General features: G+C 66.6%; 52 protein-coding genes, 1 tRNA gene and 1 riboswitch (2 of these 54 running past the window's edge). Of the genes, 30 read left to right on the forward strand and 23 right to left on the reverse strand.

Going from position 1 to position 56,964, the window contains the following annotated elements:
- On the reverse strand, positions 1–1,212 hold the 5' portion of the coding sequence (locus tag AC3WMU_RS09725) for a nucleotide pyrophosphatase (RefSeq protein WP_492282228.1). Its footprint begins 795 nt before the window's first position; 1,212 of the gene's 2,007 nt are visible here — the first part of the coding sequence; its start codon is at positions 1,210–1,212; its stop codon lies beyond the left edge, outside the window.
- Positions 1,213–1,441: 229 nt separating this feature from the next.
- Positions 1,442–3,409, reverse strand: a complete 1,968-nt coding sequence (locus AC3WMU_RS09730; RefSeq protein WP_006227370.1) for a PhoX family protein — start codon at positions 3,407–3,409, stop codon at positions 1,442–1,444.
- A gap of 196 nt (positions 3,410–3,605) precedes the next feature.
- On the opposite strand from AC3WMU_RS09730, the gene AC3WMU_RS09735 reads away from it, so the two are divergent.
- Positions 3,606–4,049, forward strand: a complete 444-nt coding sequence (locus AC3WMU_RS09735) for a general secretion pathway protein GspC (protein WP_280029325.1) — start codon at positions 3,606–3,608, stop codon at positions 4,047–4,049.
- A 61-nt stretch (positions 4,050–4,110) separates the two neighbouring features.
- Here AC3WMU_RS09735 and AC3WMU_RS09740 read toward each other — a convergent pair whose 3' ends face one another.
- Positions 4,111–4,341 (reverse strand): hypothetical protein, encoded by a 231-nt coding sequence (locus tag AC3WMU_RS09740; protein WP_131224914.1) that lies wholly within the window; start codon positions 4,339–4,341, stop codon positions 4,111–4,113.
- Between the two features lie 42 nt (positions 4,342–4,383).
- Between AC3WMU_RS09740 and gspG the strand changes: the two genes are divergently transcribed.
- From gspG to gspN, 8 genes are read left to right on the forward strand one after another with little or no spacing between them, the layout of a single operon-like run.
- The gene (gene gspG / locus AC3WMU_RS09745) at positions 4,384–4,812 is read left to right on the forward strand and encodes a type II secretion system major pseudopilin GspG (RefSeq protein ID WP_035214085.1); all 429 of its coding nucleotides are present in this window, start codon (positions 4,384–4,386) and stop codon (positions 4,810–4,812) included.
- Positions 4,784–5,272, forward strand: a complete 489-nt coding sequence (gene gspH, locus AC3WMU_RS09750) for a type II secretion system minor pseudopilin GspH (protein WP_006227367.1) — start codon at positions 4,784–4,786, stop codon at positions 5,270–5,272. The genes gspG and gspH overlap by 29 nt, the downstream gene beginning before the upstream one ends.
- On the forward strand, positions 5,259–5,660 hold the full coding sequence (gene gspI / locus AC3WMU_RS09755; RefSeq protein WP_006227366.1) for a type II secretion system minor pseudopilin GspI: 402 nt from the start codon (positions 5,259–5,261) through the stop codon (positions 5,658–5,660). The genes gspH and gspI overlap by 14 nt, the downstream gene beginning before the upstream one ends.
- Positions 5,657–6,289, forward strand: a complete 633-nt coding sequence (locus AC3WMU_RS09760; protein ID WP_006227365.1) for a PulJ/GspJ family protein — start codon at positions 5,657–5,659, stop codon at positions 6,287–6,289. Before gspI ends, AC3WMU_RS09760 begins: the two co-directional genes overlap by 4 nt.
- Positions 6,286–7,239, forward strand: coding sequence for a type II secretion system minor pseudopilin GspK (gene gspK, locus AC3WMU_RS09765; RefSeq protein WP_088588409.1), 954 nt, complete (start codon positions 6,286–6,288; stop codon positions 7,237–7,239). The genes AC3WMU_RS09760 and gspK overlap by 4 nt, the downstream gene beginning before the upstream one ends.
- Positions 7,236–8,237, forward strand: a complete 1,002-nt coding sequence (gene gspL, locus AC3WMU_RS09770) for a type II secretion system protein GspL (protein ID WP_492282229.1) — start codon at positions 7,236–7,238, stop codon at positions 8,235–8,237. Before gspK ends, gspL begins: the two co-directional genes overlap by 4 nt.
- Positions 8,234–8,821 (forward strand): type II secretion system protein M, encoded by a 588-nt coding sequence (locus AC3WMU_RS09775; protein WP_454676699.1) that lies wholly within the window; start codon positions 8,234–8,236, stop codon positions 8,819–8,821. The genes gspL and AC3WMU_RS09775 overlap by 4 nt, the downstream gene beginning before the upstream one ends.
- Positions 8,821–9,579 carry a type II secretion system protein N gene (gene gspN, locus AC3WMU_RS09780; RefSeq protein WP_492282230.1) on the forward strand — a complete coding sequence of 253 codons (759 nt, stop codon included), beginning with the start codon at positions 8,821–8,823 and terminating at the stop codon, positions 9,577–9,579. The genes AC3WMU_RS09775 and gspN overlap by 1 nt, the downstream gene beginning before the upstream one ends.
- 27 nt (positions 9,580–9,606) lie before the next feature.
- On the opposite strand, the gene gspE is transcribed toward gspN, so the two are convergent.
- On the reverse strand, positions 9,607–11,034 hold the full coding sequence (gene gspE, locus AC3WMU_RS09785; RefSeq protein ID WP_454676697.1) for a type II secretion system ATPase GspE: 1,428 nt from the start codon (positions 11,032–11,034) through the stop codon (positions 9,607–9,609).
- On the reverse strand, positions 11,031–13,409 hold the full coding sequence (gene gspD / locus AC3WMU_RS09790) for a type II secretion system secretin GspD (RefSeq protein WP_492282231.1): 2,379 nt from the start codon (positions 13,407–13,409) through the stop codon (positions 11,031–11,033). Before gspD ends, gspE begins: the two co-directional genes overlap by 4 nt.
- 177 nt (positions 13,410–13,586) lie before the next feature.
- Here gspD and gspF point away from each other — a divergent pair, with 177 nt between their 5' ends.
- The 11 genes from gspF (at position 13,587) to AC3WMU_RS09845 (ending at position 23,848) form a co-directional block, all read left to right on the forward strand.
- Entirely contained in the window at positions 13,587–14,792 is a 1,206-nt protein-coding gene (gspF, locus tag AC3WMU_RS09795) for a type II secretion system inner membrane protein GspF (RefSeq protein ID WP_006227358.1), read from the forward strand.
- 156 nt (positions 14,793–14,948) lie between these two features.
- On the forward strand, positions 14,949–15,494 hold the full coding sequence (locus AC3WMU_RS09800) for an RNA polymerase sigma factor (RefSeq protein WP_006227357.1): 546 nt from the start codon (positions 14,949–14,951) through the stop codon (positions 15,492–15,494).
- Positions 15,491–16,162, forward strand: a complete 672-nt coding sequence (locus tag AC3WMU_RS09805; protein ID WP_006227356.1) for an anti-sigma factor — start codon at positions 15,491–15,493, stop codon at positions 16,160–16,162. Before AC3WMU_RS09800 ends, AC3WMU_RS09805 begins: the two co-directional genes overlap by 4 nt.
- Positions 16,163–16,221: 59 nt before the next feature.
- Positions 16,222–17,154: an alpha/beta hydrolase gene (locus AC3WMU_RS09810; RefSeq protein WP_006227355.1), complete on the forward strand. Its 933-nt coding sequence runs from the start codon at positions 16,222–16,224 to the stop codon at positions 17,152–17,154.
- A 67-nt stretch (positions 17,155–17,221) separates the two neighbouring features.
- Complete coding sequence (locus AC3WMU_RS09815) at positions 17,222–18,154, forward strand: acyl-CoA desaturase (protein ID WP_492282232.1); 933 nt, start codon at positions 17,222–17,224, stop codon at positions 18,152–18,154.
- A 2-nt stretch (positions 18,155–18,156) separates the two neighbouring features.
- Positions 18,157–19,422 carry an NAD(P)/FAD-dependent oxidoreductase gene (locus tag AC3WMU_RS09820; RefSeq protein WP_006227353.1) on the forward strand — a complete coding sequence of 422 codons (1,266 nt, stop codon included), beginning with the start codon at positions 18,157–18,159 and terminating at the stop codon, positions 19,420–19,422.
- On the forward strand, positions 19,419–20,195 hold the full coding sequence (locus AC3WMU_RS09825) for a DUF1365 domain-containing protein (protein WP_006227352.1): 777 nt from the start codon (positions 19,419–19,421) through the stop codon (positions 20,193–20,195). The genes AC3WMU_RS09820 and AC3WMU_RS09825 overlap by 4 nt, the downstream gene beginning before the upstream one ends.
- Positions 20,192–21,466: a class I SAM-dependent methyltransferase gene (locus AC3WMU_RS09830; protein ID WP_492282233.1), complete on the forward strand. Its 1,275-nt coding sequence runs from the start codon at positions 20,192–20,194 to the stop codon at positions 21,464–21,466. The genes AC3WMU_RS09825 and AC3WMU_RS09830 overlap by 4 nt, the downstream gene beginning before the upstream one ends.
- Complete coding sequence (locus AC3WMU_RS09835; RefSeq protein ID WP_492282234.1) at positions 21,463–22,230, forward strand: DUF1295 domain-containing protein; 768 nt, start codon at positions 21,463–21,465, stop codon at positions 22,228–22,230. Before AC3WMU_RS09830 ends, AC3WMU_RS09835 begins: the two co-directional genes overlap by 4 nt.
- Before the next feature lie 11 nt (positions 22,231–22,241).
- A complete protein-coding gene (locus tag AC3WMU_RS09840) occupies positions 22,242–23,324 on the forward strand; it encodes an SAM-dependent methyltransferase (RefSeq protein ID WP_424625230.1) in 1,083 nt (360 codons plus the stop codon).
- A complete protein-coding gene (locus AC3WMU_RS09845) occupies positions 23,321–23,848 on the forward strand; it encodes a lipocalin family protein (protein WP_315135007.1) in 528 nt (175 codons plus the stop codon). Before AC3WMU_RS09840 ends, AC3WMU_RS09845 begins: the two co-directional genes overlap by 4 nt.
- A 51-nt stretch (positions 23,849–23,899) precedes the next feature.
- Here the strand turns inward: AC3WMU_RS09845 and AC3WMU_RS09850 are convergent, their stop codons facing one another.
- The 3 genes from AC3WMU_RS09850 to AC3WMU_RS09860 all read right to left on the reverse strand — a co-directional run bounded on the left by AC3WMU_RS09850 (position 23,900) and on the right by AC3WMU_RS09860 (position 27,863).
- Positions 23,900–24,238: a P-II family nitrogen regulator gene (locus tag AC3WMU_RS09850; protein ID WP_006227347.1), complete on the reverse strand. Its 339-nt coding sequence runs from the start codon at positions 24,236–24,238 to the stop codon at positions 23,900–23,902.
- A 118-nt stretch (positions 24,239–24,356) separates the two neighbouring features.
- Positions 24,357–26,423, reverse strand: coding sequence for an NAD(+) synthase (locus AC3WMU_RS09855; protein WP_280029347.1), 2,067 nt, complete (start codon positions 26,421–26,423; stop codon positions 24,357–24,359).
- Between the two features lie 75 nt (positions 26,424–26,498).
- Positions 26,499–27,863, reverse strand: a complete 1,365-nt coding sequence (locus AC3WMU_RS09860; RefSeq protein ID WP_006227345.1) for a mechanosensitive ion channel family protein — start codon at positions 27,861–27,863, stop codon at positions 26,499–26,501.
- Positions 27,864–28,011: 148 nt separating this feature from the next.
- On the opposite strand from AC3WMU_RS09860, the gene argH reads away from it, so the two are divergent.
- Both argH and AC3WMU_RS09870 read left to right on the forward strand, forming a co-directional pair.
- On the forward strand, positions 28,012–29,433 hold the full coding sequence (gene argH / locus AC3WMU_RS09865; RefSeq protein WP_280029349.1) for an argininosuccinate lyase: 1,422 nt from the start codon (positions 28,012–28,014) through the stop codon (positions 29,431–29,433).
- 371 nt (positions 29,434–29,804) lie between these two features.
- Positions 29,805–31,823 (forward strand): PEP/pyruvate-binding domain-containing protein, encoded by a 2,019-nt coding sequence (locus AC3WMU_RS09870; RefSeq protein WP_492282235.1) that lies wholly within the window; start codon positions 29,805–29,807, stop codon positions 31,821–31,823.
- A gap of 114 nt (positions 31,824–31,937) precedes the next feature.
- On the opposite strand, the gene lpdA is transcribed toward AC3WMU_RS09870, so the two are convergent.
- The 10 genes from lpdA to AC3WMU_RS09920 form a co-directional block, all read right to left on the reverse strand.
- The gene (gene lpdA / locus AC3WMU_RS09875; protein ID WP_006227342.1) at positions 31,938–33,341 is read right to left on the reverse strand and encodes a dihydrolipoyl dehydrogenase; all 1,404 of its coding nucleotides are present in this window, start codon (positions 33,339–33,341) and stop codon (positions 31,938–31,940) included.
- A gap of 2 nt (positions 33,342–33,343) precedes the next feature.
- Positions 33,344–34,693 carry a dihydrolipoamide acetyltransferase family protein gene (locus tag AC3WMU_RS09880; RefSeq protein WP_492282236.1) on the reverse strand — a complete coding sequence of 450 codons (1,350 nt, stop codon included), beginning with the start codon at positions 34,691–34,693 and terminating at the stop codon, positions 33,344–33,346.
- Between the two features lies 1 nt (position 34,694).
- Positions 34,695–35,738, reverse strand: coding sequence for an alpha-ketoacid dehydrogenase subunit beta (locus AC3WMU_RS09885; RefSeq protein ID WP_006227340.1), 1,044 nt, complete (start codon positions 35,736–35,738; stop codon positions 34,695–34,697).
- A 2-nt stretch (positions 35,739–35,740) separates the two neighbouring features.
- Entirely contained in the window at positions 35,741–36,973 is a 1,233-nt protein-coding gene (locus tag AC3WMU_RS09890) for a 3-methyl-2-oxobutanoate dehydrogenase (2-methylpropanoyl-transferring) subunit alpha (protein ID WP_006227339.1), read from the reverse strand.
- A 204-nt stretch (positions 36,974–37,177) separates the two neighbouring features.
- Complete coding sequence (locus tag AC3WMU_RS09895; RefSeq protein WP_492282237.1) at positions 37,178–39,571, reverse strand: TonB-dependent siderophore receptor; 2,394 nt, start codon at positions 39,569–39,571, stop codon at positions 37,178–37,180.
- Between the two features lie 61 nt (positions 39,572–39,632).
- A complete protein-coding gene (locus tag AC3WMU_RS09900; protein ID WP_424625237.1) occupies positions 39,633–40,604 on the reverse strand; it encodes a FecR family protein in 972 nt (323 codons plus the stop codon).
- On the reverse strand, positions 40,601–41,113 hold the full coding sequence (locus AC3WMU_RS09905; RefSeq protein WP_006224076.1) for a sigma-70 family RNA polymerase sigma factor: 513 nt from the start codon (positions 41,111–41,113) through the stop codon (positions 40,601–40,603). The genes AC3WMU_RS09900 and AC3WMU_RS09905 overlap by 4 nt, the downstream gene beginning before the upstream one ends.
- A gap of 98 nt (positions 41,114–41,211) precedes the next feature.
- On the reverse strand, positions 41,212–41,805 hold the full coding sequence (locus AC3WMU_RS09910; protein ID WP_006224077.1) for a nitroreductase family protein: 594 nt from the start codon (positions 41,803–41,805) through the stop codon (positions 41,212–41,214).
- 90 nt (positions 41,806–41,895) lie between these two features.
- Positions 41,896–42,330: a Cd(II)/Pb(II)-responsive transcriptional regulator gene (cadR, locus tag AC3WMU_RS09915; RefSeq protein ID WP_006224078.1), complete on the reverse strand. Its 435-nt coding sequence runs from the start codon at positions 42,328–42,330 to the stop codon at positions 41,896–41,898.
- Positions 42,331–42,452: 122 nt separating this feature from the next.
- Positions 42,453–42,683, reverse strand: coding sequence for a hypothetical protein (locus tag AC3WMU_RS09920; protein ID WP_234704779.1), 231 nt, complete (start codon positions 42,681–42,683; stop codon positions 42,453–42,455).
- 9 nt (positions 42,684–42,692) lie between these two features.
- On the opposite strand from AC3WMU_RS09920, the gene AC3WMU_RS09925 reads away from it, so the two are divergent.
- Positions 42,693–44,858, forward strand: coding sequence for a heavy metal translocating P-type ATPase (locus tag AC3WMU_RS09925; protein ID WP_006224080.1), 2,166 nt, complete (start codon positions 42,693–42,695; stop codon positions 44,856–44,858).
- Between the two features lie 68 nt (positions 44,859–44,926).
- Here AC3WMU_RS09925 and speG read toward each other — a convergent pair whose 3' ends face one another.
- Complete coding sequence (gene speG, locus AC3WMU_RS09930; RefSeq protein WP_006224082.1) at positions 44,927–45,511, reverse strand: spermidine N1-acetyltransferase; 585 nt, start codon at positions 45,509–45,511, stop codon at positions 44,927–44,929.
- Positions 45,512–45,826: 315 nt separating this feature from the next.
- Between speG and AC3WMU_RS09935 the strand changes: the two genes are divergently transcribed.
- Entirely contained in the window at positions 45,827–47,323 is a 1,497-nt protein-coding gene (locus AC3WMU_RS09935; RefSeq protein ID WP_492282238.1) for a M81 family metallopeptidase, read from the forward strand.
- Between the two features lie 43 nt (positions 47,324–47,366).
- On the opposite strand, the gene AC3WMU_RS09940 is transcribed toward AC3WMU_RS09935, so the two are convergent.
- Complete coding sequence (locus tag AC3WMU_RS09940) at positions 47,367–48,071, reverse strand: riboflavin synthase (protein ID WP_006224085.1); 705 nt, start codon at positions 48,069–48,071, stop codon at positions 47,367–47,369.
- Positions 48,072–48,183: 112 nt separating this feature from the next.
- A complete protein-coding gene (locus tag AC3WMU_RS09945; protein WP_167390054.1) occupies positions 48,184–49,620 on the reverse strand; it encodes an aldehyde dehydrogenase family protein in 1,437 nt (478 codons plus the stop codon).
- A gap of 272 nt (positions 49,621–49,892) precedes the next feature.
- On the opposite strand from AC3WMU_RS09945, the gene AC3WMU_RS09950 reads away from it, so the two are divergent.
- Positions 49,893–50,696: a FadR/GntR family transcriptional regulator gene (locus AC3WMU_RS09950; RefSeq protein ID WP_006224087.1), complete on the forward strand. Its 804-nt coding sequence runs from the start codon at positions 49,893–49,895 to the stop codon at positions 50,694–50,696.
- A gap of 27 nt (positions 50,697–50,723) precedes the next feature.
- Here the strand turns inward: AC3WMU_RS09950 and AC3WMU_RS09955 are convergent, their stop codons facing one another.
- The gene (locus AC3WMU_RS09955; RefSeq protein WP_006224088.1) at positions 50,724–50,933 is read right to left on the reverse strand and encodes a hypothetical protein; all 210 of its coding nucleotides are present in this window, start codon (positions 50,931–50,933) and stop codon (positions 50,724–50,726) included.
- A 280-nt stretch (positions 50,934–51,213) separates the two neighbouring features.
- On the opposite strand from AC3WMU_RS09955, the gene xth reads away from it, so the two are divergent.
- Positions 51,214–51,996, forward strand: coding sequence for an exodeoxyribonuclease III (gene xth / locus AC3WMU_RS09960; protein WP_424625240.1), 783 nt, complete (start codon positions 51,214–51,216; stop codon positions 51,994–51,996).
- Positions 51,997–52,063: 67 nt separating this feature from the next.
- Positions 52,064–52,139: transfer RNA gene (locus tag AC3WMU_RS09965), tRNA-Ala, on the forward strand.
- 81 nt (positions 52,140–52,220) lie between these two features.
- Here the strand turns inward: AC3WMU_RS09965 and AC3WMU_RS09970 are convergent.
- Positions 52,221–53,672 carry a sodium:solute symporter family protein gene (locus tag AC3WMU_RS09970; RefSeq protein ID WP_006224090.1) on the reverse strand — a complete coding sequence of 484 codons (1,452 nt, stop codon included), beginning with the start codon at positions 53,670–53,672 and terminating at the stop codon, positions 52,221–52,223.
- 104 nt (positions 53,673–53,776) lie between these two features.
- Positions 53,777–53,884, reverse strand: a riboswitch (TPP riboswitch).
- A 108-nt stretch (positions 53,885–53,992) separates the two neighbouring features.
- Here AC3WMU_RS09970 and AC3WMU_RS09975 point away from each other — a divergent pair.
- From AC3WMU_RS09975 to AC3WMU_RS09985, 3 genes are all read left to right on the forward strand, one after another.
- The gene (locus AC3WMU_RS09975; RefSeq protein ID WP_454676628.1) at positions 53,993–54,775 is read left to right on the forward strand and encodes a 3-oxoacyl-ACP reductase; all 783 of its coding nucleotides are present in this window, start codon (positions 53,993–53,995) and stop codon (positions 54,773–54,775) included.
- Positions 54,776–54,780: 5 nt separating this feature from the next.
- Positions 54,781–56,067, forward strand: a complete 1,287-nt coding sequence (locus AC3WMU_RS09980; RefSeq protein WP_492282239.1) for an LLM class flavin-dependent oxidoreductase — start codon at positions 54,781–54,783, stop codon at positions 56,065–56,067.
- A 507-nt stretch (positions 56,068–56,574) separates the two neighbouring features.
- Positions 56,575–56,964, forward strand: partial view of a porin gene (locus AC3WMU_RS09985; RefSeq protein WP_035212919.1) — the beginning only. Its footprint extends 747 nt past the window's final position; the window shows 390 of its 1,137 coding nt (coding positions 1–390); the start codon lies at positions 56,575–56,577; its stop codon lies beyond the right edge, outside the window.

Raw genomic sequence — 56,964 nt, forward strand, 5'->3', positions numbered from 1 at the left:
CACGCTGTAGTTCAACGTGTGCACGCCTTCGGTATCGAACGTGAAGCCCGTATCCGCGTATTCCGTGGCCGTGCCGGGCAGGCGCGCCACTTCGGCGCCGTCGCGGCTGATGACGAGCTCGCCGTCGGGTTCGCCAACGCGCACCCAGGACAGCGTCACGGTTTTGTTGTCCATCGACGTACGGGTCGCCAGCCGGCGTAGCGCCAGCGGCTCGGACAACGGCGTGCCCGCCATGTCGTACTGGCCGTCGGCCGGCAGCGCGCCCAGATGCGCCAGCATCGTCGGCGCAACGTCGGCAGCGCTGGGCAGCGCGTACCAGTTGCTGTCCCAGACGCCGTCAAACGACGCATCGTCGGCCGTGCCGCCCAGCATCGCCGGCTGGTTCGTCGCCAGCATGATGGTCTTGTTGGACGACAGCGGCAGGCCGTCGACGGTGCCCGTCTTGCCCAGGCCGTGGCTCGTCGCCACGACGATCAGCCAGTTCTCGTTGGGGTTCGCCGCACGGCGGTCGGCGATCTGCTTGGCCAGGATGCCCACGGCTGCGTCCGTCTGGCGAATCACGGCCTGGTAATTGGCGCCGAAGCCGCTGTCGGACGCGGCGCGCTCGGCGGCGCCGAACTGGGCCACGACCACGTCGTAGCCCTCCGTGATGCGGTCACGCGCCTGCGTGGCGACGCAGTCGTCAACGCCCGCGCAGTCGGTCACCGCTTGCACGTAGCCTGCGTCGCGATCGCTGCCGACCAGGCCGGCCAGCAATGTCGAATTGAAGGCGCCCGCCAGGCGGGCATCGGGGCGCGCCGCCTTGACGCGCTGGAACAGGCTGGGCGCTTTCATCGCTTGACCCGCCGCGTCGGACCGCACGCCGTGCACGTCGGCCCATTGGCCAGTCAGCAAGGTGGCCCAGCCCGGGGCGGCCAGCGTCGGCTGCTGGGTCACACCGCCCGTCACGCCGCCCGTCCAGGCGCGCGTGACCGTCAACTGCCCGATGTTGGACAGAGTCTTGTCCGCAACGCCGCTGCGCATGGCGTCATACGTCAAGCCATCGACGCCGATAAACAGCACCTTCTCGACGGCCGGCTTGCCCGGCTCGGTCACTGGCGGCGTCGTGGGAGGCGCCTCGGTGTCGTCGTCATCGTCGCTGCCCCCACAGCCCGCCAATGCGCTGGTAGCCAGCAACATGGCGCACCATCTTCTCCAATTCAATGCTTGCATGCTTATCTTCTCGTTTCATGAACAGGGTTTTACGCTGCGCACATAGTGGCGGTTCAACGTGAAGGCCCCATGAAACAAAGGGCAGAAAGCTTGATCGACGGATCAGGATTCTTTTGCGAAAAAAAACGGTTGCGACGCCCATGAAAAAGGACCGGCGTACCGGTCCTTTGGAACTGCAGCGGTAGCGGCGCCTGCACCGCCCCGTCCCGCATGCGCTGAGGCGCGCGGCTTACGCGCCGATCTTCACGCCGGTCAGATAACCGACCGCCGCGCCGAAGCCGTCCTTGTAGTTGGCCTTGACCAGCGGTTCCAGCGTCGGACGTACCACTGCGTGGATGGCGCCCCAGTCGGCCGCGTGCTGGAAGTTGCTGGTGATGTAGGTCCAGCCGTTGATCTCGTCCACGGCCTGCAGGCCCGTGGATTCCGCCGCCACCGGGCACGACAGCAAGCGCGACAATGCCTTGGTGTCGACGTTGTAGGCCCACATGAAGTTGTTGACGTGGCCGCCGCTGTCTTCGCCCACGAACAGCGTGCGCAGCTTTTCGGAGAACTTCAGGTTGTCGGGGTTCGAGATGAAATCGGCGTCATGCGTGTTGCCCAGCGCGTCCGGCGTGGCCAGCGGCTTGCCGATCAGCTCCGTCACGGCGCCCATGTCCACCGGCACCCATTCGCTGTCGATCGTGCTGCCATCGGTATCCACCTGCCCCGCCTTCATGTGCAGCTGGTACACGGCGCCGGCCGAATTGCCTTCGACCTTCAGGCCCGGGACTTTGCCGTCGATCATCGACGATTCCACGCGCGACATGGCGCTGTAGGCGATCTTGTCGCGGGCATTGACGGTCGTGCCTTCCATCTTGGTGAAGGCCAGCGTACCCCCCACCATCGCCGCGTAGCGATGCGTTTCCAGGAAAGCGGCGGCCTGGCGGCGGCCCGGCTGCAGCTTGACCCAGTTGTCCTTGCCGCTGTAGCGGATCTTGGTGAACGACGCGTCGGTCGGGTCAACGGTGCGCACGTCCATGATGTCGGCGGCCACCAGCTGGTCGGCCAGCTCCTTGACTTCGGCGCTGGTGGCGTGGCCCAGCTTGATCCACTTGAGCGTGCCGGCGCCCGGTCCCGTGCCCGAGGTCTGCGTCCATTGCGCCACGTACAGCGTGCCCGCCGACAGGTCCGCCTTGCGGTCGGCCACGAACATGAACAGGCCCCCGTTGGTGGCGTCGTCGCCCATCAGCGCGGTGCGCTGGTCGGGCATCATCTGCACCAGTTCGTGCGAGATGCGGCCCATGCAGTAGTGCTTCTTGACCGTGCCCGTGCCGTCCGGATGCACGGTCACTTCCGGCATGTGGCCATAGTGGTAGGGATTCGCCTTGGCGGGGTCGCCGTAGACATTCTGGCTGTAGGTCTGGAAGGCCGCCTGCGTGCGGGCGACCGTCGCGTCCGGCTCGTACTCTTCGCTGGACAGGTGGGTGCCCCAGGGCGACAGGCTGGCGCCACAGGTGATCCACAGGCCATGCACCGACGACGTGTCGACGTTGCTGTATTTCACCAGGCTGAGCTTGCCGGTGTTCGGGTCTTGCGACAGGGTCAGCACGGCGATCGGCGACGGCAGCAGGCCATACATGTCGTTGCCGGCCTGATCCATCGACTGGTATTCGAACTGCACCACGGCGTAGACCGCGTTGCCAGCGACGCCGGCAACCTGCGTCGGCTCCGACAGCGCCAGCAGCGACGTGCCGTCCGGACAGTTCGAGAAGAACTGGCGCGCCTTCGCAGGCACCGAGTTGTCCATGATGGGCGCGCCGGCCAGGTTGAAGTAGCCGCCGGCCACCATCGTGCCGCCCTTGCCGTCCGGCACCGCGTCGCCCGTCATGAAGAACGGCTCGTAGCCCAGTTCGACGGTGCGCTTGGAACCGTCGCTGAAAGTCAGCGCCAGCGCCGAGCTGACGGTCGTGCGCGCCATCAGTTGCGGCGTGGCCAGCGTGGGCGCGGGCATCGACGTGAATGCGGCGGACGTGAACGTCACCGGCGTGACGGGCGGGTTGGGATTCGGATTCGTCGAGCCATCGCTGTCGTCATCGTCGTCGCTCGAATTACAGCCGGCCAGCAGCGCAGCCATGCTGACGCCGCCGATCGGCAGCATCGGCGCGCCTCCCAGCATCTTCAGGAGTCGGCGGCGATTGGCTTGATTCGTATCTTGCATGCGGGTGTCCCAGTTGGATCGGATGAATGCTCGCCCCGAAGGGTTGAGCGTTGCCGGCATGCTAGATAGGCGCCGTGTAAGCGCAATGACAGAAAGCTGTACAGAAGCTGAATCGAAGGCGGTTTTTTGATATCGGCATTGTCATGAACGACCGCTATAGTCGGGCGCGTCGCTTTTCGAATCCTTTGTCGTCCTCATGCCTCTTTCCTTGCGCCCCTCCCTGCCCTCCGCGCCTGCTGCGCTGCGCGTCCTTGCCGTGCTGGCGCTGGCCGCGGGCGTAGGGGTATGGGCCGCCGTGCTGCTTGCGCCGCGCCCGGGCCCGCTGCCTCCCGCCGTATCCGCCGCCGCGCCGCGCGCAGCCGACAACACGCCGGTGGCGCTGTGGTTCGGAAAAGATGAGGTGATGCGCACGCAGATCAGCGTGCTGGGCCTGATCGCGGCCGGTCCGGATGGCGCGGTGGTGCTCAGCGTGGATGGGGGTCCGCCCCTGGCTTACCGCGCGGGCGGCGAAGTGGCCCCAGGCATCGTGTTGCGCGATATCGCCGTGGATGCCGTGACGGTGGAGCAAGGGGGGAGAATGAACCGCCTGGCAACGCCCGCCGCGCTGGCAGCGCCAGCGGGGATCGCACAGGTGAATTGAACGTGGGGAATTGGTCGAATGCTTGCGGGTCAGGCGGCGCTTCCTTTCAAGCGCCCGCCGATCAGCGCTTGCGGCCCGCGGGGCGGCCCATTTGCTTGCGGCCTGCCAGGTTCGACAGGGAAGACCCTGCCGGTTTCTGTGTGGCGGCAGCCTGCTTCTTCTGTTGAAGCGCCTTTTCCACCAACGCCGCCAATCCAGTCGAAGACTTCTCTTTTGTAGCCATTACCGCTCCTTGTAGAAGGGCCATGGTAGCAGGCGGGCGGCGCGGCAACGCATTACTGTCATATTTCATGTCCACAATCCCGTGCTTCTAGCAAAAGACCGGAGTTGCAAAGTGCGTCAGTTACCGCGTGGGCTAGCCCGCCAGCAAGGTTTCACCCTGATCGAGATCATGGTGGTGATTGTGATCATGGGGATCCTGGCGGCCCTGATCGTGCCGCGCGTGCTGGACCGCCCCGACCAGGCCCGGCAAGTCGCCGCGCGCCAGGACATCGCGGGCATCATGCAGGCGTTGAAGCTGTACCGGCTGGACAACGGCCGCTATCCCACCACGGCGCAAGGCCTGCGCGCGCTGGCCGAAAAGCCCGACGGCGCCAACAACTGGCGCGGCTATCTGGACAAGTTGCCCAATGACCCCTGGGGTCACCCGTATCAATACCTGAGCCCCGGCGTGAAGGGCGACATCGATGTCTTCTCGTTCGGCGCCGACAACAAGCCCGGGGGAGAAAACGGCGATGCCGACATCGGTTCCTGGGAGCTCTGAACGCGGCTTCACGCTGGTTGAGGTGCTGGTGGTGCTGGTGATCGTGGCCATCGCGGCCAGCATGGTCAGCCTGTCCATCGGCAAGCGCGACAACGGCCTGCGCAGCGACGCCCAACGCCTGGCGGATGCTTTCACGGTGGCGCAAAGCGAAGCCCGCAGCGACGGCCGCCCCATCCGCTGGCTGGCCAACGGCCAAGGCTGGTCATTCGAGCGCCAGGGGCGCCTGCCGGGCCCCAGCGCGGAAGAAGACACACCCGTGCCCGTCGACCACCTGGAACACGACGACATGCTGCGCCCGCAAACCTGGGCGGCCGGGGTGGTCCAGCTGCGGCTGGATCCCGACCGACCGCTTGTCTTCAACACCGAATGGGTCGCCGCCCCAATGACGCTTACGCTTCACGCGGGGGATGCCAGCATCACCCTGCAACGCGACGCCTCCGGCCGTTATGACATCCGCTGAACTGCCCCGCCCCGCCGACCGCCAGCGCGGCTTCACCCTGATCGAAGTGCTGGTGGCGCTGGCCATCATCGCCGTGGCGATGGCCGCCGCCCTGCGCGCGACCGGCGTCATGTCGGCCAACAACCGCGCCTTGCAGGACAAGACGCTGGCGCTGCTGGCCGCGCAGAACGCCTTGACCCAGCTTCGGCTGGATCAGGTGCTGCCGCGTGCCGGTTCGCAAACCGTGCCCTGCCCGCAAGGCGGCCGCGCGCTGCAATGCGAACTGGTCTTCACCAATTCCATGAACCGCAGCTTCCGGCAGGTTTCCGTCAATGTCCATGACACGCGCTCCGCGCGTCCGGACGCGGTGCTGCTGCAACTGGACGGGCTGTTGTCCAGCCTGCGATGACCATGCGCCGCGCCGCTACCCCTCCCGCCCGCGCCCGCGCCGCCCAGGCCGGCTTTACGCTGATCGAAGTGCTGGTGGCCCTGGCGCTGATGGCGCTGGTCAGCCTGATGGCGTGGCGCGGCCTGGCCAGCGTGTCCAGCGCGCGGGACTGGATCGAGCAGGAGGCCGAGGACACGGACGCCATCGTGCGCACCCTGGGGCAGATGGGGCGCGACGTCGAGTTGTCCTACACCGGACCGGGCTTTGATGCCGCCGGCAAGGACGCACTGGTATTGACGAGCGGCCTGCGCCTGTTGCGCCGGGCGAGCGGCGGCAACACCCTGGAGCTGCTGCGCCCCGATCCCGACGGCAACGGCCTGTGGCAGCGCGTGCAATGGCAAGTGCGCGCGGACGGCCTGTGGCGCGCCAGCGGCCCGCCGGCGCCGCGCAGCCCGCTGCCGGCCGCGACCGACGGCGTACTGCTCCTGCCCGGCGTACGGGTAATGAGCGTGCGCGCCTGGATCCCGGGCACGGGCTGGGTCGACGCCAATGCCAGCTTCGCCACCGCGCCCACCGGCATCGAGATCATGCTGGAACGCGGCGCGGCCAATGCGCCGCAGCGTTACACCCGTATCCTGGAGCTGCCATGACGGTGCTTCCCCCCGCCCGCGAACGCGGCGCGGCAGTCATCAGCGCGTTGATCATCGTCGCGATCGTGGCGGCACTGACCACCAGCCTCTTTCAGCGCCAGACCGCCAGCACCCGCCGCGTGGAAAACGAGTTGGCCCGCGTACAGGCCCGCGTGATGCTGGCCGGCGGCATCGACTGGGCGCGCCTGGTCATCCGCGATCACGGCAAGCGCGAGTCCACCACACGCGGCGACCAGATCTGGGCGACGCCCGTGCTGGACACCCGCATCGAACGGCCGGGCGACGACCGCGTGGCCGTGTTCTCGGGCCGCGTGCAGGACGAGCAAGGCAAATACAACCTGAGCAATCTTGCGCGCAACGGCGTGCCGCAACCCGAACAGGAAAAGGTGCTGCGCCGGCTGCTGAACGTGCAGCAGTTGCCCGACACCCTGGCCGGACACCTCATCGACATCGTGGCTGCCGCGCAACCGCCGGCGCTGGCAGCCGATTCCCCCGCCTCGTCGAACGGCCAGCCCGTCCCCGCACCCGACGCGCGCGCGCCGCTGCCGCGTGGCGTGGACGAGATCGCCGCCCAGCTCGGGCTGGAACCGCCCGTGCGCAATGCGCTGCGCCGCACGATGACCGTGCTGCCGGTCGCCACCAGTGTCAACGTCAACACCGCGCCCGCCGAGGTCATCGCCGCGCTGGTGCCGGGCCTGTCGCTCAGCCAGGCGCGCGCGATGACCGGCGAACGCGACCGCGGCAACTGGTTCAACAACGCGGGCGACTTCGCCAACCGGCTTGCCGGCACCGGCGTGGAAGGGCCCGCGCCCACTGTCACGACTGCCAGCGGCTGGTTCCTGGCCAGCGGCACCGTGGTCTATGAGCGGGCCCGCGTATCCATGCAGGCGCTGGTGCGCAGCGCCCCGCCCGCCGCGCCCGACACGATATGGACACGAGAAATCCCATGAATTGCCCCAAAAACTCCCTGAGAATCGCGCTGCCACCCCTGGATGAGTTCAGCGCCAGCTCGCCCTTGCCCTATGCCTGGTTCGATCGGCGCGGACGCTGCGCGCAGCAGGGCGAACTGACCTTGCAGGCCCTGGGCAATGCCTATCCCAACGCCGCGTGCGAGGCCGTGCTGCATCCGGCCGACGTCATCGCCACCACGGTGCAGATCCCTGCCGTTGCCCGTGCACGCTTCGCCGCCGCGGTGCACAGCGCGCTGGAACCGCTGGTGCTGAGCGACCTGGACGCGCTGGCGATCGGCTACGGTGCGCGCGGCGCCGACGGCAAGGTGCCATTGGCCTGGGCGCCGCGCGAACCCGTGCGGCGGGCGTGGAGCCTGCTGAATGCGCAGGGTTTGCGCGCCCATGCGCTCATCGCGCCGCAGACCCTGGCGCCCGAATCCGACGCGCCGTTGCGCGACCCGGCCGATCCGCGCTGGCGCGCGCCCTCGCCGTCCTGGTCGCTGGCCATGCCGCAATTAGCTCCGGCGCGCGTATCGCGCTGGCGCCCGGTATGGCGCTGGAGCGCGGCCGCGGCCGCCGTGTGGATAGCCGGCCTGAACATCCATGCCGCGCAATTGGGCGCCGAAGCTGACGCGCTGAAAAATGGGATGCGCCAGCAAGTGCTGGCCGCGTTCCCCGATCTGCCCGTGGTGCTGGACCCCGCGCGACAGGCCCAGCAGGGGCTGGATGCGCTGCAAGCCAACCGCGGCGCGGCCAGCGCTGCGGACTTCCTGCCGCTGGCGCGCGCCGCCGCGCAAACCCTGCCCTTCGCGGCCGACAAGGTCGCGCGCCTGACGTACGCCGACCAGGCGCTGACCCTGCAACTGGTCGATGCAGGCGAACAAGCGCAACGCGTTGCGGAAACGCCGGCACTGATCCAGCAGGCGGCCGCCTTGGGCCTGAAACTCGAACGCGGCGATACCGACAACACCTGGCGCATCCTGCGCAAGCAACCATGACACTGAACCAACGCCTGCAACACGCCTGGCAATCCCTCCGCAAGCCTGTGGACCCGGCACTGGCCCGGGCACGGCAGCGCTACGAAGCGCTGGCGCCGCGCGAGCGCCGGCTGGTCACGGGCGCGGCCGCGCTGCTGGGTTCGGCTCTGGTCTTCGTCACCTTGATCGAACCGCCCTTGAATGCGATGCGCAAGCTTCAGGGTGAATTGCCGGCCTTGCGCACCCAGGCCGCCAGCGTCGCCGACCTGACGGCACAAGCCCGATCCCTGCGCCAGCGGTCCGCCACCCCAGCCACGGCCATGCCCACCTCGGCGGAACTGGGCGCCAGCCTGGAACGCGCCGGCCTGCCGGCGGGCATGTGGACATTGGGTCAGCCGGAATCTGGCGCCGGCGTGCAACTGGCCCTGAATCAGGCCCCCTCGTCCGCGCTACTGCGCTGGCTGGACGGCGCGGGCCGCGATTGGGGGCTGGCCACGCACAAGGTCGACCTGACCCGCGCCGCCAACCCCAATGGTCGGCCGCTGCCTGGTCTGGTGAATGGCCAGGTGACCCTGGCCCTGCCGGACAAGGCGGGAGCCCGCTGATGCCGCTACCCCGGATCAACAAGCGCGCGGCCGCCCTTCTGCTGGCCAGCGGCGCCTGTGCGCTGGCCGCCGGAGTCAGCGTGCTCCCTGCGCGGTGGCTGCTGGCGCTGCAGCCGGAGCAATCGCTGGTGGCACTGGCCGACGCCAGTGGCACCGTGTGGCAGGGCAGCGCCTGGATCGCATTGGGGCCCAAGGGGTCGCAGCGCGTGCTGCCGCAGCCGGTGCAATGGCAATGGCGCTGGAATGCGATGGCGCTGGAAATCACTCACCCCTGGCTGCAAGGGCCGCTGCGCGCCCGCGTCGGCTGGACGGGCCTGTCGCTGCCGGCGCAGTCCCTGCGCGTCCCTGCCTCGGTCTTGCCCGCGCTGGGCGCGCCCTGGAACACGCTGGCGCCCGAAGGCATGCTGGAGATCAGCTGGCAGGCCCTGCGGCTGGGCGGGCCCCTGCCGACCGGCCCGATCGCCGATCTGCGCTGGCGCAATGCCGGCACGGCACTGACCTCCGTCGCGCCTGTCGGCACCTACCTGCTGCGGGTACAAGGCACCGGCAAACCGGGCGCCGCGCTGGCGCTCAGTACGGAAAGCGGCGTGCTGGCGGTGTCCGGCCAGGGCAATGCGACGGCTCGGGGGGTGAATTTCGAGGGCCAGGCCACGTTTGCCGCGTCGGCCACCGACGCCCAGCGCGCCGCGCTGGACGGATTGATGTCGACCCTTGGCCGGCGTTCGAACGATACGGTGCTGTTCGGCACCGGTAAGTGAACCTTGCCGGTGTCCGCGCGCGCGACGTCAGGCGTCGCGCGTGACGCGCACGATTTCTTCCGGCGACGTCTGGCCGCCGTCCACCCAGCGCTGGCCGTCCTGCCGCATCGTCCGCATCCCTGCCGCCACGGCGGCCAGGCGCAGCTCGCGTTCGTCGCGGCCCTCATGGATCAGGCGCCGCGCATCATCGTCCACCGTGAACAGCTCGTGGATACCCGAACGTCCGCTATAGCCGGTGTGATTGCAGGTCGGGCATCCCACCGGATGGAACACCTGCCTGCCATCCAGCATGGCGGGCCTCTTGCATTCCGGACACAGCTTGCGCACCAAACGTTGCGCCAGCACGCCAAGCAACGACGAGGCCAACAGGAAGGGCTCGACCCCCATGTCCGTCAAGCGCGTCACGGCGGACACGGCGTCATTGGTGTGCAGTGTGGCCAGCACCAGGTGGCCCGTCAGCGAGGCCTGGACGGCGATCTGCGCGGTTTCAAGGTCGCGAATTTCGCCGATCATGATCACGTCCGGGTCCTGGCGCAGGATGGCGCGCAGGGCCAGCGCGAAGCTCATGTCGATCTTGGCGTTGACCTGGGTCTGGCTGATGCCCGACAGGTCGTATTCAATCGGGTCTTCGACCGTCAGGATGTTGCTGGTGGCGGCGTCCAGCCGGCTCAACGCCGCATAGAGCGTGGTGGTCTTGCCGCTGCCGGTCGGCCCCGTCACCAGCACGATGCCGTGCGGCTGCCGGATCAGGCGATCCAGCTGCGTCAACACCTCCGGGCACATGCCCAGGCGTTCCAGCTGCAGGCGCCCTGCCTCCTTGTCCAGCAGGCGCAGCACGGCGCGTTCGCCATGCCCGGTCGGCAAGGTGGACACGCGCACGTCGATCGGCCGTCCGCCCACGCGCAGCGCAATGCGGCCGTCCTGCGGCAGGCGCTTTTCCGCGATGTCCAGATGCGCCATGATCTTGATGCGTGAAATCAACGCGGCATGGAGAGCCTTGCGCGGCGACACCACATCGCGCAAGGTGCCGTCCACGCGGTAGCGCACCACGGAATGCGTCTCGAAGGGCTCGATGTGGATATCGCTGGCGCCGTCGCGCGCCGCCTGCGCGAAGAGCGCATTGATCATGCGGATGACGGGCGCGTCGTCCTGCGCCTCCAGCAGGTCCGCCACTTCGGGCATGTCCTGCAGCAGCCGGTCCAGATCGATCTCGTTTTCGGCCACGCCCATGACGGACGCCGCGTCCTCGGAATGGCTGTAGGCGGCCGTCAGCAAGGTCTCCAGCGCCTCGTCGTCGACATGCGCCAGCGCGATATCGCCGTGGCAGCGCCGGATCTCGCGCACCGCCCAATCGGGGGTGCGCGGGCTGACCGTCAACTGCACCTGCCCCGCACGCAGCGACAGCACGGCGCGCTGCGCGCGCGCCCAGGCATAGGGCAAGGGGTGCGCGCTCATAGCAGCGACTCGGGGTCCACCGCGACGCCCATGGTGACCGACTGCGACACGCGCATCGGCATCGACGCGTCGCGCTGCGGCGCCATGCCCGGATACTGCCGCACCGCGAAGGATTCCACGGTGGCGGGCGGCGGACGGCGCATCGTGGCCGCCTGCTGTTCCGGCCGCAGGTCATAGGCGTTGTTCGACACGGACGGCGCGGAACCCGGCGGCGGCAGCATCGGCGCCTGCATATCGGGCAATGCCCAGTGTTCGCCGGGCTGCGTGGCGGCTTGCGCCCGGCGCATGTAGTCGTAGCGGTCCATGGTGACGCTGGCGCTGCGGTTGGCGTCGCGAACGACGTACGGGCGCAGGAAAACCATCAGGTTGGTCTTGGTGCGCTTGCGCGAATCGTAGCGGAACAGCGACCCGATCACCGGCAGCGAACTCAGGCCTGGCACGGCGTTAGTGGTCAGCGTTACGTTGTCTTCCAGCAGGCCGCCCAGCACGATGATCTGGCCGTCGTCGATCAGCACGCTGGTGTCGATGGCGCGCTTGTTGGTCACGATGCCGGTGGTGGCGTTGGAGCGGCTTTCGTCGATGCTGCTGACTTCCTGGTAGATGTCCAGCTTGACCGCGCCGCCTTCCGAAATCTGCGGACGGATGTTCAGCTTCAAGCCCACGTCCTCGCGCTCGATCGTCTGAAACGGATTGGAGCTGCCGTTGCTGCCCGAGGTCACGTACTGCCCCGTCACGAAGGGCACGGTCTTGCCGACGAGGATGCTGGCGGACTGGTTGTCCAGCGTCAGCAGGTTCGGCGTGGACAGGATGTTGGCTTCGCCCGAATTCTGCATGGCGCGCGCCAGCACGCCCAGATTGATGACCTTGTTGCCCAGCACGTCTACCGTGCCCTTGACCACGCCCAGGCTCAAGCCGCCGCCGAGCGCGTCGATCGACGTGGGCCCCGTGCCGGTGATGCCGCTGCCGCCCAGGTTGGTGCCGCCAATGAAGCTGGTGCCGCCGCTGTTGATGTTGCCCGCGCCCGTCATCCACTGGATGCCGAATTCCGCGGCCTTCTGTTCGCTGACTTCCACGATCAGGCTTTCCACCAGCACCTGTGCGCGACGCTGGTCCAGCTGGTCAATCACTTCGCGCAGGCTGCGGTACAGCGGCTCCGGCGCCGAGATGATCAGCGAGTTGGTCGCCGGGTCTGCCTGGATGGTGGCGCCGCCTGCCGAATACGACACGGCCTGGGTGCTGTTGTCTTCGCGCGAGATACGTTCCTGCTCACCCGACAGGCCGCCCTTGGACGAGCCTGACATGCCCTGCCCCATCTGGCCGCCGGTGTTGGACGCGGTGTTCTGCGGGCGCGCGCCGCCTTGCGCGCCGCCCGTGGGGCCTGACGCGCCACTTGCGCTACCGTTGGCGCCCGGCGCGGCGTTCGCCTGGCCGGTCAGCAAGCCGCCCAGCACTTCGGCGATGCGCGTGGCTTGCGCGTTGCGCATGTACACCACATGCAGGTTGCCCGCACGGTTCTGCTGCGCGTCCAGCTTCATGATCAGGTCGCGGGCCAGCCGCGTGCGCGCGGGGCTGCCGGAACGCACCAGCACGCTGTTGCTGCGCGGGTCGGCCACGACGGCGATGCGCTGGGTCGGATCACTGCTTTGCGTATCCAGCAGTTGCGAGGCCAGAATGGCGATGTCGGTCGCGATGCCGGACTGCACCGGCACCACGTCCGTGTCGATCGAGCTGGGCACGTCGATGCGCGCGATGACCTGCGCGATCCGTTCCAGGTTGTCCGCGTAGTCCGTCACCACCAGCGTGTTGTTGCCGGGGTAGGCATTGATGGGGTTGTTCGGCGGCACCATCGGCCGCAGCACCGGCACCAGGTTCGCGGCGTTCTCGTACTTCAGCGGAAACACGCGCGTCAGCATTTCACCGCTACTCCCGCCCTTTGCAAACGTCGACACCGGCACCGGCGCGCGCGCGGCGCCGCCCGTCGGCGTGCTCGATGCTGGCGCTGCGGGCCGCGTATTGCCTACCACCGCGCTGCCTTGCAGCTTGGCATCGGCCTCGGGCACCACTCGCGTCACGCCGTCCACATCTACGATCGCAAAGCCCTGCAGGCGCAATGCGCCGGTCAGCATGGCCAGCGCCTGTCCGCTATCGACGGGCCGGTCCGACACCAGCGTGAGTTTGCCCTTGACGCGGGGGTCGACCAGGAAGTTGCGCTGCGTGAACAGCGACAGCGCGCGCAACACGGCGGGGATATCGGTGTCGACGAAATTCAGGCTGACACGGTTGTCTGCCTGTTGGGCGTGGGCCGTGCTGAGTGCCGGTCCGATTTGGCTTGCTGCAAGCAAGACCGCAAGGCTGAACTGCGCGAGATGACGCATGACGAGATAGGTGCCTGAGACGTGAAATCGTGTGAAAAAACGTGAAAGCGCGTCGGAGTATACGGGGTGACAGTGCAACACTACGGTCATATTTGACATGCAACATACTGGCTGGAAACCCTTTAAATTCGGGGCTTTTGCACGTTTCGCATTTGCGTGCGCCCCCTTGCCTCAACCATGCCTTCCTTCCGTTACGAAGCGACCGACGCGCTTGGAAAAATCGTGCGCGGCACGATCGATGCTGACTCCGAGCGGGGTGCCCGCAACCAGTTGCGCGGCCGCGGACTGTTGCCGTTGTCCACCGCGTTGGCGGCAAGAGCTGAGGGATTGGGCGCCAGCTTGCGTACCCGCTTGTCGGACGCCGATCTGGCCTGGTTGACGCGCCAGCTGGCCAGCCTGCTGGCCGCGCGCCTGCCGTTGGACGCCGCACTGTCCGCCACGCTGGAGCAAGCCGAAAAGAAGCACATCGCTGCCACCCTGGGCAGCGTGCGCGACGACGTGCGCGCCGGCCATCGCCTGTCCACCGCCTTGGCTGCGCGCCCCCGCGACTTTCCCGAGATCTACCGCGCGCTGATCGGCGCGGGCGAAGAATCCGGCGACCTGGCGCAGGTGATGGAAAAGCTGGCGGACTACATCGAAGAACGCAACACGCTGCGCAGCAAAGTGATGACGGCGTTCATCTACCCGGCGGTGGTGGCCAGCGTATCGGTCATCATCGTCATCTTTCTGCTGGGCTACGTAGTGCCGCAAGTGGTGTCCGCTTTCAACCACGCCAAGCAGCAGTTGCCGATGCTGACCCGCGTGATGCTGGCCCTGTCCGACTATGTCCGCGAATGGGGCATGGTGACGGGCGTTGCGCTGGTGCTGCTGATCGCGTTGTGGCGCTATACCTTGCGGGCGCCGGCGGCGCGGCGGGCCTGGCACGCGCGCGTGCTGCGGCTGCCGCTGGCAGGGCGCTTCGTGCTGGGCGTGAATGCGGCGCGCTTCGCGTCCACGCTGGCGATCCTGTGCGGCAGCGGCGTGGCGCTGTTGACCGCCTTGGAAGCCGCCCGCCGCACGCTTGGCAACGATGTGCTGCGCCAGGCCGTGGACGAAGCGTCGGAGCGCGTGCGCGAAGGCGCGGCGCTGTCCGCGTCGCTGGGCGCGCAGAAAGTCTTCCCCTCTCTGCTGGTGCATCTGATCGCCAGCGGCGAGAAGACGGGCCGCCTGCCCGAGCTGCTGGACCGCGGCGCGCAGAACCTGTCGCGCGACCTGGAACGGCGCGCAATGGCGATGACGGCCTTGCTGGAGCCGGCGTTGATCCTGCTGATGGGCGGATTCGTACTGCTGATCGTGCTGGCGGTGATGATGCCGATCCTGGAAATGAATCAGCTTATCCGCTGACGGGCGTTCCCCCTCCCCCCGGGGGGAAGAGGCCGCGCAGCAGGACAAGGCCGCGCGTTTCTGTAATATTGCGCAATGGCCTGGCCGTTCGTTTTGCCGCTGCCTCGACCCCGTCGCCTTCCGCGACCGCACGCCATGTGACCCCGGATATTCGCCATGCCCGACCCGATTCGTCTGCAGGCCCTGATACAGGATTGCGCGCGCGGCCAGGAATCCGCGCTGGCCGAACTCTATCGCCAGACGTCCCCGCATCTGTTTGCGCTTGCCGTACGTATATTGCGACGAAGCGACTGGGCGGAGGAAGTTCTCCAGGACAGCTTCATCAATATCTGGCGCAACGCCGCCCGCTATTCTTCCGAGCAGAGCCAAGTCATGACCTGGATGACGCGCATCGTGCGCAACCGCTGTATCGACCTGCTGCGCAGGCCGGACCTGGAGCGCCCCGACGCCGACGGCGAATTGACGCTGGCGTGGGCGGACGACGCGCCGGGCCCGTTCGAACGCCTGCAGACCGATCAGGATGCCCGGCGCCTGGCCGACTGCCTGAAGCAACTCGAGGGTCAGCAGCGCGCGGCTATCGCACTGTCTTTCTTCGATGACCTGAGCCACAGCGAGATCGCCAGCCGTCTGCAGACGCCGCTGGGCACCATCAAAAGCTGGGTGCGCCGCGGCATGGAACGGCTCAAGAGGTGCCTGTCATGAACTACCGCGATCCGCAATTACGCGCCCGGCTGGCGGCCGACTATGTCGCCGGCGCCATGCGCGGCGGCGCGCGCCGCCGCTTCGAGGGGCTGATGGCCGCCGACGCCAACCTGCGACGGCAAGTGCGCGAGTGGGAGGGCGACATCTATCCCCTGCTCTGGTCGCTGCCGCCCAAGACGCCGCCCCGGCGCGTCTGGCGCGCCATCGAATCCGGCTTGCGGCCCGGAGCCGCCCCGTGGTGGCGGGGCCTGGCCTTCTGGCGCGTCGCCAGCGGCGCGCTGGCCGCCCTGCTGGTGGCCGGCGTCATCGTCTATCCCACGCAGGTCGACCGCGCCGCCCGGGCGCAACTGATGGCCGTGCTGCAAAGCCCGGAAGCGCAAGCCATGCTGGTGGTGCGCGCCGACGAAGCCGGCGGCCTGCACATCCACGCGCTGCAGAACCTGGCCACACGCGCCGGCGACAAGGCCTTGGAACTGTGGGTCATTCCTCCCGGCCAAGCGCCGCAATCGGTCGGCCTGGTGTCGCCCGAGGGCCAGACCGCACTGCGGCGCGCCCAGGGCCTGGATGGCATCCAGCAACTGGCCATCACGCTTGAGCCGCCGGGCGGTTCGCCCACCGGCGCGCCCACGGGCCCGGTCATCATGAGCGGCGACGTCCTGAAGATCTGACCTGCATCCAGCGCGGGCCCCGGCCCGTATAGAGGGGTGTCCCCATTGCGGAGCACCCCATGCCTTCCTGGACAGGCGCCGCCCCCCGCGGCCTGCTCGACATCCTGCTGGTCGCGAGCCTGGCGCTCGCCGTGCTGGCCTTGCTGGCCGCCTGCTCCCCCCTGACGCTGCTGAACGGCGCCGTGCCCGACGCCGCCAGCCGGGCTACACCCGACGTCGCCTACGGTCCGTTGCCGCGCCAGCGCCTGGACATCTATGCCCCGCCAGACGCGGACCGGGCGCCGGTGGTGGTGTTCTTCTATGGCGGCAGCTGGCGCAGCGGCGACCGGGCCGACTACCGGTTCGCGGGTGATGCGCTGGCCTCGCGCGGCATCGTCGCCGTCATCGCCGACTACCGCCTTTACCCGGAAGCCCGCTACCCGACCTTCCTGCAAGACGCCGCCCAGGTCGTGGCCTGGACGCAGCAGCACATCGGCGGCTACGGCGGCGATCCTGGCCGGGTCTTCGTGGCCGGGCACAGCGCGGGCGGCTATATCGCCGCCATGCTGGCGCTGGACCCGCGCTGGCTGCGAGGCGCCGGCACCGCCCCCGGCACGCTGGCCGGCTGGATCGGGCTGGCAGGCCCCTACGACTTCCTGCCCATCGTCGCGCGCGACGTCCGGCCGGTGTTCCAGTTTCCCGATACGCCGGCGGATTCGCAGCCCATCCGCCACGTCAGCGCCGCAGCGCCCCCGGGCCTGCTGCTGACTGGCGCGGCGGACACCACGGTCGACCCGCAGCGCAACAGCGCCAGCCTGGCGCGGGCGTTGCGCACAGCCGGCGCCTGCGCGCGCCTGGTCGAATACCCCGGGCTGGGCCACAAGCTGCTGGTCGGCGCCTTGGCGCGGCCGCTGCGCTGGCGCGCGCCGGTACTGGACGACCTGAGCGCATTCGTCGCCGCGTCCCCCGTCCCGACTCTATCGACCCTGCCGCAGACCGACGGCTGCGACTAGGGTTTCCACCAGTGCATCCGATGCGCGTCCGCACCCGTATATCCCTGCACGTCTCGAACAGGACACGATGATGCGCCCCGAATTCACTGGTTGGACCGCCTCGATACGCCGTTGGGTAGACACCCAGGCCGACGGTGCGCCTGGGGGCGACCCTGGCCGCATCGACTGGGCGCGGGCGCTGCCCTTCGCCCTGCTGCACGCGGGTTGCCTGGGCACCCTATGGACAGGCGTCTCACCAGTGGCCCTGGCCGTCGCGGCGGCGTTGTACGCCGTGCGTATGTTCGCCTTGACCGGTTTCTATCACCGCTATTTCTCGCACCGCACCTTCCGCACTTCGCGCGGCGTGCAGTTGGCCTTTGCGGTGCTGGGCGCCTCGTGCGCCCAGCGCGGTCCCTTGTGGTGGGCGGCCCACCACCGCCACCATCACCGCCACGCCGACGATGAACAGGATCTGCATTCGCCCGCCCGCCATGGCTTCTGGTGGAGCCACATGGGCTGGTTCCTGACGCCGCGCGCCTTCGCCACCGACATGGCGCGCGTTCCCGACCTGCGCCGCTACCCCGAACTGCGCTGGCTGGACCGCTTTGATGCCGCGGTGCCCGTCGCGCTGGCGCTCGCCTGCTATGCGCTGGGCGCGGTGCTGGAACGCCTGGCGCCCGGGCTGGGCACCAGCGGCCCGCAGATGCTGGTGTGGGGCTTTTTCATCTCGACCGTCGTGCTGTTCCATGCCACCGTCACCATCAATTCGCTGGCGCACCGCTACGGCAAACGCCGCTACGACACCTTGGACGACAGCCGCAACAACGCCTGGCTGGCGCTGCTGACCTTTGGCGAAGGCTGGCACAACAACCACCATTTCTATCCCGGCTCGGCCCGCCAGGGTTTCCGCGCCCGGGAGATCGACATCACCTGGTATGGCCTGCGCCTGCTGGCGGCCGCCGGCCTGATCTGGGACTTGAAACCCGTGCCGGCCTGGGTGCTGGCGCGCGCCAAGGAATGACCATGCGTATCGCCATCATCGGTTCCGGCATCGCGGGTCTGGTCTGCGCCTGGAAACTGGGCCGCGACCATGACGTGACGCTGTACGAGGCCAACGACTATCTGGGCGGCCACACCCATACCCATTCGGTGGAGCAGGATGGCCGGCGCTATGCCGTGGACAGCGGCTTCATCGTGCACAACCCGGTCAACTATCCGCATTTCACGACGTTGCTGGACGAGCTTGGCGTCCCGTCGCAACCCACCACCATGAGCTTCTCGGTGCACAAGCAGGCGAGCGGGCTGGAGTACAACGCGACCTCGCTTGACACCCTGTTCTGCCAGCGCCGCAACATGGTGTCACCGCGCTTTCTGGGCATGGTGCGAGACCTGCTACGCTTTTACCGCGAGTCGCCCGCGCTGCTGGCCACCGACGATCCCGGCCCGACGCTGGGCGACTACCTTGCCCTGCACCGCTATGGCAGCGCATTCCGGACCGATCACCTGATTCCCATGGCGTCTGCGCTGTGGTCGTCGCCCGCGGCGAGCATCCTGGATTTTCCCGCGCGCTATCTGGTGCAGTTCATGGCCAACCACCAGATGCTGCAGGTCAGCGAACGACCCGAATGGCGCGTCGTGCAAGGCGGATCCAGCACCTATATCCGTGCCCTGCGCGAACGGTGGAACGTGCTTGAGCGCCTGAACTGCCCGGTGCACAAGGTCATGCGCCAGGCGACAGGCGTGGTGGTCACCTCGCCCGACGGCCAGCCGCATTACGACGAAGTGGTCTTCGCCTGCCACAGCGATCAGGCCCTCAAGCTGCTGGCGGACCCCACACCTGCCGAATGCCAGGTGCTGGGCGCGATTCCCTACCAGGACAACGACGTGGTGCTGCACACCGACGCCCGCCTCATGCCCCATCGACGCAAGGCCTGGGCCGCCTGGAACGCCTACGTACCGGCGGATCCGTCCGCGCCCTGTTCCGTCAGCTACTGCATGAACCTGCTGCAGGGCTTGTCCTCGCGCCTGCCCTTCATCGTGACGCTCAATCGCAGCGAGGCGATCGACCCCGCGCATGTGCTGGCCCGCATGCGCTACCACCACCCGGTCTACACCTTGGCGTCGGTCGCCGCGCAAGCGCGCCGCGCGGAGGTCTCCGGCCATCGCCACACCTGGTATGCGGGCGCGTACTGGGGCTGGGGCTTTCATGAAGATGGCGTGGCCAGCGCCCTGGACGTGGTGCGCGGCATCCAGTCGCGGGCTGCGCCATTGTCTCGGGCGGCGGCATGATTCCCCAAAGCGCCCTCTATGAAGGCCGCGTGACGCACAGGCGCCACGTGCCGCACCCGCACGGCTTCAGCTACCGCATGGCGCAGCTGTACCTGGATCTGGACGAAATCGATCAGGTCTTCCAGCACCGCTGGCTGTGGTCGGCCAATCGGCGCAACCTGGCCGAATGGCGGCGCAGCGATTATCTGGACGGCGCCTCGGGCCTGCCGCTGGCGCAGGCGGTCCGCGCGCGCCTGCGCGCCACGATGCGTGATGCGCCCGACGGGCCGATCCGGCTGCTGGCGCATCCGCGCTATGCGGGTTATGTCTTCAACCCGGTCAGCTTCTACTACTGCTACGAAGCCGACGGCGTGACCCTGGCCGCCATCCTGGCTGAAATCACCAACACCCCCTGGAAGCAGCGCCACTGCATCGTGCTGCCGGCCGATACCGCCGAACGGCAGGACGAATCCCTGATCTGGCGCTTCGACAAACGCTTTCATGTGTCGCCCTTCATGCCGATGGATTGCGCGTATGACTGGCGCTTCAGCCCGCCGGGCGAGGATCTTCGGGTCCACATGCGCGTCAGCCGGCAAGGTCAGGCGCAATTCGACGCGCACCTGACCCTGCAGCGCCGCGAGCTGGACGGCGCGGCGCTGGCGCGCCTGCTGTGGCGCTTTCCCCTGATGACGCTGCAAGTGATTGGCGGCATCCATTGGCAAGCCCTGCGCCTCTGGCTCAAGCGCAACCCCATCCACGACCATCCCCGCACGCCCAACGGAGAACCGCAATGAAAGCCATGACGCCATCCGAACACGCCGCCGTCTCGGCAAGCCGCCCCGTCAGCGCGCTGGACCGCCTGCTGCGCAAGCGCCTGCTCGCGGGCCTCTCGCAGTTGACCGACGGCCGGCTGGCAATCGAAGACAGCCTGGGCAGCGAGACGCTGGGCGACGGCGCGGCGCTCGTGCGCCTGACCGTCAGCGACATGGGCTTCTACCGGCTCGTCGCCACACAAGGCAGTGTCGGGGCCGGCGAGGCGTTCGGCGACGGCATGTGGACCTGCGACGATCTGGTCGGCCTGGTGCGCCTGCTGGTGCGCAACCGCGATACGCTGGACGGCATAGAATCCGGGCTGGCGCGGCTGGCCGGGTGGGCGCTCAAGCGCTGGCATGCCGGCAACCGCAATACCCCTGAGGGCAGCCGCCGCAACATCGCCGCCCACTACGACCTGGGCAATGATTTCTTCTCGCTATTCCTGTCCCCGGACCTGATGTATTCGTCAGCGTTGTGGGCGGACGCGAACGACACGCTGGAAGACGCGTCATGGCGCAAACTGGATACCATCTGCCGCAAACTGGCGTTGCGGCCAGGCGACCGCGTGGTGGAAATCGGCAGCGGCTGGGGCGGCTTCGCCATCCATGCCGCACGCCACTACGGCTGCCATGTCACCACCGCCACCATCTCGCGCGAGCAGCATGACCTGGCCGCCGCGCGCGTCGGCGCCGCCGGCCTGGCGGACCGCGTCAGCGTCGTGCTGCAGGACTACCGGGACCTGCAAGGCCAGTACGACAAGGTGGTCTCCATCGAAATGATCGAGGCCATCGGCGCCCAGTATCTGGAGACCTACTTCCGCAAGGTCGCCAGCCTGCTCAACCCGCAAGGCCGCGCGCTGATCCAGGCCATCACCATCGAAGACCACCGCTACCGGCAGGCGCTGGGCTCGGTGGACTTCATCAAGCGCCATATCTTTCCCGGCAGCTTCATCCCCTCCATCGAGGCCATGCTGCGCGCCAAGACCCGCGCCTGCGACCTGGCCCTGGTGCACCTGGAAGACTTCGGCCAGTCGTATGCCCGCACCCTGCACGCGTGGCGCGAGCGCTTCCTGGCGCACCTGCCCGAGGTCAAGGCGCAAGGTTTCGACGCCCGCTTCTGCCGGCTGTGGGAGTTCTATCTGGCGTACTGCGAGGGCGGCTTTCTCGAACGTTCGATCGGTGTCTCGCACCTGCTGCTGACGCACCCCGGCGCCCGCAGCACGGGTGAACGCTGGGTATCGGAGGCGGCATGAGCCCCTTGCAACAATGGCTGACCATGGCGGTCTTCATGGTTGCCGCCATGGCGCTGGCCTGGCATTGGCAACGTCGCCATGCCAATGCGGGCATTGTCGACGTGGTCTGGGCGTTGGGCATGGGCGGCAGCGCGTTGCTGATCGCGGCCACCGGGCAAGGGGCCTGGGTGCCCCGGGCCTGTCTGGCCGTGATGGCCGGCGTGTGGTCCCTGCGCCTGGCCTCGCATCTGTGGCGGCGCGTGCGCCAGGAGGAAGACGGCCGATACCGCGCGCTGCGCGAGCGCTGGCACGGCCATCAAGGCAAATTCTTCGGCCTGTTCATGTTCCAGGCTGGCCTGGTGATGCTGTTCAGCCTGCCGTTCCTGGCGGTGGGCGCCAGCCCGGCGCAGGGCCTGCCCGTCGCGCTGGGCCTTGCCGTCTGGCTGGCGGCATTGACTGGCGAGGGGGTCGCCGATCGCCAACTGGATCGCTTTCGCGATGACCCGGCGCATCGCGGCCAGACCTGCCGCGATGGCCTGTGGCGCTACTCGCGACATCCCAACTATTTCTTCGAATGGTGCCATTGGTTCGGCTACGTGGCGCTGGCCTGGGGTTCGCCCCTGGCCTGGCTGTCCTGGCTGGGGCCCGTGCTGATGTATGTGTTCCTGCGTTGGATCAGCGGCATCCCCTTTACCGAGCAGCAGGCCTTGCGCACACGCGGCGACGACTACCGCGAGTACCAGCGCCGCACATCGGCCTTCTTTCCGTGGTTTCCCAAATCCTGACGAGGCACGCCATGACGACCGCGACCCTGCACGACACTCCCCTCGCCGTTGACCGCCCCGCCCCCGGCCTGCTTGGCCTGGCCGAACGCGGCCTGGTGCCCGACGCGCTGCTGCGCCTGGGAATCCGCCGCCTGTGCGCCGAGCGCCTGGCCGAGGAATACGCCGGCGGCATCGACGCCTGGACGGCGCGCGATCAGCAACTGATCGCCAGCCTGCGCGCCAGCGCGGTCGCGATCCATACCGACGCCGCCAACGCGCAGCACTACGAACTGCCCACCGCGTTCTTCCAGCTTTGCCTGGGCGCGCGCATGAAGTATTCCAGCTGCTATTACCCGACGGGCGCCGAGACGCTGGATGCGGCCGAGGCTGCGATGCTGAGCCTGTATGCCGAACGCGCGGAACTGGCCGACGGCCAGGACATCCTGGAACTGGGCTGCGGCTGGGGCTCGCTGACGCTGTGGATGGCCGAACACTTTCCCAACGCCCGCATCACCGCAGTCTCAAACTCCGCAACCCAACGCCAGCACATCGAGGCACGCTGCCGCGAACGCGGCTGGCGGCATGTGCAGGTCATCACCTGCGACGTGAACGTGCTGTCGCTGCCCGCTGGCGCGTACGACCGTTGCGTATCGGTCGAGATGTTCGAACATATGCGCAACTACCAGGACCTGATAGCGCGCATCGGCCAATGGCTGCGTCCCGGCGGCAAACTGTTCGTGCACATCTTCGCCCACCGCGAACGGGCTTATCCGTTCGAAACCGGCGGCGCCGGCAACTGGATGGGCCGCCATTTCTTCACGGGCGGCATCATGCCGGCGGCCGATACGCTGCTGCACTTCCAGCGCGATCTGCAGCTGGAAGCGAAATGGTTTCTCAACGGCACGCACTACGCGCGCACGGCCAACCACTGGCTGGCCAACCAGGACGCACGCCGCGAGCAGGCCAGGTCCGTGCTGACCCAGGCCTACGGACCGCACGCCGGCCTGTGGAACCAGCGCTGGCGCATGTTCTGGATGGCTTGCGCGGAACTCTTCGGCTATGACGACGGACAACAATGGGGAGTGGGCCACTACCGGTTCACGCGTCCATCATGAGGCCCGCCCTGTTGCGCGCGCTGTGTGCCGGCGTGGTCGGCGTGTTGACGGGGTGCGCCGCGCCCGCGCCCATGCCGCCGGTCGAGCACGTGGACCTGCCCCGCTTCATGGGCGATTGGTATGTGATCGCGCATATTCCCAGTTGGCCCGAGCGCCATGCCTATGACGCCGTGGAAAGCTACCGGCTATTGCCGGACGGCAGGATCCAGACCGACTTCCGCTACCGCAAAGGCAGCTTCGACGCGAAGGAGGACACGATGCATCCCGTGGCGACGGTGCGGCCCGACACGGGCAACGCCGTCTGGGGCATGCAGTTTTTCTGGCCGATCGAAGCGGAATACGTCATCGCCTATCTGGATGACGCCTACCAGACCACCATTATTGGCAGGTCCAAGCGCGACTACGTGTGGATCATGGCGCGCGTGCCGTGCCTGAGCGACTCGGCCTATGCCAAGCTGGCGGAGCGCGTGGCGGCACTGGGATATACGGAAAGCCTGCGCAAGGTGCCGCAGCGTTGCGGTTGAGCGCGGGCGGAGGAACCGCCGCCGCTCACCGCAAGGGAAGACAGGAGAGGCTCACAGGGCCTCTTCGTCGCTTTCGCCGGTGCGAATGCGGATGGCTTGTTCGACCGGGCTGACGAAGATCTTGCCGTCGCCGATCTTGCCGGTGCGCGCGGCCTTGACCACGGCTTCAATGGCGGCGTCGACCTGGTCGTCGGGCAGCACGACTTCAACGCGGATCTTGGGCAGGAAGTCCACCACGTATTCCGCACCGCGATAGAGCTCGGTATGGCCTTTCTGACGGCCGAAACCCTTGACCTCGGTCACGGTCAAGCCGCTAACGCCGACTTCGGCCAGCGCTTCGCGGACTTCGTCGAGCTTGAAGGGTTTGATGATGGCGGTGACTTGTTTCACGTTGGTCGTCCTGGGTTTTTGATCTGTTGCGGCGCCTTGCCATGCCGTCGCGGCAGGCAAGGCGCAATGAATAAGAGAATACCACCGGCATCGCAGCACAGTAGCGGGAGAACCCGTATCAGGCGTCGGGCGCGGCGTCCGGAATGCGTTCGGCGTCGCGCATCCACACCACCGACTCCGAATCGCTGGGCGCGCGCCAATCGCCCCGCGGCGACAGCGAACCGCCCGACCCGACCTTCGGCGCGTTCGGCACGCAGGTGCGTTTGAACTGGCTTGTGCGGAAGAACCGGTCCAGGAAGATCTTCAGGTTGCGCTTGATGGCGGCCAGATCGTACTGGTTGCGCGCCACATGGCCGGCATCCGGCCACGCACCGGCCTCGCGGTCGCGCCAGGCCGCCAGCGCCAGGAAGGCGACCTTGGTCGGCGCAAAACCGTAGCGCAGCGTGTAGTACAGGTTGAAATCCTGCAGCTCGTAGGGGCCGATGGCGTCTTCGCTTTTCTGGACCGGCTTGTCGTCGGCGCCGCCAGGCACCAATTCGGGGCTGACGTCCGTGCCCAGCACGTCCAGCAACACCTCGGCGCCCTCCTCGCCCAGGCGGCCGGATTCGGCCACCCAGCGCACCAGGTGCGTGATCAGCGTCTTGGGCACGCTGGCGTTGACGCTGTAGTGCGACATGTGGTCGCCCACGCCATACGTGCACCAGCCTAGTGCAAGCTCGCTCAGGTCGCCCGTGCCGATGACGATGGCGCCGCTGAAGTTCGCGATCCGGAACAGGTGATTGGTGCGCTCGCCCGCCTGCACGTTTTCGAACGTGATGTCGTAGACCGGCTTGCCTTCTGCATAGGGATGGCCCAGATCCTTCAACATCTGCAGGCAGCTGGGGCGGATGTCGATCTCGGACGCCGTGCAACCCACCACTGCCATCAAGCGGCGCGCCTGCTGCAACGTGCGGGTGCTGGTGGCAAAGCCCGGCATCGTGACGGCCAGGATGTTCGAACGCGGCAGGCCCAGCGTATCCATGGCCTGGGCGCAGACCAGCAGCGCGTGGGTGGAGTCCAGCCCGCCGGAAATGCCGATGACGACCTTGGCCATCTTGCTGGCGGACAGGCGCTGCACCAAGGCCTGCACCTGGATGTTGTAGACCTCTTTGCACCGGGCGTCGCGGCGCTGCGGGTCGGCCGGCACATAGGGAAAGCGCGCCACGCGCCGCTCAAGCGGTAGTTCGGCATCGTCCAGCGGCGGATTCACGGGCACCGCCACGGTGCGGAACTTGCGCACCTCGTCCTGGTGGCGGCGCACCGACTGGCCGAAGGTGGTCTGGCGCATGCGCTCGCGCGACAGGCGGTCCAGGTCCACGTCCGAGAACAGCAGGTGGGAATGGTTCAGGAAGCGCTCGGACTCGCCCAGCAGCTCGCCGTTTTCGTAGATCAGCGCCTGGCCATCCCAGGCCAGGTCGGTGGACGATTCACCGCGCCCCGCCGACGTGTACATATAGGCCGACAGGCAGCGGGCCGACTGCTGCCCCACCAGTTGATGGCGGTATTCGGACTTGCCCACGACGATGTTCGAGGCAGACAGGTTCACCAGCACGGTCGCCCCGGCCAGCGCCGCGAACGAGGACGGCGGGATGGGCACCCAGACGTCTTCGCAGATTTCGACGTGAAACTGGAACAGCGGCAGCTTTTCCATCTGGAACAGCAGCTCGGGGCCGAACGGCACCGTTTCGCCCATCAGCCGGATCTCGGTCGCGGCGGCGCAATCGGCGGCGCTGAATTGGCGGGCTTCGTAGAATTCGCCGTAATTGGGCAGGTAGCTCTTGGGCACCACGCCCAGCACGCGCCCGCCTGCGGCCACCACGGCACAATTGAACAGCTGGTGCGACACGCGCAACGGCGCGCCGACGATGACGGCGATATCCAGCTCGGCCGTGGCTTGCACCACCTGGGCCAGCGCCGCCTCGCATTCGTCCAGCAAGGCCTTCTGGTGGAAAAGGTCGTCGCAGGTATAGGCCGACAGGCCCAGTTCAGGAAACGCCACCAGCACGGCGCCGCCCTGGGCGGCCTGCTGCGCCAGCTCGATGGTCTGCGCGGCGTTGAACGCCGGGTCGGCGACCCGGCATTCGGGCACGCCGACCGCCACCCGGGCGAAGCCGTGGGAATACAGGTTGAAGAACGGGTTCGACATCGGGGTGATCGCCTGGGTCAATGAAGACTAAGTTCCAACCGTCGGATTATCTCACGCCACCCCGGGGCACACTGCCTAGCGGGGCATCTTGCCGTCGCTCATGCCGCGCTCGGCCGCCATGCCGTCCATGGGCGGGGCCAGCGCCTGCCGGTCGCGCTCGGCCGCCAAGGCGGCCTGGATGGCGCCTTCGCGCAGATGGGTGCCCATCGCGCCGATATCGGCGCCGGACGGCTGCTGGTACAGGCGCAGGCCCAGTTCGGGCAGGATGGCCAGCAGATGGTCGAAGATGTCGCCCTGGATGCGTTCGTACTCGACCCAGGCCGTCACCGCGGTAAAGCAATAGACCTCGACCGGGATGCCGTCCGCGGTGGGTTCCATCATTCGGACCATCATCGCCATGTCCTGGCGGACTTCCTTGTTCTGCTTCAGGAACGCCAGGCCGTAGGCCCGGAAGGTGCCGATGTTGGTCAGGCGCCGCCGGTTGGCCGGCACGCTGGCCAGCTCGCCCATCGTCTGGTTCGTCTGCGCGATGTCCTGGGTCTTGGCCTGCAGATAGTCGTGCAGCAGACGGAAACGCATCAGTCGTTGCGCTTCGTCGTCGGTCAAAAAGCGCACGGTGGAGGCGTCGATCCGCAGCGTGCGCTTGATGCGCCGGCCGCCGGATTCGAACATGTGGCGATAGTTGCGGTAGCTTTCCGAGAACAGCTTGTAGGTCGGCACCGTGGTGACGGTGTTGTCCCAGTTCTGCACCTTGACCGTATGCAGGGCGATGTCCTTGACGAAGCCGTCGGCGTTGGACTGCGGCATTTCGATCCAGTCGCCGATGCGCAGCATGTCGTTACTGGTCAGCTGGGTGCTGGCCACCAGCGACAGCAGCGTGTCCTTGAACACCAGCAGCAGCACCGCCGACAACGCGCCCAGACCCGAGATCATCCACAGCGGCGAGCGGTCGATCAGGATGGAAAGCACCAAAACGGTGCATACCGCCATCAGGATCAGCTTGCTGATCTGGATATAGCCCTTGATCGACCGGGTCTGCGCCCGCGTCGTGGCCGAATACGTATCTTGCCAGGCGCTCAACACCCCCGAGAACGCAATGAATACGCAGATCCACGCGCCTGCGTGCGCCAGCCGGCCCACGATGGTCACCGCTTTTTCCACGTGCGGCACCAGCCCGATGCCCAGCGACACCACCGCGAACGGCACCGCATACCAAAGGTTCTGATAGGCGCGACGGCGCTGCAAGGCCTGGTCCCAGTCCTTCCGCCCGCTCAACACCAGCACGCGATGCGCCAGCAACAGCACCACCCGGGCGACGACCCACTGGACGAACAGCGCCGTCAGGATCAGCACGCCGATGCCGACCAGCGTCTGCGCCCAGGCCTCGCGCGGCATGTGGGTATCAAGTTGGGTAACCAGTTCTTCCCATTCCAGGGGCATATCTCGTGTTCTCGTTCTAAGTTCTTGAAACTAACGGGGGATTATCCAACAAGTCGCGCCCGGCGGACGCGCCGCCGCGGCCCGATCGCGGCCCCGCAAGCCCGCCGCGTGCGCCGCCCCGGCGGCAGGCCCTATAATTCCGCCCATCATGGCAAACACTCCCTCCTCCGATCAAAACCAGTTCGCCAATAAGGCGCAGGCCTGGTCCGCCCGGTTCTCGGAACCGGTTTCCGAACTCGTCAAACGCTATACGGCGTCCGTGGATTTCGACAAGCGCCTGGCGCGCCACGACATCCAGGGCTCGCTCGCGCATGCGGACATGCTGGCCGCCCAGGGCATCATCGGCGCCCAGGATCTGGCCGACATCCAGCGCGGCATGACCCAGATACTGTCTGAAATCGACGCTGGCAGCTTCCAATGGCTGCTGGATCTGGAAGACGTCCACCTGAACATCGAAAAGCGCCTGGTGGAACTGGTGGGCGATGCGGGCAAGCGCCTGCACACCGGCCGTTCCCGCAACGACCAGGTCGCTACCGACATCCGCCTGTGGCTGCGCGACGAAATCGACAACCTGCAGGACCTGCTGCGCCAGCTGCGCCACGCGCTGGCTGCGGTCGCTCTGGACAACGCCGGCACCATCATGCCGGGCTTCACTCACCTGCAAGTCGCCCAGCCCGTCACGTTCGGCCATCACCTGCTGGCCTACGCTGAAATGTTCGGCCGCGACGCCGAGCGCCTGGCCGACTGCCGCCGCCGCGTGAACCGCCTGCCGCTCGGCGCGGCCGCCCTGGCCGGCACGTCGTTCCCCATCGACCGCGAACGCGTCGCCAAGACGCTGGGCTTTGACGGCGTGTGCCGCAACTCGCTGGACGCCGTGTCCGACCGCGACTTCGCCATCGAATTCTGCGCCGCCGGCGCGCTCATCATGACGCACGTCTCGCGCCTGTCCGAAGAGCTGGTGCTCTGGATGAGCCCGCGCGTGGGCTTCATCGATCTGGCCGACCGCTTCTGCACCGGCAGCTCGATCATGCCGCAAAAGAAGAACCCCGACGTGCCCGAGCTGGCCCGCGGCAAGACCGGTCGCGTGAACGGCAACCTGGTCGCCCTCTTGACCCTGATGAAAGGCCAGCCCCTGGCCTACAACAAGGACAACCAGGAAGACAAGGAAGGCCTGTTCGACACCGTGGACACCGTGCGCGACACGCTGACCATCTTTGCCGACATGGCTGCCGGTATCAAGGTGAAGGCGGACAACATGCGCGCCGCCGCCCTGCAGGGTTTTGCCACCGCTACCGACCTGGCCGACTACCTGGTCAAGCGCGGCGTGCCGTTCCGCGACGCCCACGAAGTGGTGGCCCACGCCGTGCGCGATTGCGAACAGCGCGGTTGCGACCTGGCCGACCTGTCCACCGACGAACTGAAGGCCTATCACGCCCAGATCGGCGACGACGTGCACCAGGTGCTGACGCTGGAAGGCTCGGTTGCCGCCCGCAAGCACATTGGCGGCACGGCGCCCGAGCGCGTGGCTGAAGAAGCCAAGCGCATTCTGGACGAAACCGCCGAAGGCTGATTCCGGCCCACGCGGGCAATAAAGCAAGGCCCCCTTTTGGGGGCCTTGTTGCATTTGGCACAACGACTGCGCCGGGCGGCAAAATCCGCCAAAAAAAAACAGGGACAGCATTTGCTGTCCCTGCACAAAGGCCCTACAAGAACCCGTTCCGTCGGGCGTGTTTGACGGTCGGGTCCTCACGTCGCCGGCGCGACTTAAAGCCGAACCCGGATTACACGGCAATCGAGCGCGCCCGCGAATCACTGAAACTGGGTATTTGTAAGTCTGGAGGACGGTTAAGCAGTGACTGGATACATCCGGACACCTCCGCCTACGGTGCCGCGCAGGTGCTCCGATATCATCGCAACTCCCTGCGTTCTGCCCGCCTTTTCATGCGCCTATCGCTTGCATCACGTTGTCTTGACCTGCTGCGCCGACTCAGCCTGATCGCCCTTACCGCACTTGGCCTGGCCGCCGTCGGCATCGGTTCCGCCGCCCAGGCGCAAACCGCCCGCAAGCCCTCCCCCTATGAAAACTCCCGGCCCTTGCGGCCGGACGAGATCGAAGCGCGCAAAGCCGAAGACGCCAAGCGCGGCGGCCCCGCGTTCCTGGGCCAGATCCGTACCGAAGCGGAATTCCAGCAGCTGGCCCGCGTGTACAACCCCGGCACGCCGCTTGAGATCCCGCATGTGCTGTTCGTGATCGACCGCAAGCACGCCGACCGCATCTATTACATCGACACGCCGCGCTATACGCTGCACGAGACCTTCGCCCGCGAACGCCGGCTGCTGCCCAGCACGGACAAGGCCACGCTGATCGCCCAGTACAAGGACCCGCAACGCCGCCTGCTGTTCGGCACCCTGAGCTGGCAACGCGACCTGCCCGGCTACACCTATGAATTCTGGGAAGGCGACCGACTGACGCCCGAACTGCTAGCCCTGACCGGCGAGCGGCTGCGCGCGACCTTCTACGCGCCGCTGCGCTTCAAGGCCAACTCCACGATGCACGAACAGACCGCGCAACGCGTGGGCCTGGACTTCGTCACCCAGGAGGCCCTGCTGCGCGAACAGACCTTCCTGCCGCTGAACACCGGGCACGCCCAAGGCCGCTTGCGCATCGTGGCCTCGGTGGACGACACCCACGATCTGGCGCCCACCGATATCCTGGTGCTGGACGAAGTGCCGGTCGCGCTGCCGCCCGTCGCGGGATTGGTCACGCAACGGCCCTCCACCCTGCTGTCGCACGTGAACCTGCTGGCCAAGGGCTGGCGCATCCCCAACGCCTATGTGCGTGATGGCGTGGCCGCGCTACGCCAATACGACGGCCAATGGGTGGAGCTGGATGTCTCCAGCAATGGCTATCAGGTGCGCCCCGTGGCCAAACCCGACGCGCCCGCGACGCCGCCTCCCAAGGCTGCCGGCCTGCCGCTGCCCAAGCCCGATCTGACCGTCAAAGCGCTCAAGCCGCTTACCGGCATGGCCACCCGCGACAGCCGCCATTGCGGCGTAAAGGCCGCCAACCTGGGCGCACTGAAATCCTCCCTGGCGCCGCTGGCCAGCGTGCCGGACGGTTTCTGCATTCCCTTCGCGCAATACGCGGCATTCATGCAGCAGCTGCATGTGCCCGAACGCATCGCCGCGCTAGAGAAACGGCCGGACTTCGCCAGCGACGCCAACGTTCGCCGCAGCGAGCTCGCCGCGCTGCGCCAGGACATCATCCAGGCGCAGCCCGACCCGGCGCTTGCGGCGGCATGGCGCGAACGCTGGCAAAAGCAATTGCACGGCCGCGGCGTCTTCGTGCGCAGCTCGTCGAATTCCGAAGACCTGCCGGGTTTCAGCGGCGCGGGGCTCTACACCACCGTCCCCAACGTGACGCAAGCCGACGCGCTGCCCAAAGCCGTGCTGACGGTGTGGGCATCCATCTACAACTTCGAAGCCTACGAGGCCCGGCGCGCGGCCGGCATCGGCCAGGATGGCGTGGTGATGGGCGTGCTGGTGCAACAGGCCGCAGCCTCGGACAGCTCGGGCGTGATGATCACGCGTGATCCATTCGATGCCTCGCGCCGCTACGTCACGTACATCTCGGCCAAGCGCGGCCTGGGTATCAAGGTGGTGGAAGGCAAGCGCCAGGCCGAGCAGCTGATGTATTCCAGCTGGTCCAAGGCGGTGCAGGTCCTGAGCCGGTCGGCCGAAGACACGCAACTGGTAGCGGATGCCGCGGGCGGCGTGCGCGAAGTGCCGATCGAAGGCTCACGCCAGGTGCTGAACGACGCGCTGGTCGCCAGGCTGGCTGCCGTGGGCAACCAGATCAAGGTGCGGCTGGGCAACGTGGACCAGGACATCGAATGGGCCGTGCAAGGCGACAAGATCCTGATCCTGCAGTCGCGGCCCTATATCGACGGCAGCAAGTAAGGACTGCACTGACGGCACGCCGGACGTCTGATGCCCGGCATGCCTGCCTCAACCCGCCGCGCCCCGGCAGACCAGGAACGCGGCGGTTCGAGACGGCCCGAAGCGGGCCTGGCGTCAGATATGCAGTGCGTGGCCCAGCGCCTTCAGCGCCGCTTCCTGCACCGCTTCACCCAAGGTCGGATGCGCGTGGATGGTGCCCGCCACGTCTTCCAGGGTGGCGCCCATTTCCAGCGACTGGCCAAACGCCGTCGACAGTTCCGACACGCCGCGCCCCACCGCCTGCCAGCCCACGATCAGGTGGTTGTCGCGGCGGGCCACCACACGGACGAAGCCGTCGGTGGACTCCAGGGTCATGGCGCGGCCATTGGCGGCAAACGGGAAGGATGCCGTCAGGCAATCCAGCCCCGCGCTTTCGGCCTCGGCCGGTGACAGGCCCGCCACCACGACCTCGGGATCGGTGAAGCACACGGCAGGAATCGATGCCGGCTGGAAATGGCGGCGCTTGCCCGCCACCAGTTCGGCCACCATCTCGCCCTGCGCCATGGCGCGGTGCGCCAGCATGGGTTCGCCGGCAATATCGCCAATGGCCCAGACGTCGCGCATCGAGGTGCGGCACTGATCGTCGATGCGCAGCGCATTGCCCTTGCGGTCCAGCTGCAGGCTTTCCAGCCCCCAGCCTTGCGTGCGCGGACGGCGTCCCACGGCGATCAACACCCGGTCGGCCGGCAACAGGGTTTCGGCGCCGGATGCGTCTTGAATGCGCACCGCGTCGCCCGCAGCGTTCAAGCCCAGCACCTTGCGGTTCACATGCAGGGCCACGCCCATCTTCGCCAGCGCGTTCGCCACGGGCTTGGTCAATTCCGCGTCGTAGGTCGGCAGGATGCGGTCCTGCGCTTCCACCACGGCGACTTCCGCGCCCAGCTTGCGGTACACGGTGCCCAGTTCCAGGCCGATGTAGCCGCCGCCGACCACCACCAATTGCTTGGGGATGCTGGCAGGCGACAGTGCTTCGGTGGACGACACCACGATGCCGCCGAACGGCATGGACACGAGCGGCGTCGGCTCGGAGCCGGCCGCCAGCAGCAAGTGTTCGCACTGGATGCGCAGGCTGCCGCCGTCGGCGGTGGCCACTTCGGCGGTCTTGCCGTCCAGCAGGCTCGCCCAGCCCTGCACCACTTCCACGCCATTCTTCTTCAACAGCGCGGCCACGCCGCCTGTCAGCTTGCCGACGATGCCGTCTTTCCACGCCACAGTCTGCGCAATGTCGATGGCCGGCGCCTGCACCGAGATGCCCAGCGGCGACTTGTCCGCGTAGTGACGCGCCTTGTCGAATTCCTCGGCCGCGTGGATCAGCGCCTTGGAAGGAATGCAGCCGATGTTCAGGCAGGTGCCGCCCAACTGGCCGCCTTCGACCAGGATGGTCGGCACGCCCAATTGGCCGGCTCGGATGGCGGCCACATAGCCGCCGGGGCCGCCGCCGATCACCAGCAAGGTCGTTGTCTTTGTGATCTGGCTCATGCTTACTCCACGAAAAGCAGCGCGGGTTGTTCCAGCAGCGCGCGCACCGCCTGGATGAATCGCGCCGCGTCCATGCCGTCCACCACGCGGTGGTCAAACGACGACGACAGGTTCATCAGCTTGCGCGCCACCACGGCGCCATTGCGGAAAGCGGGCCGTTCGACGATGCGGTTCACTCCCACGATGCCGACCTCGGGATGGTTGATCACCGGCGTCGTGACGATGCCGCCCAAGGGTCCCAGGCTGGTGATGGTGATGGTCGAGCCGGACAGCTCATCGCGTCCGGCCGTGCCGCTGCGCACCGACTGCGCCAACCGGCCGATCTCGGCCGCCATGGACCAGAGGTCGCGCGCCTCGGCGTGGCGCATCACCGGCACCATCAGCCCGCCGTCGCTTTGCGTGGCGATGCCGATGTGCACGGCGCCGTAGCGCGTCACCACGCCACCTTCGTCGTCATAGCGCGCATTGATCTGCGGGAAGTCCCGCAACGCCACGACCATGGCCCGCGCCAAGAGCGGCAGCAACGTCAGCTTGCCGCGCGACTCGCCCCACTTCTGGTTGAGCTGGACGCGCAAGTCCTCCAGCTCGGTCACGTCGATTTCCTCGACGTAGCTGAAGTGCGGAATGCGGCGCTTGGACTCCGCCATCTTCTGCGCGATCTTCCTGCGCAGCCCGATGACGGGCACGGCTTCTTCGTCATTGCGCTGCACATAGGCCGAGCCGCCGCGTGCGGCGCTGCCCGATCCTTGCGATTGCAGATAGGCGTCCAGGTCTTCGTGCATGACGCGGCCGGCCGGGCCGCTGCCCTGCACGTAGCGCAGCTCCACACCCAGGTCCCACGCGCGCTTGCGCACGGCGGGCGACGCCAGCGGCTTGTCGCCCGCCTGACGCGCCACGACCGGCGCGGCGGCGGCGGCGGCCGGACGCGACGCGGCCTGCGACTTGGCCGGCGCCGGACTCGCCGGCTGCGACACGGATGCCGCGATCTGGCCGGCGATGCCCCCTGCAGCCGCCTTCGCGGCCCCGTCCTGCTTGGCAGGCGCGGGGGCATCGGCAGCGGCAGGCGCCGCCTTCTGCGGCGCCGCCGAACCGGCGCGGACATTGCCTTCGCCTTCCACTTCCAGGCGGATCAGTTCTCCGCCCACGGCCATGACCTGCCCTACGTCGCCACCCAGCGCGACCACCTTGCCGACCACGGGCGACGGGATTTCCACCGTGGCCTTGTCGGTCATCACATCGGCCAGCGGCTGGTCCTCGGCGACGGTGTCGCCCACCTTGACGTGCCAGCCCACCAGTTCGACCTCGGCAATGCCTTCGCCGATGTCGGGCATCTTGATGATATGGATCCCCATCTCACACCTCCATCGCGCGTTTGAACGCTTCGCCGACCCGGCGCGGGCCGGGGAAGTACGCCCACTCCTGCGCATGCGGGTAGGGAGTATCCCAACCGGTCACGCGCTCGACGGGCGCCTCCAGGTGATGGAAGCAGTGTTCTTGCACCAGCGAAATCAGTTCCGCGCCATACCCGCAGGTGCGGGTCGCTTCGTGCACCACCACGCAGCGGCCGGTCTTCTTCACCGAATTCACAATGGTTTCCAGATCCAGGGGCCACAGGCTGCGCAGATCGATGACTTCGGCATCAATGCCGGTCTCTTCCGCGGCGGTCAGCGACACATACACCGTGGTGCCGTAGGTCAGCACCGTCAGCGCCTTGCCCGGCCGCACGATGGCGGCGGTGTCCAACGGCACGGTGTAGTAGCCGGTGGGCACCACACTGCCCGGACGTCCGGTCCACGGCGTCACCGGACGGTCGTGGTGGCCGTCGAACGGACCGTTGTAGAGCCGCTTGGGCTCCAGGAAAATCACCGGATCATCGTTCTCGATCGAAGCGATCAGCAAGCCCTTGGCGTCATAGGGGTTGGACGGCATCACCGTGCGCAGCCCGCAGACCTGCGTGAACATGGCTTCGGGGCTCTGGCTGTGCGTCTGCCCGCCATAGATGCCGCCGCCGCAAGGCATGCGGATGGTCATCGGGGCGATGAACTCGCCCACCGAGCGGTAGCGCAGGCGCGCGGCCTCCGACACGATCTGGTCGGAGGCGGGATAGAAGTAGTCGGCGAACTGGATCTCGCACACGGGCCGCAGGCCATAGGCGCCCATGCCCACCGCCACGCCCACGATGCCGCCTTCCGAGATCGGCGTGTCGAACACGCGCGAGCTGCCGTATTTGGTCTGCAAGCCCTCGGTGCAACGGAACACGCCGCCGAAATACCCGACGTCCTGCCCGAACACCACCACGTTGTTGTCGCGCTCCAGCATCACATCCATCGCGGAGCGCAATGCCTGGATCATGGTCATCGGCGCAGAGGCCGGACCAGCGTTGTTATCAATTGCCATGATCAGACTCCGAGCTGCTGGCGCTGCCGGCGCAGATGCTCCGGCATGTCTTTGTAGACGTCTTCAAAGATGCTGGCCGCACTGGGGACGTGTCCGTCCACCAGCGTGCCGTAGCTTTCCGCTTCCTTCTGGGCTGCAACGATCTCGGCGTCGAGCTCGGCGCGCACGGCCTCGTGTTCGGCGTCGGACCAGATGCCCAGCGAGATCAGGTGCTTCTTGAAGCGCTCGATCGGGTCGCCCAGCGGGAAATGCGCCCAGTCGTCGCCCGGGCGGTACTTGGAAGGGTCATCGGAAGTCGAGTGCGGACCGGCGCGGTACGTCACCCATTCGATCAGGGTCGGGCCCAGGTTGCGGCGGGCACGTTCGGCGGCCCAGCGCGAGGCGGAATAGACTGCCAGGAAATCGTTGCCGTCCACCCGCAGCGACGCGATGCCGCAGCCCACGCCGCGGCCCGCGAAGGTCGCGCCTTCGCCGCCGGCGATTGCCTGGAAGGTGGAAATGGCCCACTGGTTGTTGACTACGTTCAGGATGACCGGCGCGCGGTACACATGCGCGAACGTCAGCGCGGTGTGGAAGTCGGCCTCGGCGGTCGCGCCGTCGCCGATCCAGGCCGACGCGATGCGTGTGTCGCCCTTGATGGCGGATGCCATCGCCCAGCCCACCGCCTGGATGAACTGCGTGGCGAGGTTGCCGGAAATGGTGAAGAAGCCGTTTTGCCGGTCGGAATACATCACCGGCAGCTGACGCCCCTTGAGCGGGTCGCGTTCGTTGGACATCAGCTGGCACATCATGGTGACCAGCGACACGTCGCGCGACAGCAGGATGCTTTGCTGGCGATAGGTCGGGAAACACATGTCGCCCTGCTCCAACGCCAGCGCATGGGCGGAGCCGATCGCTTCCTCGCCCAGGCTCTGCATGTAGAACGAGATTTTCTTCTTGCGCTGTGCGGTCAGCATGCGCCCGTCGAAGATGCGCGTTTTCAGCATGGCCCGCATGCCAGCGCGCAGCTGATCGTTGCTGATCTCGGGCGCCCACGGGCCCACCGCGCGGCCGTCGTCATCGATCACCCGGACCAGGCTGTACGCCAAGGCGCCGGTATCAACTGCGGCAACATCAATGGGGGGTTTGGGCACCTCGCCGGGCGGCGACAGATGCAGATAGGAAAAGTCGGTCTTGCAACCCGGACGCCCTGTGGGCTCGGGGACGTGCAACTTCAACGGCCCATATTGGCTCATATATTGTCTCCACGCTTGATCGTGTCATGCGTTTTCTTCCTACCAAGACATTGCCAAAGGCGTGTGACCTCAAGCGCTGCCATCGTCGGCCCGCGCATAGGGATAAATATGCGTGGCCGTCGACGAGATTAGCACAGGGGACGGGGTCGTTGAGGCGGGCCAGCATTCACGCGGGCCCGCATCCCACTAGGGGTTTTCCAGCGTTTACCAGCGGTAGCTCAGGGTGGCATACAGCGTGCGCGGATCGCCGTAGCGGCACCCGGTCGCACCCGCGCAAGCCAGATAACCGCGGTTGAACAGATTGCGCGCGTTCACCGTCAACGACAAACCGGACATGGCCGGGTCCAGCGCGCCGAAGTCATAGGCGGCCAGGGCGTCGACCAGGAACTGGCCGGGCACGTTCGCGGGATAGCCAGGAAGGTTCGTCGAGCTGGCATAACGCACCCCCGCGCCCAGGGTCAGGCCGGGCACGCCGGCTCCGGTCAGGTTGTAGTCGGCCCAGACGGAGGCGCTGTGCAACGGCACCAGCGCAATGCGCTGGTCAACCAGCGAGGGGACTGTGCTGCGCGTGGTGCGAGCGTCGGTGTAGGCATAGCTGGCGGTCAAGTTCATGGCGCCCAGGCGCGCCTTGGCTTCCAGTTCCAGACCGCGCGACCGCGCCCGGCCGGTCTGCACGGAGTACGTCGCGTCGGCCGGATCGCTGGTCAGTGCATTGGTCTGGGTCAGGTCATAGACCGCCGCGCTGTACAGCATGTTGCCGCCCGGTGGCTCGTAGCGCAGGCCCAGTTCGTACTGCGTGCCTTTGGTCGGTTTGAACGCGTTGCCCGCGCGATCCACGCCGATGGTCGGCGCAAACGACTGGCTGGCGCTGAGGTAAGGCGCCAGGCCGTTGTCGGCCAGGTACACCAGGCCCACGCGGCCGGTCGTGGCGCTGTCGCGAAGACGCGTCGTGGCGCCGTTGGCGTAGTTCTTCTGGTCGGTGTCCGCCCAATCCTGGCGGCCGCCCAGCACCAGCACCCATTTGTCCTGGATCTTGATCTGGTCTTGCAGATACAGGCCCAGCGAATCGGAACGCGTATTGATGCCGTAGTCGGCGGCGGTGTTCAGCACCGGCACCGCGCCGTACACGGGGTGGTAGATGTCCGCCAACGCCGCCACCGTGCCGGAATGCCGATGCGAGTCATAGCCGCTGCGGTAGTAGTCCAGCCCCGCCAGCACGGTGTGCTGCAGGGGGCCGCCGTCCAGCTTCAGTTCCAGCGAGGTATCGGTTGCGACGCCATACGAGTGTTCGCTGCGGCTGACCACGCCGCGCCGCAAGGTCTGGCCGTTGGCCTGCAAGCCGCCAAAACTCAGATAGTCCCACGTGCCGTCCGCCGTGAAATACCGGGTGCTCTGGCGCAGCTTCACCCGGTCGTTGAACGCGTGCTCGAACGCGTAGCCGACGGTGTAGGTATCGGTGTCGTAGCGGTCGAAATCCGGTTCGCCGATGAAGAGGTTGCGGGGGATCTGGCCATTCAAGGTATTGGCGGCCGGCATGGGCGCGGCAAAGCGCGTGCGGATGCGCTGATAGCTGGCCAACAGCGTCAGCGAAGTCGCCGCCGAGGGCTGCCACGTCAACGCTGGCGCCAGATAGGTCCGGTCGTCCGGCACATGGTCCACCCAATTGTCGGCGTTGCGGGCAAGGCCCGTCAGGCGATACGTCCAGGCGCCGTCCTCGGACAGGGCGCCGGTGAAGTCACCCGACACCTGCCGGCGGCCATAGCTGCCGGTATCCAGGTTCAGCTCGCGCAGCGCGTCGGCCGAGGGCCGTTTGCTGACGGTGTTGACCACACCGCCCGGACTCAGTTGCCCATACAGCACCGACGACGCGCCGCGCAGCACTTCCACCCGTTCCAGCCCATACGGTTCCTGCCCGCCGTCGTAGACGCTGGACTGCAATTTCAAGCCGTCGCGCAATTGCCCGGAGTTCCCCGCGGCCACATTGAAACCGCGCAGCATCAGGTCGTCCACCATGCGGCTGAAGGCAGGAGACTGCGCCGATACGCCCGGCGTGTAGCCCAGCGCGTCTGCCACCGACCCTGCCTTGACCGCGCGGATCTGATCGCTGGTGACGACCGACACGGATTGCGGGGTTTCGATCAGCGGCGTGTCCGTCTTGGTGCCCGACAGCGCGCGCTGCGCCACGTAGCCGTCCACATGCCCGGTAGGCGATTCGATGGAACCGGTCACGCGGACCGGCTCAAGCAGCGTCGCACCTTGAGGGGCGCGGCGCGCACTCAGCGTGCCATTGGCGGTGACGGCCAGTTCCAGGCCGCTGCCGGCAAGCGCGCGGCGCGCCGCGTCTTCGACCGTGAAATCCCCGGCGATGGCCGGCGCAGTGCGCCCCGCCACCAGGGCGGGATCGACGGACACCGCGCGCCCGCTCTGGCGTGCGATGCGGGTCAGCGTATCGCCCAGGGCGCCTGCGGGCAGATCGAAGCGCAGCACGGCGCGGGCGGCGGCGGGACCACCCTGCTGGGTTTGGGCATGGACCGCGGGCACGGCCAAGGCGATGAACAGCGCGGCGGCTAGAGGCCGGAGCGGGCGACGATGAAACATGGATTCTCCTGCAACAGTTTGGTGTTTCAGGAGGGATGTCCAACGACGCGGACAAAAGTGATCATTTATTTTCAGCGCGGGGGTCGCGTACATCGATGCTGACGAACCAGCCCCCAAGCGACGTGACGTCGATCGGCAGGGTCTGGCGCAGCGACTCCAGCGCGCGGCCGGTGTCGTCCAGCGGAAACGCCCCCAACACGCGCAGCCGCGCGGCGGCCGGCGTGATGCGGATGAGGCCGCGCCGATAGGGCCGTAGCGCTTGCACCACCGCGCCCAATGGCTCGTCATGCACGACCAGCATGCCGCTTTGCCAGGCGGCAGCGTCAGCCAGTACGGTTTCCGGCTGGCCCAGGCCTTGCGCATCGAACCGCAGGCCCTCGCCTGCCTGCAGCACGCGGCGCTGGCCCGCGGCGCGCACTTCGACGCGATGTTCAACCACGCTGGCGACGCAAGCCTCTTCCCCGCGCGCCACGCTGAACACCGTGCCCAGCGCCTGCACCTCGCCTTCGGCGGTCGAGACGATGAACGGCCTCTCGGCGTCAGGCGCCACACGCGCATAAACCGCGCCCGCCTGCAGGCGCACGCGCCGCACGCCGGCGCTGAAATCCAGATCGACGGCCGAGCGCGCATTCAGCGTCAATTCGCTGCCGTCCGGCAAGGTATAGGTGTGACGTTCGGCCGTGCCCGTGCGCAGGTCGGCGGTCAGCGTACCGAGCGGGGTCTGGCGGTCGACCAGCGCGGCCAGGCCGCCCGCCGCCAGCGCCAGGCCCAGCGCGTTGCGCAGCATCCGCCGCCTGGCTGGCGGGGTCAGCAGGGCGCGGCCGGCCGCCTGGCGCTGCTCGCCCCCGCCCAGCGCCGCAAAGGAATCCTTGACGGCGGCATTGACCTGATCCCAGGCCGCGCCATGGCGGGGATCCGCCAGCCGCCACTGCTCGAACCGCGCACGGTCGGCCGCGGCCACGCTGCCCGACGACAACAGCACCATCCAATCCACGGCCGATTCCAGATCGGCCGGCAGCAACGGCGCGGTCATTCAGCCAAGCGCGCCGCCACGCATAGCGTGATGGCCTGCTTCATGTAGCGCCGCACCGTGATGACGGATACGCCGACACGCACGGCGATCTCGGCATAGCCGAGTCCGTCGAGCTGGCTGTACAGGAAAGTCTGGCGCGCCTTGAGCGGCAGGCGTTGTAACGCGCGGTCAATATGCATCAGGGCCTCGACCACCAGCGCGCGGCTTTCTTCGCTAGGCGCGGTGGCGGGCGGCAAAGCGCCCAGGCTGTCGAGATACGCGCGCTCCAGTTCACGGCGGCGCCAGAAGGTGAACAGCGTACGCTGCGCCAATGTGGTCAGGAACGCGCGAGGTTCGCGGATGGTGTCGGCCTGTCGGCCGGCCAGGACACGCACGAACGTATCGTGCGCCAGATCGGCCGCATCATGGCGGCACCCCAGCCGCCGACGCAGCCACTCCTGCAACCAGGAGTGATGCGCTTCATACAGCTCGGCAGCGGAATGCTCCGTGGGCTGTGCGGATGAGGACATGGAAAGGCGCCAGGCTAATTAACAATAAGAATTATTGTCATTTATTGCCTGGCGCGCAAGCGCCCTGTTTCAGGCGCCCCAACATGCTTGGCTTGCGGTCAGACCGGACCAGTCCACTCCGTGACGAACTCGCGGTAGTCAGGGCGATTGGCCGGCGGTACCGCGCAAGCGGGCGTGCCGATCGCCAGATAGCCCAGGAAACGGTAGTCCAGCGAGTCCAGGCCCAGTGCGTTCTGCACGTCTTCGACGTAGGTGCCGACGCCCGTGCTCCAGAACGCGCCGTAGCCCAGCATGTGCACGGCGTTCAAGATGTTCATGACCGAGCAGCCCGTAGCCAGCAGTTGCTCGTGTTCGGGGATCTTGGTGTTGTCGTGCGCGATCTTCTGCGCCACGGCGACGAACAGCGGCACGCCGGCCATCCATTCGCGCACCGATTTTTCCTTTTCAGGCGTCATGCGCGGGTCGCCGCTGCGCTTGACCGCTTCCAGCGCGACATCAGCCAGCTTGCCGATGGCCTCGCCCTGGATGACGACAAAACGCCACGGACGCAGCGCGCCGTGATCGGGAGCCGACATGGCGGCTTGCAGGATTTGTTCGAGTTCGTCGGGCTTGGGCGCCGGACCCCGCAAGAACTTCACGGAACGGCGCGTGGTCAGGGCGTGCAGCGGAGTGGCGGTAGTGGTTACGGTCATTGATTCGGGCGCAAATGGGAAAGAAACAGATTCTCATATTAAGCGATGAGGGCGGCTGGAGCGGGTATCCCCCGCCCCGCAGCAAGGGCATCAGCCCAAGTGCGTATGCCGCTCCTGGCGCTCTTCGACCTGCATTTCGGACAAGCCGTGCAGGATGCCGCAGTCTTCCGCGTCGGGCCGCGCCGACAGGCAGCGCTGGCGCAATTCGGTCAGTTGCGTCTTCAACTGCGTCAGTTCGGCGATGCGTTCATCCACGTGGGAAATGTGTTCGTCGAACAGCTCATTAATAGGGCCGCATCCCGTTTGATGATTGTCGGCCAGGGACAGGATGGCGCGGATCTCGTCCTGCGTCATGTCCAGCGCCCGGCAGTTGCGGATCAGGCGCAGCCTTTCCAGATGGGGCTGCCCATAACTGCGGTAGTTATTCAGGCCGCGCTCCGGCGCGGGCAGTAGCCCTTCTTTTTCGTAGTACCTGACGGTTTCGACCGTGGTACCGGCCGCCGTGGCCAATTCGCCAATACGCATCGCGCCTCCCTGGATCGCATCCGAGTGAATTAAGGGGTTGACCCTATAGTAACTCCAAGGTGTGGAATACGGCCATCTGCTTACACAAGGCGAAGAAGATGTCCCTCCCACCAGTCAAATCCCTACAACCCCTGCCCGCCAAGCAAGAAGACGCCTGCTGCGCAGGCGGCGGACACGCGCGGGGCAAGGCGGGGCACGATCACGCCGGTCATGATCATTCCGAACACGATCATTCCGGTCACGATCATGCGGGCCACGACCATTCGAACGAGCACGCTCATGACCACAAGCATGACCATGCCCATGATCACGGCCATCGCCATGCGCAACCGGAAGCCGCCTGCTGCGGCCACGCCCACAGCATGGAGAACCTCTCGCTGTCGAGCGACGGCGGCGCCACGCTTGCCGCCGGCCCCGGCCAGTTGCTGGCCCGCCTGCGCATTGGGCAGATGGACTGCCCCACCGAGGAAACACTGATCCGCAAGAAGCTCGACGGCCTGGACGGGGTGCATGCGCTGGACTTCAACCTGATGCAGCGCGTGCTGACGGTCGTGCACGCCGAGGGCGCGCTGGACCGCATCATGGCTGCCATCAAGTCGCTGGACATGACGCCGGAACCGCTGGCCGACGGGGCGCCCCGCACCCCTGCCCCCGCCGCCAAGCCCGTGAACTGGTGGCTGATCGGCGGTTCGGGCGTACTGGCCGCCCTGTCCGAGTTTTCGCATTTCGCCGGCTGGCCGCTGGGCATCACGGCGGCATTTGCCGTGGCTGCCATTCTGGCTTGCGGGGTCACCACCTATCGCAAAGGCTGGATCGCCGTGCGCAACGGCAACCTCAACATCAACGCCTTGATGAGCATCGCCGTGACCGGCGCCGTGCTGATCGGCCAGTGGCCCGAAGCCGCCATGGTGATGTTCCTGTTCAACGTGGCCGAACTGATCGAAGCCCGGTCGCTGGACCGCGCGCGCAACGCCATCCGCGGCCTGCTGGACCTGGCGCCGGAAACGGCGACAGTGCGCCAGGCCGACGGCCGCTGGCTTGAAGTGCCTGCCGCGCAGCTGCAGGTGGACGATGTGGTGCGCGTGCGTCCGGGCGAACGCATCGCTGCCGATGGCATCATCGTCAGCGGCAGCTCGGCCGTGGACCAGTCGCCCATCACCGGCGAAAGCCTGCCCGTGGAAAAAGGGCAGGACGATCCCGTCTTCGCCGCCACCGTGAACGCGTCGGGCTCGTTCGAATACCGCGTAACCGCGGCCGCCGGCAACACGACGCTGGCCCGCATCATCCACGCGGTCGAGCAAGCCCAGGGCGCGCGCGCCCCCACCCAGCGCTTCATCGACCGCTTCTCGCGCATCTACACGCCCGCCGTGGTGGGCGTGGCGCTGCTGGTCGCCGTAGTGCCTCCCCTGCTGTGGGATCAACCGTGGTTCGACGCGATCTACCGCGCCCTGGCGCTGCTGATCATCGCCTGCCCATGCGCACTGGTGATCTCCACGCCGGTCAGCATCGTCAGCGGCCTGACCGCGGCATCGCGGCGCGGCATCCTGGTCAAGGGCGGCGTCTATCTGGAAGAAGGTCGCAACCTGAAGTGGCTGGCGCTGGACAAGACCGGCACCCTGACGCACGGCAAACCGGTGCAGACCGATCTGCAGGATTGGGACGTGTCCGACCAGACCCGTCAGCCTGCGGCCCTGATCGCCGCCAGCCTGGCCGCCCGTTCCGACCACCCCGTCTCGTTGGCGGTGGCCAATGCGGCACGCGATGAAGGCAAGATCTTGCTGGACGTCGAGGCTTTCACGGCCCTGCCCGGGCGCGGCGTCAGCGCGCAGATCGACGGCGTGACCTATCAATTGGGCAACCGCCGCCTGATGCGCGAACTGGGCGTGTCCAGCCCCAAGCTGGAAGCGCGCCTGGATGAACTGGAACGCCAAGGCAAAAGCGCGATCGCGCTGACCGACGGCCTTCGCGTCATGGCGTTGGCCGCCGTGGCCGACACCGTCAAGCCGACCAGCGCGGCCGCCATTGCCGACCTGCATGCGCTGGGCGTGCGGACCCTGATGCTGACGGGCGACAACACCCCCACCGCGCAGGCCATCGCCAAACAAGTGGGCATCGACGAAGCCCGTGGCGATCAACTGCCCGAAGACAAGCTGGCCGCCATCGAAAGCAAGCTGGCGCCCAGCGGGCGGGTGGGCATGGTGGGCGACGGCATCAACGACGCCCCCGCGCTGGCCCGCGCTGATATCGGCTTTGCCATGGGTGCGGCCGGCACGGGCACCGCCATCGAAACGGCCGACGTGGCCCTGATGGACGACGACCTGCGCAAGATCGGCACCTTCCTGCGCTTGTCGCGCGCCACGCATCGCGTGCTGATCCAGAACATCACGCTGGCGCTCGGCATCAAGGTAGTGTTCCTGACGCTGGCCATGACCGGCCAGGCGACGCTATGGATGGCGGTCTTCGCCGATGTAGGCGCCAGCCTGCTGGTGGTCGCCAATGGCCTGCGCCTGCTGCGCGCCGCGGCGTAAGCCGAAGCGCGAGAGGACGGGAAGTAATAAGACAGGTCGGAATAAGACGAAAGACGGACGGACGGGCCTCAGCCCGTCTGTTCTTCCTGAGGCCAGTCGCGCAGCACGGGTGCATCCGGCGCGCCGGGGCCGACATCACGCAGGTGCTCGTGCTGCAGCAGTGCCATGCGATAGGCGTCGCGATAAGCGCCGTTGGAGAAAAACTCTTCCTTCAACAGGCCTTCGATCTGGAAGCCGCAGCGTTCGTACACGTGCACGGCCGCGATGTTGTCCTTGTCCACTACCAGGTAGACCTTGTGCAGGTTCAGCACGCGGAACGCGTAGCCCACCGCAATGCGGGTCGCCGCTTTGGCGTAGCCCCGGCCCTGATAGCTGGGCGCGATGATGATCTGGAATTCAGCGCGGCGGTGGATGTAGTCGATTTCTACCAGCTCCACCAGGCCGGCCGGTTGGCCGGTGTCGTGCTCGATGATGAAACGCCGCTCGTTCTGGTCGTGCAAGTGGCGGTCATAGAGGGCAACCAGTTCGTCATAGGCCTCGTAGGGCTCTTCGAACCAATAACGCATGATGACGTCGTTATTGTTGATCTTGTGCACGAAGTGCAGGTCGCCGCGCTCCAGGGGGCGTATTTTGATATCGGATATTACCGACATAGAAACCTCCGAAAGTGCCGTCATTGTAGTCGAATCTGCCTCAAGACGCCCTTTTCATGGGTATTTTGGTATTTTATCGGCCTTTTATGCGGCTCTCAGACCATAATTGGCTTAAAAGCATTGCCATTGCTTGATCTGAAAATAAATAACCATTGAAAAAGTAACGCCATGCGACGCGCCGAACCCGGCACGGAACGCGGGAATCGTCCGTCCACGCGGTCACGGCCCTAGCCGTTTTTTTTCGGTGCTTGCCTGCCTCTCTCATGCCACACTGCCGGGTGTTGCGCGCTATCACAATGAACAAGAGGAAAAGACATGCATATCCTGGTGGCAGGCTTTCAGCACGAGACCAATACCTTTGCGCCCTCCAAGGCGGGCTACGACAACTTCGTCCGGGGTGAAGGCTTTCCCGCCATGGTGCGTGGCGAAGACGTGCTGGCGCTGCGCGCAGTCAATATTCCCGCGGGCGGCTTCATCAACGCCATCGAGTCGCAGGGCCACACCGTGCATCCCGTGATCTGGGCCGGGGCCAGCCCGTCCGCCCACGTCACCCGCGACGCCTACGAGCGCATCGCCGGCGAAATCGTGGAAGCCGCGCGCAAGGGCCCTTACGACGCCGTCTACCTGGACCTGCACGGCGCCATGGTCACCGAACACCTGGATGACGGCGAAGGCGAATTGCTGGCCCGCGTGCGCGGGATCGTGGGGCCGGACGTGCCGGTCATCGCCAGCCTGGACCTGCACGCCAACGTCACGGCGCAGATGCTGCACGAGGCCGACGGCCTGGCGGCCTTCCGCACGTACCCGCATGTGGACATGGCCGACACCGGCGAACACGCCGCGCGCTTGCTGTTGGCCCGTATCGCGGCCGGCAGCCAATGGGCTCGCAGCGAACGCCGCCTGCCCTTCCTGATCCCCATCAACGGCATGTGCACGATGCTGCAGCCGTCGCAGGGCGTGTACGAGGTGCTGGCGCAACTGGAACAGACGCCGGGCGTCGCCTCGATCTCGTTCGCGCCCGGCTTTCCGGCGGCGGACTTTCCGGAATGCGGCCCGGTGGTCTGGGCTTACGGCACGGATGCCGCGGCGGTGGAACAGGTCACCGAAGCGCTGTACCAGCGCGTGATGGAACTCGAACCGCAATGGTCGCCCGACTTCCTGGAACCGGCCGACGCGGTACGACGCGCGCAGGCCTTGACGGCGGGCGCATCACGCCCCGTCGTCATTGCCGACACCCAGGACAATCCCGGCGCAGGCGGCGACGCCAACACGACGGGCATGCTGCGCGCGCTGGTCGAAGCGGATGCGCAGAACGCGGCGCTTGGCCTCTTCTATGATCCGGCAGCCGTGCAAGCCGCGACGGCCGCTGGCGTCGGCAAGACTGTGTCGCTACGCCTGGGCGGCCAATCGGGCGTCGCGGGCGACATGGCATTCGAAGGCGAATTCGTGGTGGAAACGCTATCGCCCGGCAAGCTGCGCTTTGACGGGCCGATGATGCATGGGATGGATGTGGACCTGGGAGCGGTCGCGGGCTTGCGGATCGGCGGCGTGCGCGTCGTGGTCAGCGCCTGCAAGGCGCAGATGCTGGACCGCAACCTGTTCCGCGTGGGCGGCGTGCAGCCCGAAGACATGGCGATCCTGGTAGTGAAGAGTTCCGTGCATTTCCGGGCCGACTTCCAGCCCATCGCGCACGAGGTGCTGGTGGCCAAGGCGCCGGGCCCGATGCAGGCCGACCCGGCGGACTTGCCCTGGACCCGCTTGCAGCCGGGCATCCGCGTCCGGCCGCTGGGGCAGCCCTTCGCCCGCCGGTAGCCAGCCGGTAGCCAGCCGATAAACGGCGCCTGGCCCGGCAGGCTTACTTGAGCTTACCCTGAGGGCTGACGAAATCTTCCAGCGTCAGCCCTTTCTCTTTCAGGATGGCCTCCAGCAGCGGTTGCAGCTTGCCCAGGCTTTCCTGCACCGTCTCGCGCACGGTATCCACCACCACCTGGGTGCTGCGTTCGATTTCGATATTGACGAAGTCGCCCACCTGCTTGTCTTCGAAGACTGTCATGCGGCGGGTTTCGGGAATCAGCCAGACCTCGAACCAGCCTTCGGCGCGGTTCACTTCCGACACGGTCAGGCTGGCGCCGTTGATGGCGATATAGCCCTTGGCGAACACGTACTTGCGGAAGTCTTCAGGGATGCTGAAACGCATCAGGCGATTGGTGTCGGACGACTTCACCATGACCACTTCGGACGTGAAGTCCACATGGCCGGACAAGGGGTGCCCGCCGATCTCGGCCCCGTCGCGGGCGGCGCGCTCGACGTTGGCGCGATCGCCTTCGACGTAGCTGCCCAGCGTGGTGATGGCCAGGCTTTGCAGCATGACATCGAAGGTCGCCTGGTTATCTGACAGCAGTTCCGTGACGGTCAGGCAAACGCCGTCCGTCGAGACGCTGGCGCCAATGGCCAGGTCAACGCAGAAACCAGGGGGGAAATCCAGCGTGAAGGTGCGCAGGCCTTCGCGATCCGCGATCTTCGCGATCTTCGCGGTGCCTTGAACAATACCGGTGAACATACGGATCCTGAATACGGGGCGGCAGGCCCCTGAAGCAAAACATCAACGTTAACCGATATTTTGCCAGGAGCCGCCCCGCAAGGCCGGGTGGCGGACGCCACCCGCCGCGCGATCAATGACGGATCGCGATGGTCTTCAGGGTGGTGAAGCCGTACAGCGCTTCAAAGCCCTTTTCACGGCCATAGCCGGATTGGCGCGAACCGCCGAACGGCAGCTCCACGCCGCCGCCGGCGCCGTAGTTGTTGACGAACACCTGGCCGGCGCGCAGCTTGCGGGCCAGGCGCATCTGGCGCGCGCCATCGCGGGTCCACACGCCGGCCACCAGGCCGTACAGCGTGCCGTTGGCGATCTCCAGCGCTTCTTCCTCGGTGTCGAACACCATCGCGGCCAGCACCGGGCCGAACACTTCTTCCTGCGCCAGGCGGCTGTCGGGCGGCACGTCGCGGAACAGCACGGGCGGCTGGTAGTAGCCGGATTCCGGCGTGCCGTCCTTCAGCTTGCCGCGCGCGGCAACCTTCAAGCCTTCGCTTTCGGCCTCGGCCAGGAAACCCCGCACGCGGTCATGCTGGCGAGCGCTGATCAGCGGGCCCACGTCCAGGTCTTGCGCGGCCGGGCCGGTGACGGTGGCCGAGAAGGCCTCCGACAGACGCTTGATCACGGTCTCATACACGCCGCGCTGAATCAGCACGCGGCTGCCGGCCGAGCAGGTCTGGCCGGCGTTCTGGATGATGGCGGCCAGCAGCACCGGCATGGCGGCGTCCAGGTCGGCGTCGTCGAACACGACCTGCGGCGACTTGCCACCCAGTTCCAGCGTGACCGGCACATGGTTTTCCGCCGCGGCGTGCGCCACCATCTTGCCAGTCTGCGGCGAACCGGTGAACGAGATGTGGTCGATGCCCGGATGCGCGGTCAACGCAGCGCCGGCTTCATGGCCGTAGCCGGTGACGATGTTCAACGCGCCGGCGGGCAGGCCCACTTCGGCAGCGATCTCGGCCAGTTTCAACAGCGACAGGCACGCGTCTTCGGCGGGCTTGACCACGCAGGCGTTGCCCGCGGCCAGCGCCGCGCCGACGCTGCGGCCGAAGATCTGCAGGGGGTAGTTCCAGGGCACGATGTGGCCCGTCACGCCATGCGCTTCGCGTACGGTCAGCACGGTGAAGCCCGGGGTGTAGGGAATGGTCTCGCCATGCAGCTTGTCGACCGCGCCGGCATAGAACTCGAAATAGCGTGCAACCGCCGCGGCGTCCGCGCGAGCCTGCTTGATGGGCTTGCCCGTATCGGCCGATTCCAGCTGCGCCAGTTCTTCCTGGCGGTCCAGCAGCGCAAACGCGATGCGCATCAGCAACCGGCTGCGCGCGGCGGGCGCCATCTGGCCCCACTCGCCTTCAAACGCCTGGCGGGCGGCCTGCACGGCGCGGTCGATATCTGCCTCGCCCGACCGGGCGATCGCCTCGAAGGCCTTGCCATCGGACGGGTTCAGGACGGGAATGGTTTCACCGGCGGCAGCAGCCACCCATTCATTGGCGATAAAGTTCTTCTGAGTCACGATGTGCGGAGTAAAGTAGCGGCCGGACGGCCGGTTGCGGAAAAGGCGCCGACGCGCGTGCAGCGTCTCGGGCAGGAATCCATGAGGTTTCAAGCAAGGTACGAGAGGCCGCCGCAACTTGTCAATTGAATTGACAGCTTTTGTCCCAAGCTTCAGGACATTTTTCTGACGCCTCGGGTAATCCCTAATATTTCAGGGATTTATACTGGAAGCCCACCCCGCCGCGGCTTGTCATCACGAATGACAAACCCGGCATATTCATCAGGAGCGCCCCGATGAGCGACGTGCGTGACCCGCAGCTGGAATCGTTGTTGGAAGCCGCCGCCCGCCCCCGTCCCGAACTGGACGTGCTGGCCGAAGTGGCCTCTGGCCTGGGCTATGTGCGCGCCGAGCGCTTTGCCGAACGCGTCTATGAAAGCCTGTTCTACGCCATCGCCACCGGCAAGATCGCGCCCGGCAACAAGCTGCCCACCGAACTGGAACTGGCCGCGCTGTTCGAGGTGTCGCGCCCTGTGGTCCGGCAAGCACTCGACCGATTGCGCGAAGACCAGTTGGTCGACTCCATCCGCGGATCAGGCACCTATGTGCGCGCCAAGCCCGACCTGATGGGCGGCATGCCCGCCGTGGACCCTGCGCGCCGCGTCGGCCACATTCTGGAAGGCCTGGAGCTGCGCATGGTGATCGAGCCCGAATGCGCCTACCTGGCCGCCCTGCGTCGCACCACCGACGACCTGCGCGAGATGGACCGCATGCTGACGGGCTACGAAGAGGCCGACGCCTCAGGCGCCATCGCCCACCACCACGACTACGGCTTTCACCGTGCCATCGCGGCGGCCACCAGCAACCAGCGCTTCGTCCAGGTCCTGAAATCGCTGGAGTACGACGTCAGCCACGCCGTGAACGTCATGCGCCACCTGGTCCACAGCGAACCCTGGAAACGCACGCGCGCCGCAATCGACGAGCACCGTCACATCTACCGCCTGATCCGGGACCAGGACGCCGACGGCGCCCGCAACGTCATGCGCGCGCATATCGAAAAGGCCAAAAGCCGGATGCTCAACAGCGGCTCGGAGCATTGACCCGCTTGCGCGGCGGGTTTGCGCCCATCAATTCCGCGTCCACCCGGCCTTGGGGTCGCGCTTGTCGTGCAAGTAGTCCCATTCGGTATCGCAAACCCCGCAGACAAAAGCTTCGTGGTTCGCCTTGCGGGTGACGGCCGCCAGGCTGCGCACTGCCCCAAGGCTGATCAGCCCGGCATGGCCGGCCGCCCCGCGCGTTTGCTGCACGATACCCTCGCAGTCACTGCAAATCGCCATTTTCTCCACCTTTCATTATTCTTTCAGTGGAGATACTACAAAATGATACCGGCGATAATGTTCAGCAATTCTCACTAGATTGTTGCGTCGGTGTTTGCCGCGCAGGCCCGGCAAACGGAGCGCGGCGCCCCGCTACACCCTGGGCCACGCAAGGTATCATTCGTCGTTCGCCCGGATGGCCCGCCACGGCCAGTCGCGCATGCTGCATCCAAGCCAGCGGCGTCTTTCCGGAACTTGCTGGCGCAAGCGCCGCAGCACTCGTCAACGACCGATAAGAACCATGAAATTAGCCACCTGGAACGTGAACTCCCTTAACGTGCGCCTGCAGCAAGTCCTGGATTGGCTGGCCGCCAATCCGGTCGACGTGCTGTGCATCCAGGAACTGAAGCTCACTGACGACAAGTTCCCCGAGGCCGCCTTCAAGGAAGCCGGCTACCACGCGGTCTGGGCTGGCCAGAAGACGTACAACGGCGTCGCCATCATTTCGCGCGTGCCCGGCACCTCCATGGTGCGCAATATCCCCGGCTACGAAGACCCCCAGCAGCGCGTCCTGGCCCTGACCTTTCCCAGCCCCGAAGGCGACGTGCGCGTCGTGTGCGCCTACTGCCCCAACGGCCAGTCGCTGGATTCGGACAAGTACGTCTACAAGCTGGCCTGGTACGAAGCCATGCACAACTGGTTGGCCGAAGAGATCAAGCAGTACCCGCGCCTGGCCGTGCTGGGTGACTACAACATCGCCCCCGCCGACGAAGACGTACACAACCCCGAGAAATGGGAAGGCCAGGTCCTTGTGTCCGAGCCGGAACGCGCCGCGCTGCGTGCTTTGCTCGACCTGGGCCTGACGGACTCCTTCCGCCTGTTCGAACAGCCGGAAAAGTCGTTTTCGTGGTGGGATTACCGCCAGTTCGCCTTCCGTCGCAACGCCGGCCTGCGGATCGACCACGTGCTCTTGTCGGCCCCGCTGGTCAAGCGCTGCATCGCCTGCGTGATCGACAAGGAACCCCGCCGCAATGAGCAGCCGTCGGACCACGCACCGGTGATCGCCACCCTGGAATTCGTCTGAAAATTTTTGTCTGGCGGCGTGTTGCGCGCCGCCAGATTGTTCCTGTATAGTTTTGGTCTTGCTTCATGGGGCGGTAGCTCAGCTGGGAGAGCGTCGCGTTCGCAATGCGAAGGTCGGGAGTTCGATCCTCCTCCGCTCCACCAAATTCCAGAAAAAAGAGCCTTGGACACGGTTGTGTTCCAAGGCTTTTTTGTTTTCTCACCGCCCGCCCTGCGCTCAAGATCCTACACGGAGTCTCGATCCAGCCGACGCACCGCCGCGCTCAGCGTCGCGAAATCGAATTCCTGGCGGCCGCGCCGCAACAAGCGCATCAGCACCGTCGTTGCGACCGGAACGAACGCCGCCAACAGGAAGGATTCCAACAGGAACGTCGGCTTGTCGCCGGGCGCGGGGAAGAAGAACAGGCCCGCCACCAGGCCAGATACCGTCGCGGTGGTCGCGGTCAGGCCGTCATGCTTGCGGCTGAACAAGCCGTAGAACACCGGGAAGGCGGCAGCCGAGCACAGCAGGTCGGCCAACAGGAACAGGTACAGCACGCTGTAGCCCTGGGACGCCACGATCATGACCGGGATGGCCAGCAGCAGCACCGCCCAGCGGGCCAGCCGCTTCATGTCCATGCCGTTGGCGTTGGGCATCAGGCGGCGCATGTCCACCGCGACGATGCTGGACACCGCGCTGATCGCCGTGTCGGCCGTGCTCATCACCAGCGACAGGCCCAGCGGAATCAGCGCGATGACAAACCACGCGGGCGCATGCGGCATGATCACGCTGAACAGCGCGATCGAACTGTCGCCCGCCGGGGCCAGCCCCACGAATGCCAGGCCGAACAAACCCATCAAAAAGATGAACGGGGCAGCCAGGATGCCACCCAACAGGAAGCCGTTGCGCATCGCCCGCGCGTCTTTCGCGGCATAGATGCGCTGCCAGTTGCCCTGGTGAAAGATGCCCGTCAGCAGGATCGCCACGAAAAACGTCAGCCCGGCCTTCACGCCACCCGGATCCGTCACGTCCAGCAATTGGGGCGCCTTGGCCTGCAACGCTTCGATCGTCGGCAATGCGCCGCCCGCCGCCTGCCAGCCGACCACGCACAGGATCACGAGCAAGGGCACGATGACCATCATCTGCACCTGGTCCGTGAAGATCGACGAGCGCAACCCGCCGTACGTCGTGTACAGCAGGGTCGTGCCCATCACGATGGCCGCAGTCGCCCACAGCGGCACCGGCGCCAGCATGGTGACCAGTTTGGCGATCGCGGTCACTTCGGCCGACAAGGCGATGAAGAGATAGAACAGCATGATGAAGAGCGCCAGCCCGTACATGGGCCGGCCATAGCGCGCCATCAGGAATTCAGTCAGCGTGTGCCCGTGCGGGATCAGTTCGCGCATGCGCCGCCCCAGCGGAATCATGACCAGGCGCGGCGACATGGAACCCAGCGCATAGCCGATCACCGCGGCCAGGCCCCCCCAAGTCGCGGCCTGTGCCGGCGAGAACAGGATCCAGGCGCCCAAGGTGGACGCCATCAGTGTCAGGATGGTGCCGAAGGCGCCCTGGCTGTTGCGGGCCACGATGTAGTCTTCCAGCGTGCCGCGCTTGCGCCGCGTGTAGAGCACACTAGCCAGCGCGAAACCGCCTGAAAACAGCAGCAGCCACATCAAGGCGGTGGATTGGGTCAACATGGTGGTACAGCCCTCCCGCGACCGGCCGGCAGCCGGGCGCGCGACAAAGCGGCCCGACTGGATGTTGGGGCCGCAAGATGGATGAAAAGCTAGGGAGGGCGCACGAGTCGTGCGATGTCCTTCCCTTCGCCGGCATTACCCGGATCAGGTTCAAAGGGTTACCGCGATGACGCGGAGTCTCAGCCCGAAACAGGGCTCCCCCAGGAATTGCCGCAAGATTAGGAGAGCGGCGAGGCAATGTCAACGCATGGTTTCATGCTAAGTTCGCCCGCTTGCGGCACCCGTTTGCGTGCCTGCCGATGGAAACGACGAGCCCGATCATGTCACCTGCACACTCCGCCCCCGCCCTGAACGAACAACTGGTCATTATCACGGGCGGCGCCCGCGGCCTGGGCGCGCACATCACGCGCGCCTTCCTGCGCGAAGGCGCCCGCGTGGTCATCAATTACCTGAACAGCGCCGACGCCGCGCAGGCACTGGCCGCCACCGAGCCAGGTCGGGCGCTAGCCATCCAGGCCGACGTGCGCGACGCGCAAGCGGTGCAAGCGATGGTCGCTCAGGCGCAAAGCCACTTCGGCATGCCGGTCACGACCGTCGTCAACAACGCCCTGCCCGCCTTCCAATTCAATGGCGACGCCCGCCCGCATGCCGACACGCTGACCTGGGACAACCTGAACCAGCAGATCGAAGGCAGCGTGCGCGGTGCGCTGAACACCACGCAGGCAGCATTGCCCGGGATGCGCGGCGCCGGCGTCGGCCGCATCATCAACATTGGCACCAACCTGGTCCAGAACCCCGTCGTGCCCTACCACGACTACACGGCCGCCAAGGCCGCCCTGCTGTCGTTCACGCGCACGTTGTCGCAGGACCTCGGCCCCGACGGCATCACCGTCAACATGGTGTCGGGCGGTTTGCTGCGCACGACCGACGCGTCGGCCGCCACGCCCGAAGCGGTGTTCGACCTGATCGCCGCCAGCACGCCGCTGCGCGCCGTCACCACGCCCGAGCAATTCGCCGACGCCGTGCTGTTCTTCGCCAGCCCCTGGTCGCGCAGCGTGACCGGCCAGAATCTGGTCGTGGACGGCGGGCTCGTCAAGAATTGACAGCCATGATGCACCTGAACCTGTTCATCTTCGGCTGCGGCCACCACCGCGCAGCGTGGCGCCACCCGGATTCAGCGGCCGAACGCCTGGGCGACATCAGCTATTACGAAGCCCTGGCCCGCACCGCCGAGCGCGGCAAGCTGGACGCCATATTCTTCGCCGACGGACAGTCGATGGATAACATCGGCGATGGACCGCGCTGGTATCTGGAACCGCTGACCACCATGGCGGCCATTGCGCGGGCCACGACCCGCATCGGCCTGATCAGCACCGTCTCCAGCACCTTCTTCACGCCCTTCCACGCCGCCCGCATGGTCGCGTCGCTGGACCACATTTCAGGCGGTCGCATGGGCTGGAACGTGGTGACCTCCATGTTCGACGCCGAGGCACGCAACCATGGCTACGAAGCCATGCCTGGACACGACTGGCGTTATGCCCGCGCCGAAGAATTCGTGGATGTCGCGCTCCGGCTGTTCGACTCGTGGGAAGACGAGGCGCTGGCGATCGACCGCGAGGGGGTGTACGGCGTACCTGAACGGGTTCATCCGATTCACCATCACGGCGACCATTTCCTGGTCGACGGCCCGCTGACCGTCCCGCGCCCGCCTCAGGGCCACCCGGTGCTGTTCCAGGCCGGCGCCTCCGACCAGGGTCGCGACCTGGCCGCCCGGCGCGCCGAAGCCATTTACGCCGTGGCGTACGACCTGCCCGCGGCGCAGTCCTATTACCGCGACATCAAGCAGCGCGTGCGCGCCGCAGGCCGCGACGTCTTTGTCCCGATCATGCCGGGCCTGGTCACCTATGTCGGCTCGACCGAAGCCGAAGCCCGGGCCAAGCAACGCGAGCTGGACGTGCTGCTGCCCAGCGATGCGTCTCTGCGCCAATTAGGGACCTTCGTGCTGCAGGACTGCTCCGGGTGGGAACTGGACGCGCCGGTCCCCGCGCTTCCCCCCTTGTCCGATTTCAAGGGACCGAAAGGCCGCTACGCGACCATTCTGCGGATCATCGAGACCGAACAGCCCACCGTGCGCCAGCTGCTGGGCCGGCTAGCCGCCGGCGGCGGACATTGCACCATGGTCGGCACGCCCGAGCAGATCGCGGATCAGATGGAAACCTGGTTCAGAAACGAAGGAGCAGACGGCTTCAATTTGATGCCCCCTGCCTTGCCGGGCGGCATCGACGACTTTGTCGACCACGTCGTTCCCGTCCTGCAGAAGCGCGGGCTGTTTCGCACCGAGTATGAACACAGCACGCTGCGCGGCCATCTAGGGTTACAAAGACCGGCCTGCTGACCGCCCGCCAACCTCTGCAAACCGGGGCAAAACCTGGCCCCGCAACTGCGCATCCGCCGACCGGCGCGATGCGCTTTTTCATGGATCGGCATTATGGATACTCGCACCAAAATGCGATGTCAGCTCAATATAGATGCGATACCGTCTCAATCGCAACGAAATGATAGAAACACTTTATCAATTTGTACGCAATAGCTCGACAATTTTTTCTCGAATAATATCAATGCTTAGTCGTAAAATTTCGAATTCGGAATAACCGGATTTGCGGCGACTGTTGTTCTTAAGCCATAAATGCCGAGTTTTAATATGTGAACCAAGTAACTAAATTTATTGCCGTCAGCCCGCCGTCAGAGAGGGCACTATCAAATCTGGCCCTTATTTGTATATTCCGAACCATTATGTAGTTTTCAGTTTCATGTTTTCCGGTGGCGTTCCCTATTGTTGAGGCCTGGGCTGCTTTCACGGCGCTGAAAGCAGGCAATACAAGCCTTAGAACCGGATGTGGATATGAAACTAACAAAAACTTTGCTCGTAGGCGCGATTCTGGCTGGCATGGCCGGCGCAGCACAGGCTGAGACGTCTGTCACCCTGTACGGTATCGTCGACCTGGGTCTGACCTACCAACGCGGCAAGGTGGGCACCACCGATTCGAATCGTGGCGTGTATGGCGGTGATTACCAATCCCGGATCGGCATGAACGACGGCATCCAGAACGGATCCCGCTTCGGCCTGCGCGGCACGGAAGACCTGGGCGACGGCCTGTCGGCGGTCTTCACGTTGGAAAGCGGCTTCACGGCCAATAACGGCAACCGTTCGCAAGGCGACCGCCTGTTCGGCCGCCAAGCCACCGTCGGCCTGAGCAGCGACCAATGGGGTCTGCTCGAACTGGGCCGTCAG

The sequence above is a fragment of the Achromobacter sp. FW305-C-13 genome (assembly GCF_058783475.1).

Coding starts and splice junctions, on each gene's coding strand:
- AC3WMU_RS09775 (WP_454676699.1), top strand. CDS start 8,234: ATGACACTGAACCAACGCCTGCAACACGCCTGGCAATCCCTCCGCAAG.
- AC3WMU_RS09845 (WP_315135007.1), top strand. CDS start 23,321: ATGAGGCCCGCCCTGTTGCGCGCGCTGTGTGCCGGCGTGGTCGGCGTG.
- AC3WMU_RS09955 (WP_006224088.1), bottom strand. CDS start 50,933: ATGGCGATTTGCAGTGACTGCGAGGGTATCGTGCAGCAAACGCGCGGG.
- AC3WMU_RS09855 (WP_280029347.1), bottom strand. CDS start 26,423: ATGTCGAACCCGTTCTTCAACCTGTATTCCCACGGCTTCGCCCGGGTG.
- AC3WMU_RS09760 (WP_006227365.1), top strand. CDS start 5,657: ATGACCATGCGCCGCGCCGCTACCCCTCCCGCCCGCGCCCGCGCCGCC.
- AC3WMU_RS09975 (WP_454676628.1), top strand. CDS start 53,993: ATGTCACCTGCACACTCCGCCCCCGCCCTGAACGAACAACTGGTCATT.
- AC3WMU_RS09910 (WP_006224077.1), bottom strand. CDS start 41,805: ATGACCGTAACCACTACCGCCACTCCGCTGCACGCCCTGACCACGCGC.
- AC3WMU_RS09740 (WP_131224914.1), bottom strand. CDS start 4,341: ATGAAATATGACAGTAATGCGTTGCCGCGCCGCCCGCCTGCTACCATG.
- AC3WMU_RS09970 (WP_006224090.1), bottom strand. CDS start 53,672: ATGTTGACCCAATCCACCGCCTTGATGTGGCTGCTGCTGTTTTCAGGC.
- AC3WMU_RS09885 (WP_006227340.1), bottom strand. CDS start 35,738: ATGGCAATTGATAACAACGCTGGTCCGGCCTCTGCGCCGATGACCATG.
- AC3WMU_RS09935 (WP_492282238.1), top strand. CDS start 45,827: ATGCATATCCTGGTGGCAGGCTTTCAGCACGAGACCAATACCTTTGCG.
- AC3WMU_RS09800 (WP_006227357.1), top strand. CDS start 14,949: ATGCCCGACCCGATTCGTCTGCAGGCCCTGATACAGGATTGCGCGCGC.
- AC3WMU_RS09835 (WP_492282234.1), top strand. CDS start 21,463: ATGAGCCCCTTGCAACAATGGCTGACCATGGCGGTCTTCATGGTTGCC.
- AC3WMU_RS09805 (WP_006227356.1), top strand. CDS start 15,491: ATGAACTACCGCGATCCGCAATTACGCGCCCGGCTGGCGGCCGACTAT.
- AC3WMU_RS09905 (WP_006224076.1), bottom strand. CDS start 41,113: ATGTCCTCATCCGCACAGCCCACGGAGCATTCCGCTGCCGAGCTGTAT.
- AC3WMU_RS09925 (WP_006224080.1), top strand. CDS start 42,693: ATGGAGAACCTCTCGCTGTCGAGCGACGGCGGCGCCACGCTTGCCGCC.
- AC3WMU_RS09980 (WP_492282239.1), top strand. CDS start 54,781: ATGATGCACCTGAACCTGTTCATCTTCGGCTGCGGCCACCACCGCGCA.
- AC3WMU_RS09735 (WP_280029325.1), top strand. CDS start 3,606: ATGCCTCTTTCCTTGCGCCCCTCCCTGCCCTCCGCGCCTGCTGCGCTG.
- AC3WMU_RS09900 (WP_424625237.1), bottom strand. CDS start 40,604: ATGACCGCGCCGTTGCTGCCGGCCGATCTGGAATCGGCCGTGGATTGG.
- gspE (WP_454676697.1), bottom strand. CDS start 11,034: ATGAGCGCGCACCCCTTGCCCTATGCCTGGGCGCGCGCGCAGCGCGCC.
- gspI (WP_006227366.1), top strand. CDS start 5,259: ATGACATCCGCTGAACTGCCCCGCCCCGCCGACCGCCAGCGCGGCTTC.
- gspN (WP_492282230.1), top strand. CDS start 8,821: ATGCCGCTACCCCGGATCAACAAGCGCGCGGCCGCCCTTCTGCTGGCC.
- AC3WMU_RS09825 (WP_006227352.1), top strand. CDS start 19,419: ATGATTCCCCAAAGCGCCCTCTATGAAGGCCGCGTGACGCACAGGCGC.
- gspK (WP_088588409.1), top strand. CDS start 6,286: ATGACGGTGCTTCCCCCCGCCCGCGAACGCGGCGCGGCAGTCATCAGC.
- gspF (WP_006227358.1), top strand. CDS start 13,587: ATGCCTTCCTTCCGTTACGAAGCGACCGACGCGCTTGGAAAAATCGTG.
- AC3WMU_RS09870 (WP_492282235.1), top strand. CDS start 29,805: ATGCGCCTATCGCTTGCATCACGTTGTCTTGACCTGCTGCGCCGACTC.
- gspD (WP_492282231.1), bottom strand. CDS start 13,409: ATGCGTCATCTCGCGCAGTTCAGCCTTGCGGTCTTGCTTGCAGCAAGC.
- speG (WP_006224082.1), bottom strand. CDS start 45,511: ATGTCGGTAATATCCGATATCAAAATACGCCCCCTGGAGCGCGGCGAC.
- gspH (WP_006227367.1), top strand. CDS start 4,784: ATGCCGACATCGGTTCCTGGGAGCTCTGAACGCGGCTTCACGCTGGTT.
- lpdA (WP_006227342.1), bottom strand. CDS start 33,341: ATGAGCCAGATCACAAAGACAACGACCTTGCTGGTGATCGGCGGCGGC.
- AC3WMU_RS09860 (WP_006227345.1), bottom strand. CDS start 27,863: ATGCCCCTGGAATGGGAAGAACTGGTTACCCAACTTGATACCCACATG.
- AC3WMU_RS09830 (WP_492282233.1), top strand. CDS start 20,192: ATGAAAGCCATGACGCCATCCGAACACGCCGCCGTCTCGGCAAGCCGC.
- AC3WMU_RS09890 (WP_006227339.1), bottom strand. CDS start 36,973: ATGAGCCAATATGGGCCGTTGAAGTTGCACGTCCCCGAGCCCACAGGG.
- AC3WMU_RS09880 (WP_492282236.1), bottom strand. CDS start 34,693: ATGGGGATCCATATCATCAAGATGCCCGACATCGGCGAAGGCATTGCC.
- AC3WMU_RS09820 (WP_006227353.1), top strand. CDS start 18,157: ATGCGTATCGCCATCATCGGTTCCGGCATCGCGGGTCTGGTCTGCGCC.
- gspL (WP_492282229.1), top strand. CDS start 7,236: ATGAATTGCCCCAAAAACTCCCTGAGAATCGCGCTGCCACCCCTGGAT.
- AC3WMU_RS09950 (WP_006224087.1), top strand. CDS start 49,893: ATGAGCGACGTGCGTGACCCGCAGCTGGAATCGTTGTTGGAAGCCGCC.
- xth (WP_424625240.1), top strand. CDS start 51,214: ATGAAATTAGCCACCTGGAACGTGAACTCCCTTAACGTGCGCCTGCAG.
- cadR (WP_006224078.1), bottom strand. CDS start 42,330: ATGCGTATTGGCGAATTGGCCACGGCGGCCGGTACCACGGTCGAAACC.
- argH (WP_280029349.1), top strand. CDS start 28,012: ATGGCAAACACTCCCTCCTCCGATCAAAACCAGTTCGCCAATAAGGCG.
- AC3WMU_RS09895 (WP_492282237.1), bottom strand. CDS start 39,571: ATGTTTCATCGTCGCCCGCTCCGGCCTCTAGCCGCCGCGCTGTTCATC.
- AC3WMU_RS09730 (WP_006227370.1), bottom strand. CDS start 3,409: ATGCAAGATACGAATCAAGCCAATCGCCGCCGACTCCTGAAGATGCTG.
- AC3WMU_RS09940 (WP_006224085.1), bottom strand. CDS start 48,071: ATGTTCACCGGTATTGTTCAAGGCACCGCGAAGATCGCGAAGATCGCG.
- AC3WMU_RS09810 (WP_006227355.1), top strand. CDS start 16,222: ATGCCTTCCTGGACAGGCGCCGCCCCCCGCGGCCTGCTCGACATCCTG.
- AC3WMU_RS09815 (WP_492282232.1), top strand. CDS start 17,222: ATGATGCGCCCCGAATTCACTGGTTGGACCGCCTCGATACGCCGTTGG.
- AC3WMU_RS09840 (WP_424625230.1), top strand. CDS start 22,242: ATGACGACCGCGACCCTGCACGACACTCCCCTCGCCGTTGACCGCCCC.